The organism is Martinezella sp. CNPSo 3732 (assembly GCF_057784515.1).
Map to the genome: position 1 here is coordinate 113,313 of NZ_JBXSOO010000010.1, position 57,671 is coordinate 170,983.

Below are 57,671 nucleotides of genomic sequence, written 5' to 3' on the forward strand. Positions count from 1 at the left end.
GATGGCGATGCTGGAGCCGGGCCTTTCCGAAACGGTTTGCGCCTCGCTGCTCGTCGTCATGCGCCAGGCCATGGATGAATGTGTCGCCCGCGGCGTTCCGGCGGAAGCCGCCCGCGACTTCCTGCTCGGCCATATGAACGTGCTTGGCGCCGTCATCTTCAAGGAAGTCGACGGCGTATTCTCCGATGCCTGCAACAAGGCGATCGAATTCGGCATCCCTGCCCTCATGCGCGACGACTGGAAGAAGGTTTTCGAGCCGCAGGAGATCGCAGACAGCATCCGTCGCATCACCTGATCGATGTCCCCGGGAGGGCAGAGCCCTCCCCTTGCCGCCCTGCCGGGAACAGGGCTTGTTTCATAACTGGGAGGAGACCATGAAACTGACACGCAGACTGACACTTGCAGCCTTTACCGCTGCACTGGCTCTGGGCACGGCAATGCCGGCTTTCGCGGCCGATCTGATCGCCATCATCACGCCGGCCTTCGACAATCCATTCTTCAAGGCAGAGGCCGTCGGCGCAGAAGCCAAGGCAAAAGAGCTGGGTTACGAGACGCTCGTCATGACGCATGACGACGATGCCAACAAGCAATCGGAAGTCATCGACACCGCGATCGGACGTGGCGCCAAAGCCATCATCCTCGACAATGCCGGCGCGGACGCAACCGTCGCTGCCCTGAAGAAGGCCAAGGATGCGGGCATCCCTTCCTTCCTCATCGACCGCGAAATCAACGTCACCGGCATTGCCGTCGCCCAGATCGTTTCCAACAACTACCAGGGCGCCCAGCTCGGCGCGCAGGAATTCGTCAAGCTTATGGGCGAGAAGGGCAATTATGCCGAACTCGTCGGCCGCGAAGCCGATACCAATGCCGGCATCCGCTCGCAGGGCTACCACGACGTCATCGACGACTATCCGGACCTGAAGCTGGTCGCCAAGCAGTCGGCGAACTGGAGCCAGACTGAGGCCTATGCCAAGATGGAAACCATCCTGCAGGCAAATCCCGATATCAAGGGCGTGATTTCGGGCAACGACACCATGGCGATGGGTGCGATTGCCGCACTGCAGGCCGCCGGCCGCAAGGACGTGATCGTCGTCGGCTTCGATGGCTCCAACGATGTCCGCGACTCCATCAAGGCGGGCGGCATCAAGGCGACGGTCATGCAGCCGGCTTACGCCCAGGCCCAGAAGGCGGTCGAACAAGCCGACGCCTATATCAAAAACAAGACGGCGCCGAAGGATGAGAAGCAATTGATGGATTGCGTCCTCATCAACGCCGACAACGCCGACAAGCTTGAGACCTTCGCACTGAAGAACTGATGGCGGACCACTAGGTAGGAGGGCGCGGAAAAACCGCGCTCTCTGAATGTCTTTCCTGCGAGATCGAGGTGCATTGCATGTTGAAGACCAGAGGCGCGCTCGTGGCCCTTGTTTTGGCCGCGGCATTGCCCGGCTGCAAGATTATCAAGACACCGACGCCCGAAGAGAAAGCTGCGGCGGCAGCAAAGAGTGCCTTCGATCCCGCGACAAAGGTCGATGCCATCTGGCAATCTCAGGTACAGCCGGGTATCGAGAAGCGCGCGGGCGACCTCAAGACGGTGTTGCAGGCCATAGCCGCTAATCCGGACGATGCCGGCGCGAAATACGGAAACCCGCGAAAACAGGCTTCATCGCCCTGGACTTACGCCGTCAAGCTGAGCGGCAAGATCGTGGCTGCCGATACCGCCTCTCGCGCCGGAAGCCTCGATGTCGATGTGGATGGCGACGGCAAGGCGGATGCGAAGGTGCAGATCGGCCCGGCGATCCGCGGCACGGCGTTGCGTGACGCGCTGGATTTTCTTGACTTCAACGAATTCAGGAACCAGATCGAATGGGCTCAGTTCGGCAAGGCCTTCAATGAAAAGGCAAACTCATCCTTTCTTGCAGCCCTGCCTCGCGACGGGCTAGTTGGAAAGACGGTCACCGTGACGGGTGCGTTTCCACTGCCCCCTTCCGGTCAGCTGCCTTTGATCACCCCTTCGGCCCTGACATTGGGGCAATGACCATGAGCGAAACGTCAAGCAACGACATCATCCTGCGCCTGGAGGACGTTTCCAAGGTCTATTCCGGCATCGTTGCCGTCAAGCACGCCAACCTCGAGCTGCACCGCGGGGCGGTCAATGTGCTCGTCGGCGAAAACGGCGCCGGCAAATCTACCCTGATGAAGATCATCGCCGGTGTCGAACGGCCGACCTCGGGCCGCATCCTGCTCGAGGGTGAGGAAGTCTCCTTCAGCAGCCCGGCCGACGCGCAGGCTCGCGGAATCGGCATGATCTTCCAGGAGCTCAATCTTTTCGCCAACATGACGGTGGCCGAGAACATCTTTGCCACGCGTGAAATCACCCGCGGCATTTTCGGTATCGATCACAAGGCACAGATCGCAAGGGCCAACGAGTTTCTGGATCGGCTCGATGCGGGCATAAGCGCCGAAACCATGGTGGAGGATCTACCGATCGGGCAGCAGCAGCTTGTCGAGATCGCCAAGGCCATCTCGCTTAATGCCCGCATTCTGATCATGGATGAGCCGACATCGGCGCTATCTGCGGCAGAAGTCGATATTCTGTTCAAGGTCATTGCAGAGCTGAAGGCTCAAGGTGTCGCGATCGTCTATATCTCGCACCGGCTGGAGGAGCTGATGCGCATCGGTGACCATATCACCGTGCTGCGCGACGGGCAGATCACCGGCCAGGCCATGGTTCGCGATATCGATACAAAATGGATCGTCCGGTCGATGATCGGATCGGATGCCAAGGATTTCGCCAGGGACGGCGGCCATGCGATCGGCAAGGAAGCCTTCCGCGCCGAGGAGATCAGCCTGCCGAGACGTACGGGCGGCCTTGCCGTCGATCACGTCTCTCTATCGGTGCGCGCCGGCGAAATCCTCGGCATCTACGGCCTGATGGGTGCCGGGCGCAGCGAATTCTTCGAATGCGTGATGGGCCGGCATATGCATTCGACCGGGCGGATCTATATCGATGGCGTGGAGGTTCGCGCCCGCGACACCACCCGGCGCATCCGGCACGGCCTCGCCTTGATCCCCGAGGACCGTCAGCGCGAAGGACTGGTGCAGGTCCTGTCCATCGCCAGCAATTTGACGCTTGCGAGCCTCGGCCGCTTCGCCCGGCTGTTTTTCCATATCGATCCGGGTGCCGAAAAGGACGCCATTCGCGACATGATCCGCGATCTCTCCATCAAGGCCCCCAATCCCGATTTCGAGGTTACCTCCATGTCCGGCGGCAACCAGCAGAAGGTCGTCATCGGCAAGGCTCTGATGACGGACCCGAAGGTGCTTTTGATGGATGAGCCGAGCCGCGGCATCGATGTCGGCGCCAAGGCCGATGTCTTTCGCACTATGCGCAGGCTCGCCGGCAAGGGCCTAGCAATCTTGTTTTCAACATCGGACCTTGAAGAGGTCATGGCACTTTCGGACCACATCGCAGTGCTCAGCAACGGCAAGCTCGTGACCGTTCTCGACCGAAGCGAAGCGACGGAAGAGGCCATCATCGCGGCATCCGCCAAGGGACACGGACATACAGGGAAACTCGCGTCATGACCGCAGATACGTCCTCCGCCTTTGCGACCAATCGTTCGAACGGCTCCATTCTCCTGACGCTGATGAAGCTCAGGACCTTCATCGCGCTGTTTGCCGTCGTTATCTTCTTTGCGATCTTTGCACCGAACTTCACCTCGACCGCCAACATCATCCTGATGTCGAAGCACGTCGCGCTCAACGCCTTTCTCGCCATGGGCATGACCTTCGTGATCGTCACCGGCGGCATCGACCTTTCGGTCGGTTCGATCGTCGGCCTTTGCGGCATGGTCGCCGGCGCCCTCATCCTCAATGGCGTCGAACTGCCGATCGGCTATACCGTCTACTTCAACATCTACGAGATCATCCTCATTACACTGGCCGTCGGCCTAGGGATTGGGCTGATCAACGGCCTGCTCATCACCAAGCTCAACGTCGCGCCCTTCATTGCCACGCTGGGAACGCTCTATATCGCCCGCGGCCTCGCGCTCCTGTCGTCCGACGGACAGACCTTCCCGAACCTTGTGGGCCGGCCGGAATACGATACCACGGGCTTCGACGTCTTTGGTGCGGGCCGTATGCTTGGTCTGCCCGTTTCCATCTGGATCCTGATCGTGCTGGCGCTACTTGCCGCCTATGTCGCCCGCTCGACGCCGATCGGCCGGCATATCTTCGCCGTCGGCGGAAACGAGCGCGCGGCGCGCATGTCCGGCATTCGCGTCGATGTGGTCAAGATCTTCGTCTATATGTTCTCGGGGCTCTGCGCGGCCATCGTCGGCATCGTCATTTCGTCGGAACTGATGGCGGCGCATCCGGCGACCGGCGAAAGCTTCGAGCTGAACGCGATCGCGGCAGCGGTGCTCGGCGGCACTTCCATGTCTGGCGGCCGCGGCACCATAGGCGGTACGATCATCGGCGCCTTCGTCATCGGCATCCTTTCGGACGGCCTCGTGATGATGGGCGTCTCATCCTTCTGGCAGATGGTGATCAAGGGATGTGTCATCATCATCGCTGTCGTCGTGGATCAGGCACAACGGCGCCTCCAGCAGCGCGTAATTCTCATGCAAATGGCAAAGGCAGGCTGAAATGGCAGAACTCAAGGGCGCATTGATCGGTTGCGGCTTTTTCGCGATCAATCAGATGCACGCGTGGCAAGACGTCGAAGGCGCCAGCATCGTCGCGATCTGCGACCGCGATCCGGAGCGGCTGAAACTCGTCGGCGACCAGTTCGGCATCGAACGCCGCTACACGGACGCGGCCGCCATGTTTGCCGATGGGGGCTTCGATTTCGTCGATATAGCAACGACGGTGCAAAGCCATCGCGCCCTGGTGGAGATGGCGGCCTCTTACAAGATACCGGCGATCTGCCAGAAGCCCTTCGCAAAGACGCTGAGCGATGCCAAGGCGATGGTCGCAGCCTGTGCGCAAGCCGGCGTGCCGCTGATGGTGCATGAGAACTTCCGGTGGCAAACGCCTATTCAGGCGGTCAAGCGTGCCCTCCAGTCCGGCGCGATCGGCGAACCTTTCTGGGGGCGTTTCTCCTTCCGCTCCGGCTACGACGTGTTTTCGGGCCAGCCTTACTTGGCCGAAGGCGAACGGTTCATCATCGAGGATCTCGGCATCCATACGCTCGACATCGCCCGCTTCATCCTCGGCGACGTTTCTTCACTGACGGCCCGCACCAAGCGGGTCAATCCGAAGATCAAGGGTGAGGATGTCGCCACCATCCTGCTCGACCATGAGAACGGCGCGACGTCGATCGTCGATGTCAGCTACGCTTCCAAGCTTGCGACCGAGCACTTTCCGGAGACGCTGATCGAGCTCGACGGCACGCGGGGTAGCATTCGGCTGTCGCAAGGCTATCGCCTTGAGGTCTGCGGCCCCGATGGCGTGACCATATCCGATGCGTCGCCCCCGCTTCTGTCCTGGGCCTCGCGCCCCTGGCACAATATCCAGGAGAGCGTTCTCGCAATCCAGCAGCATTGGACCGACCGTCTTGCCAATGGCGGCGAGACTTCCACGTCAGGCGCGGACAATCTCAAGACGCTGGCGCTTGTCGAAGCCGCCTACGAGAGTGCGGCCAACGGGAAGCGCGTCGACATCGGAGCGCTGCTGCGATGACGACCGAGATCGATCCGTTCCAGCTTTACGGCACGCGCGAGCTCGAAACGCCGCCGGTGCGACTGACTTCGGGCAGGCTGGACGTCGATTTCAAGGACGGCAATCTCCGGTCCATCCGCTATGATGGCGTCGAGGTTTTGCGGGCCGTTTCCTATCTGATCCGCGATCGTGATTGGGGTACCTGTGCGCCCGATATCGACGATCTTCAGATTGAGCAGCACCACGATGGTTTTTTCGTCAGCTATCTAGCGCGCTGTGCCGGCCCCGAGAACACCGAACTGACAATCGACGTGCGGATAACGGCTCAAGTCGATGAAGCCCTGATCTTCGAAGCGACGGCACTCTCGACGACTGGCTTTGAAACCAACCGCTGCGGCTTCTGCATCCTGCACCCGATCGTCGGCGTTGCCGGCACGTCAGTATCGGTCGAGCATGTCGACGGCAGCCGAGAAAACACACATTTTCCTGATCTCATCGAACCCTGGCAACCCTTCAAGGAGATGCGGGCAATTACGCATAGCGTAACGTCGAACGTCACGGCCGAGTGCCGTATGGAGGGGGATACCTTCGAGATGGAAGACCAGCGCAACTGGTCCGACGCCTCCTACAAAACCTATGTTCGCCCGCTTGCCCTGCCCTGGCCCTATCGAATTCCGGCTGGCGAGCCGATGCGGCAGCGTATCATTCTTTCAATAGGTGACATGCGGCGTGCGACCGCCGCGCCGGCGATGGTCGCGGATGGACGCCCGATCACGTTGAGCCTGAGAGAAACATCCGGCACCATGCCTGCGATAGGGCTCGTCATTACGCCCGAAGAAGCCGAAGCAACGCTCGCTGCTCGTGAGCGGCTTGCCGAAATCGCGCTGCAGGAATTGCTCTTCCACTTCGACCCCGACGCCGGCCACGGCATTGACGCTCTCAAATCCTTTGCGGCCATCGCAGCGCTTCATGCCGGGCGATCGACGCTCGAAATCGCATTGCCCTGCCGGAAGGCTCCGCTTACCGAAGCGCAGCAGATCGCGACCTTGATGCACGACGCCGGCTTCAAACCCGACGCTATCGCCGTATCGCCTTCGGTCGATCGACAATCGACGCCGCCGGGCAGCAAATGGCCTGAATGCCCGCCTCTTGAAGAGGTTTATGCCGCAGCTCACGTCGCCTTCCCCGATATGCGCATTGGCGGCGGCATGCTGAGCTATTTCACCGAACTCAATCGCAAACGGGTGCCCGCCGAAACGCTCGGCTTCATCACCCACTGCACCAATCCCATCGTGCATGCGGCGGACGACCTCAGCGTCATGCAGACGCTGGAAGCACTGCCCTTCATCACGCGCTCGGTGCGCGCCATCTACGGCGACAAACCCTATCGTATCGGCCCATCCACCATACCGATGCGCCAGAACCCCTATGGCAGCCGGACGATGGACAATCCCCATGGCGCACGCATCGCCATGGCCAACACCGATCCGCGGCACAATGCCCGCTTTGGGGAAGCCTTTGCATGGGGTTACGCTGCCCGTGTTCTCGATGCCGCATTGGAATGCCTGACGCTTTCGGCGCTGACGGGGTCCTTCGGACTGATCGCCGGAGAGAACGAACCGTCGGCGGCAGGCGCTAAACGACCGTTATTCAATACGATTGCGACACTGTCACGCCTCGCCGGCCAGCAATGGCAAGAATGCCTGTCGTCCGATCCGAGCGCCGTGCTCAGCTTCATCACGGCACGATCCGACGGATCGCGGTCGCTCCATCTGGTCAATATCACACCCATTCCGCAACTGGTGGAGCTGGGGGAGTTTCGGCTTAAGGAACAGAGCGGAAGCAAGAGGCTCATGCTTGATGCCTACAGCACTCTTTCGGCTGACTTGATGGATTGACCTTCAATCGTAGACGCGCATGTTAGTCCCAACAATCGCAATGATTTGGAGGACTGCGTGAAGACGAAGAAGCTGATCAACGACGGCGCGGCCGCCGTGGATGAAATGCTAGCCGGGATCTTAGCGGCTCATCCGCGCCATCTCCGCGCCGTTGAAGGATCGCCGCGCTCGATCGTGGCGAACTATGGGCCGCGAGCCGGCAAGGTCGGCCTGGTGATCGGGGGCGGGTCCGGGCATGAGCCGACATTTCTCGGCTTTGTCGGCAAGGGGCTGGCGGATGCCGCCGCTATCGGTAATGTTTTCGCCTCGCCGCCGCCCGATCCGATCATCGAATGCGCCAAGGCCGTCGATGGGGGTGCCGGCGTGTTGTTCATGTATGGCAACTATGCCGGCGACGTCATGAATTTCGACATGGCTGCGGAAATGCTAGCCATGGACGATATCGAGGTGCGTACCGTGCTGACGACGGATGACATCGCCTCTGCGCCGGTCGATCAGAAGGAGCGCCGCCGCGGGGTTGCCGGCAACGTTTTCATCTTCAAGGCGGCCGGTGCCGCCTGCGATCTGATGTATGGTTTCGACGATGTGGAACGGGTGGCACGCTGGGCGAATGAGCGTACCTATACGATGGGCGTGGCGCTTTCGCCCTGTTCGCTGCCACAGACACGCAAGCCGAACTTCGAGATCGGTGCCGATGAAATGGAAATCGGCATGGGCATCCATGGCGAGCCCGGTGTCGCTCGCGGGCCGATGCGGTCGGCTGACGAAGTGACGAATGAACTCGTCGGCAAGATCCTCGACGAAATGAAGCCGGCGCCCGGCGACCGGGTTGCCGTGCTTGTCAATTCGCTTGGCTCGACGCCACTGATGGAACTCTACATCATGATGCACAAAGTCAAGTCGATACTCGACGATGCGGGCCTCGTCATTCACCTGTCGCTGGTCGGTAATTACTGCACGTCGCTCGAAATGGCCGGTGCCTCGATCACCCTCATGCATCTGGACGACGAGCTGCAGCGGCTGATCGACCATCCCTGCGATTGCGCCATGTTCCGCTCCGGCGAGGTGCTGTCATGACGGCGATTACAACGGAAGACCTGAAGTCGCTGTTCGTGCGGATTGCTGATGCGATGGCACGCGAAAAGGATCGCCTCTGCGAGCTGGATGGCGTCATCGGCGATGCCGATCATGGCATCGCCATGGAACTCGGCTTTACTGCCGCAGCCAAAGCGGTTTCGGAGCTGGACACATCGACATCCGATCCGACGCAGGTCTTCAACGCGGCGGCAAAGTCCTTCCTCAACGCCGTTGGCGCCTCATCCGGACCGCTCTATGCGACGGCCCTGATGCGTGCGGGGGCTTTCGCCAAGGGGAAGGCCTTGCTCAACGACGACGATATGGTCGAGATATTTTCGGCTTTCGCCAAGGGCATTCAGGATCGGGGCAAGGCGGAGGTCGGTGAAAAGACCATGGTCGATGCCTGGGCGCCTGCCGCCAAGGCCTGCCGCGCTGCCCGGGATCGAGGGCTTTCGCTTGACGATTGTTTCGCCGCCGCTCTCAAAGCCGGTGAAGCGGGTGCAGAAGCCACCAAAAGCATGATCGCCGCAAAAGGCCGGTCGTCGCGCCTCGGCGATCGATCCTTGGGACACATGGATCCCGGCGCGGCGTCGGCCGTCGTCATCATGGCCTGCTTTCACGATCACTTCATATGATACTGCTGATAAGCTCATCATACCAGTTGACATGTTGACAACGATTTGTCAAAACCGCCCTCAGCTTTGCTCAGAGGAGGAATGGGAGATGGCTGGCAACTTCAAATATGCGCGTTGGTTCGGCGCTGCTGCGATGGCAGCGGCTGCCTTTTCGGCAACCAATGTTGCCGCGGAAGACCTGACGCTGTGGACGCTGAACTTTGACAATGGCGCAGCAAACGGCGCGCTGAAGAAGGTCGCGAAAGACTTCGAGGCCGCCAATCCCGGCACCCATGTCGAAATCGTCCAGCGCGGCGTCGATGAACACAAGACCGCACTCCGCGTGGCCGCTGGCTCCAGCAAAGGTCCGGATATCTATTTCAGCTGGGCCGGGCTCGGCCTCGGCGGCGAATACGTGAAGGCAGGCCTCTCGCTGCCGCTCGACAAATACTACACCCAGTACAAGTGGAACGACGAGCTGCTTCCCTCTGCTGCCGCCTTTGCCGATCTTTATCCGGGCGGCAAGCACGGTGTCCCCTTCACCTTCAAGGGCGAAGCGATCTACTACAACAAGAAGCTCTTCCAGAAGGCTGGCATCACCGAGGAGCCGAAGACCTACGAAGACCTTCTCGCCGCGGCAGAAAAGCTGAAAGCTGCCAAAATCCCGGCCTTCACCTTTGGCGGCTCGGTCAACTGGCACGTCATGCGCCTGATGGACGTGCTCTTGGAAACCAAATGTGGCGCCGACAAGCATGACGCGCTGATGGCCATGAAGACCGACTGGACCAAGGAACCCTGCGCGACCGACGCCTTTACCGAATTTGCCAAGTGGACGAAGGATTACACGCTGAAGCCCTTCATGGGCATCAGCAACCAGCAGTCCTATACGCTGTTCGTCGCCGGCCGCGCCGCGATGATGCTCGAGGGCGACTGGCTGGTCAGCCAGCTCACCGGCAGCAAGGCCAATCTCGACGATTACGGCATCGTGCCGTTCCCGACGAACACCAATCGCCTCTATGGCTTTGCCGAGTACAATTACGTCAGCACCAAGAGCAAGAGCCCGGATCTTGCGGCAAAATTCCTCGACTACTTCCTGTCGACGAAGGTGCAGCAGGATCTCGTCGGCCAGATCAGCTCTATCTCGGTTAACAAGAATGTCCAATACACCGACCAGAAGCCGCTCGAGGCGAAGTGGCTGGATATCTTCAAGACCTACAGCAAGGTCTATATGAATGGCGATCAGGCCTTCCCGCTCGACGTCACCACCGAATATTTCCGGGTGATCAACGACCTCGCCTCCGGCAACATCCAGCCGGCCGATGCCGCCAAGCAGCTGCAGACCTTCATTTCCGGCCGCACCTGATCGACTGAGGGAGGCTGCCGCGCCGATCGTCATCGCGGCGAACGGCCTCCTTCACTCTTATGCCCACGCGCCAGCTGCCGCCGGGAGCAAGCAGAATGTCATTCCGCAATCGTACTCATGATCCCCGCGTCCAGGCAGCAATCCTGCTTGCCCCGGCCATGCTGATCTATGTGATTTTCGCGCTCTATCCGATGCTGAACGTGGTGGTGCTGAGCTTCCAGAAATGGAACGGCCTCGATCCGGAGCGCCCCTTCGTCGGCCTGGCGAACTATCAATATATCTTCACGCAGGATCCCGTCTTCTGGGTCGCCTTCCGCAACACCGTAATCTGGACGATCATGTGCGTGATCTTTCCCCCCATGATCGGCCTCTTGCTCGCGCTGAGCCTCAATCAGAAGCTCTTTGCCCGCAATACCTTCCGCGCCATCTTCTATCTGCCCGTCATCATCGCCCCGATCGCGGTCGCAACCATGTGGAAGTGGATGTACGATCCCTTCTTCGGTCTCTTCACCGAAATCCTGACTTCCATGGGCCTGCAGGACTGGATCCAGGACTGGCTCGGCGACAAGGATATCGCGCTCTATTCCGTCTTCATCGCCTATCTCTGGCAATCCGTCGGCTTCTCCATGGTCCTGTTTCTCGCCGGCCTGCAAAATGTCTCGCAGACGCTGGTGGAAGCCGCCCGCATCGACGGCGCCGGACGCTGGAACATCTTCCGTTACGTCACCCTGCCCGCGCTACGTACGACGCTGACCATCGTGCTGGTGCTGTCGGTCATTTCCTCACTGAAGGCCTTCGACATCGTCTACGGCCTGACCGGCGGGGGGCCTGCGCAATCCACGCAGATGCTGGCGCTCTGGGCCTTCACGCAGGCCATGCAGATCTTCGATTTCGGCCGTGGCGCTGCAATCTCGGTCGTCCTGCTGCTCATCACCATCGTCGTCGTCATTCCCTACCTGCGCTGGACGCAGAAGCATGAGGAGGCCGAGCAATGACGGCAGCATCGGCCACATCCACGTCGGACGACTTCGAAACGATTGCACCGGCAAAGCGCAAGCGCGACCCTGTTCTGATCGGCCTATGGATCGCGCTTCTCATCGTCGCTGCGATCTGGCTTGCGCCATTCATCTTCATCGTCTTCACCTCTTTGAAGACGCAAGCCGACGTGACATCGACCGGCGCCTTCATGCCGCCGCTCGATCCGGCCTTCGAGAATTATTCAAGCGCCTGGGGCCGCGGCAATTTCGCCAATGCCTTCCTGAACAGCGCCATCATCACCGTGATCAAGGTGCCGCTCGGGCTCATCCTCTCGGCGATGGCCGCCTATGCGCTCGCCAAGATCCGGCTGCGGTTCAGCAAGTTGCTGCTGCTCCTCGTCGTTTTCGGCACGATGATCCCCTTTCAGGTCATGCTGGCGCCGCTCTTCACGCTGGTCAATTCGCTCGGTCTGATCGACACCTACCCCGGCGTGATCCTGCCTTACATCGCCTTCGGCGTGCCCTACCAGGTCTTCATCCTTCACGGTTTCTTCAAAGGCATTCCGAAGGAATTGTCGGAGGCCGCACTGATCGACGGTGCAAGCCACTTCACCATCTTCCGCCGGATATTCCTGCCCGTCTGCCTGCCAGTGCTCGCCGCGCTGCTGATCCTGGATTTCGTTTCGACATGGAACGAGTTCGCCATGGCGCTCGTGCTGCTGCAGGATCAGCACATGTGGACGCTGCCGCTGGGGCTCATGTCCTTCCAGGGCCAGTTTTCCAATGATTACGGGCAATTGAACGCGGCGATCGTCATGACCGTGCTGCCGGCCACCATCGTCTATCTGATCTTCCAGCGCTACTTCGTTTCCGGTCTCACCTCCGGCGCGGTCAAGGGCTGAGCGGTCGGACCATCCATACATCTTCCGAGGAGAATATCATGTCCAACGCGTCCGTCGAAAAATGGGGAGTCTTCGAAGCGGCCTTCAACGGTCCTTCGAGCGGCAATCCCTATCTCGATGTGGCATTCGATGCCGTCTTCAGCCAGAACTGCCGCGAGACCCGCGTGCCCGGCTTCTATGACGGCGACGGCGTCTATCGCGTTCGCTTCATGCCGGACAATGAAGGCGATTGGTCGTTTCGCACGCGCTCGAAGACATCGGAACTGGACGGCAAGACCGGTTCTTTCGTCGCGACCAAGTCATCCGAGGGTAACCACGGCCCCGTACATGTCCATAACAAGTTCCACTTCGCCTATGCCGACGGCAAGCCGTTCCTGTCGTTCGGCACGACCTGCTATGCCTGGACGCATCAGCCGCTCGAGATGCAGGCGCAGACGCTCGAGACGTTGAAGAAATCGCGCTTCAACAAGATCCGCATGGGCGTCTTCCCCAAGGATTATCCTTATAACGTCAACGAGCCGCTCTACGACTGCTTCGAAAAGGGTGCCGACGGCAAGGAGGATTTCGACCGGCCGAACCCTGTCCTCTTCCGCCATTTCGAGGGCCAAGTCGCAGCCCTTTGCGATCTCGGCATCGAAGCCGATATTATCATGTTCCATCCTTACGACCGCTGGGGCTATGCCGATATGTCGGCCGAGCAGGATTTCCGCTACGTCGCCTATCTCGCGGCGCGCCTTGCCGCCTATCGCAATGTCTGGTGGGCACTTGCCAACGAGTACGACTTTCTTCTCGACACTAAGCCGCTGCAGCAGTGGGACCGCTATTTCCACATTCTCGAAGAGAACGATCCCTACGGCCATCTGAAGTCGATCCACAACGGCGAGCCGACGATGAACTTCGATCATCGCAAGCCATGGGTGACGCATACCTGCATCCAGAACTGGGATGTGAAGCGCACGCAGGAATGGCGCGAGGCCTATGGCAAGCCTGTTGTCAACGACGAGCCGGAATATGAAGGCAATATCATCCAGTCTTGGGGCAACCTGACGGCGCAGGAGCTGGTGCATCGCTTCTGGATCACGGTGATGCGCGGCGGCTATGCCGGCCACGGCGAAACCTATTCGCATCCGGAAGACCTGATCTGGTGGGCAAAGGGCGGCGAACTGCGCGGCGAAGCCTGGAAGCGCATCGGCTTCCTGCGCGACCTGCTGGAGCAGGATGTCGTCAACGGCCTCGAACCCATGTCCTCTTATGGCGAATGGCCATGGACGCGCGTTTCCGGCGCGCGCGACGGTGATGTCAGCTACATCTATCTCGGCGAGCACCAGCCGGTCATCTGGTCCACCGGTCTGCCGAAAGACGGAACCGACTATGACGTCGACATCATCGACACATGGGAGATGACGATCACGCCTGCCAAGAAGGTGGAAGCGCCGGTCCCGCATCCGACGCGTCATGGCGCCATCGTGCGCGGCGGCAAGGCGGATGCCGCCTTCGGCGTGGAACTGCCGGGCAAGCCATACCAGGCGTTGCGCATCCGCAAGAAGCATTGATCCAAGGGAAGAATGTCATGTCCGGATTGACCATCAAGAACGTCAGGAAGTCCTACGGCGCGGTAAACATCATCCATGGCGTCGATGTCGAGATCTCGGACGGCGAATTCGTCATTCTCGTCGGCCCTTCGGGTTGCGGCAAGTCAACACTGCTGCGGATGATTGCAGGGCTGGAAGACATCACCGGCGGTGAGATTTCCATCGCCGGACGGGTCGTCAACGATCTGCCACCGAAAGATCGCGACATTGCCATGGTGTTCCAGAACTACGCGCTCTATCCGCAAATGACGGTAGCGCAGAATATGGGCTTTGCGCTGCAGCTTGCCGGCGCGAAGCGCACCGAAATCGATCAGAAGGTCGGCGAAGCCGCCAAGATCTTGGGCTTGCAGCCATTATTGGATCGCAAGCCCGCTCAGCTTTCCGGCGGCCAGCGCCAGCGCGTCGCCATGGGCCGCGCCATCGTGCGCGACCCCAAGGTCTTCCTCTTCGATGAACCGCTTTCCAATCTCGATGCCAAGCTGCGCGTCAAGATGCGCGCCGAAATCAAGGCGCTGCATCAGCGCCTGAAGACGACGATCGTTTACGTGACCCACGATCAGATCGAGGCCATGACCATGGCCGACAAGATCGTCGTACTGCAGGGCGGAAAGGTCGAACAGGTCGGCTCGCCGCTCGAGCTTTACGACCGCCCGAGAAATGTCTTTGTCGCGGGCTTCCTCGGCTCTCCGGCTATGAATTTTCTCGAAGGCAAGCTTACCGGCGGTGCCTCACCGGAATTGGTACTGTCAACCGGCACACGCATCCAACTCGCCAGCGCTCCGGCTCAATCGGAGGGTCGAGAGGTTGTTCTCGGCATACGTCCGGAAGATATTTCCTTCGCATCGGAGGCCGGCGTTACCGCAACCGTGACCGTCGTCGAACCCACCGGCTCGGAAACGCATGTGGCGCTTGACCTCGAAGGCAAGGAATTGACCTGGGTGATGAGAGAGCGAGCCGAACTCGTGCCGGGCCAGACAATTCAGATCTCGCTCAAGACGCCGAACCTGCACTTCTTCGACAAGGCCAGCCAGCAACGACTATAGAAGACGGCTCTGCTGACTTAAATCACTCAGCGGCGCGCCTTTGGGTACCATTCATGACCGAGAAAACGCGCTTGACGAAAGCCTCGCCGTCGAAGTGCCGCGCAGCTCCCTCGGTTACGTGATCGGGGCGATCGAATATGAAAGTCTCGATGTTGACGACCGGCAAGTTCAGCCGCCTCCGCACGTCCCCAATCATCGCGGTATGAGTCACCACCAGGTGACAGCCGGTTGGATCGAACTGTTCCTGAAGACCGGTCGTCGGCATCGCTGCGACCGTCAATCCCTGTTGCGACAGAAGCGAACTGATGCGCGAGGCAATTTGCTGATTATCCAGACAGATCAGCACATCGGTCTGCGAAGGGGGCGGCGCATGGTTAGCCAGCATCAAACAACCTCTCGTTCACTCAGATGCCCAAATATAATGATTCGGCGGGTAACGGGGTGTTATAAGTTGTTACATTTTGTTTCAAAATTAAGGCGGCGCTGACAGCCTACGTCGTGGCAGTCGCAGAACTTCATTTATCACTTAAGATTTCTATTATATCACATTGATGTAAATAAAATTTATGATGAAATCCGGCAAAGGCCAATGGTCGCCGGCTCATAGAAGCGAGCAATAACGCAACGCGTCGTAAATCGCTGCGTGGATATTACGGCTCGCGATCGCGTCACCGATACGGATCAAATCGAAGGAACTAGTTTCGTTCCTGACCGGCAGCGGCGATCGACGTGCGATCAATGCAGGATAATCGACCGCACCGAGATTGCGCGATGAGGCCTTTAGCTCAAGATAGAGCTCATCATTCGCGACGGTGCCGTGTTCGACGACCACCTGGGACACCCGCCGCTCCCATTGCGTCTCCTCCGAGAAATCGGACCCTAGAACCGCAACTAATGCATTGCCATCGCGCCGCACTGATTTGAGCCTCGTATTGATCGTGACACGGACATTCTTCTCGGCGAAGGTCTTGGCATAGGGCACATGGTTCATGCCGCCCATCTCGGGCGCAAAAAAACGTTCCGGCGAGACGAGTTCCAGTTCGGCACCGCCATTGGCAATGACTTCGGCCGCCGACATGCCCGGATGTCCGCCATTATCGTCGTAAAGTAGCACCTGGCCCTCGGCCTTAACGGCACCGGCCAGAATATCCCAAGAGGAGGTGACGAGGCTATCGCCGCTCTCCAACTCGGGAGATTGCGCGATGCCACCCGTCGCCACGATGACGAGATCAGGCTCGAACGCCATAACATCGTCAGCTCCCGCGTAGACGTCGTAGTGGATCGTGACGCCCAACCGCTCCAGCTCCGCCAGCCGCCAGTCGATGATGCCGATCATCTCCTTGCGGCGCGGGTTGCGGGTAAGCAGATTCACCTGTCCGCCGGCCTTGCTGCTCGCCTCCAACACGTCGACCTTATGGCCGCGCTCGGCCAGCACGCGCGCGGCCTCAAGGCCCGCAGGCCCAGCACCGATGACGACAGCCTTGCGCGACGCCGCCGCACGCTCGATCCGATGCGGCATCTCGGCCTCGCGGCCGGTTGCCGCATTATGAATACAGAGCGCCTCGCCGCCCTCATAGATGCGGTCGAGACAGTAGGTTGCGCCGACGCAGGGACGGATATTGGCCTCCTGCCCGGACATTACCTTGTTGACGATATGCGGGTCGGCGATATGGGCGCGCGTCATGCCGACCATATCGAGCTTGCCTTCCGCGATCGCATGGCGCGCCGTCGCGACATCGCTGATGCGGGCCGCATGGAAGACGGGGAATTTCGTCGCGGCCCTCACCTCGCCCGCAAAATCGAGATGCGGCGCCGAGGCCATGCCCTGTATCGGAATGACATTGTTGAGCGCCGCGTCGCTGTCGATATGACCACGGATGATATTGAGGAAATCGATGTTCCCCGACGCAACCAGCCGCCTGGCGATCTCGACGCCTTCTTCCCGCGAAAGCCCCTTCTCCCAGTCCTCGTCCGCCACCATGCGCATGCCGACGATGAACTCCGGGCCGACCGCCTTGCGGATGGCCTCTGTCATCATCATCGAAAACCGCATGCGGTTTTCGATGGAACCGCCGAATTCGTCATCGCGCCGGTTGGTTGCCGGTGACCAGAAGCCGTCGGTCAGATGGCCGTAGGCCTCGATCTCGATACCGTCGAGGCCGGCCGCCTGCATGCGTTGTGCCGCTGCCGCAAAGTCGCCAATGATCCGTTCGATATCCCAATCTTCAGCCGCCTTCGGAAAGGCGCGATGCGCCGGCTCGCGGATTGGCGATGGCGCCAGCACGGGCAGCCAGTCGCCTTTGTTCCAGCCGGTGCGACGACCGAGATGGGTCAGCTGGATCATGACAGCAGCCCCGAACTCGTGACAGTCGTCGGCAAGCTTCTTCAGCCAGGGCACAATCTCATCGCGATAGGCATGCAGATTGCCGAAGGCCGGCGGCGAATCCGCCGACACGATCGCCGAGCCCGCCGTCATCGTCAGCGCGATGCCTCCCTTTGCCTTCTCACGATGATAGAGCCTGTAGCGATCCGTCGGCATGCCGCCTTCCGAATAGGCCGGCTCATGCGCCGTCGACATGATACGGTTCTTCAGTGTCAGGTGCTTGAGCTGATAGGGCTGGAGCAAGGGATCGTTGGAGGTCATGTCGCTTTCATCGCTTTTATGAAGTCGAGGCTCGAACCGCTATCTTTGCTGAGACAAGAAGTTATGGCTATAGCCGATTGACGGGAGTCCGACGGCGGCGGCTATGCCGGAGGTCGATGGCCGTGTGCCAGACGATCGTTGCGAAGATGATCGCCCCCCCGATAAAGGTGGCAACCGGCGGCATCTCCGAGAAGAAGAGCCAGACCCAGAATGGCGTCAGCACGATCTCCATCGAGCTGATAAGCGCAGCGTCGGCAGCCGGCATTTTTCTCGAACCGAACAGGAAGAGGACAAAAGCGAGCGCGAAATTCGTCGCCCCGAAAGCGGCAAGCAGAAGCCAGTTGTGAACATCCACCGAGCTTGTCGAGGCAAAGGGCACGAAGACGACGAATGTCAAAAGCCCGCTGACGACACTCGATGGCAGGATCGGAATGCTCGGATCCATGCGTGGGATGACGATGATGAGGGCGAAGGTGACTGTCATGCCGAGCGCCAGCAGATCGCCGATGCCCGTGCCGCCGCCGATCGATGAGGCAACGATGACCGCCACGCCGACGAGGCAGATGCCGCCAGCGATCAAGGTCCGATTCGCGACCCGCTCCTTCAGCATGGCCCAGCTGAGAAACGCGGCGATGAACGGCGCGGTCGCGTAGATCATGGTCACATTGGCGACCGTCGTCATATAGAGCGCGCCGATGAAGCAGGCCTGGCTGATGGTCTGGCAGACCAGCATCGCCAGCCCGGCGGGATGAAAGATCGATGCCCATTGCCGCCGCGAAAACCCGCCTTCGAGGAAAAAGCTGGGTATCAGCAGAAACAAGCCGCCGAACAGCGACCGCCAGGCGATCGCCGTCCATATATCCGTGGTCAACAGGCGGGCATAGATGCCGCTGCAGCTCCACGCAAGCATTGCCGTTGCCACGAGTATAACGCCCCTCTCGTAGTCGCTGGCAAAAGCGGAGCGGGTTGGAAGCTGGAATGTCATGTACGGACTCGAGGAACGAAGCAGAAGGAACGCCCTTGTGTGCGCCGATATTTGACATCAGGCAAACGAATAGTAGAGATAGTAGCTATCAGAAATATTTGTAACGTGTCATGCGCGACCCCATCGAAAGCGACCTGCTGCGGACGTTCCTCGTCATCACCGAGACGTCCAATTTTTCCACGGCCGCTCACAGGATCGGCCGTACCCAATCGGCCGTCAGCGCTCAGATCAAGCGGCTTGAGGATACGATCGGTGAAACGCTCTTCGAAAGAAGTGCCCGTGGGGCCGTTCTCACCCGAGCCGGTACTCAATTGCTTCCCTACGCGCAGCGCGTGATCGAACTCCTGAACGAGGCGGCGGCGAATATCCGCACGAAGCCGCTCGACGGGCCGGTCCGGATCGGCATTCCGGAGGAATATAGCCAGACTGTGTTGCCGGCGGCACTGGCCGCTTTCGCTGTGAGGCATCCGGCGGTCGAAGTCACCGTCTCCTGCGATTATACGGCGCATAACCTGGCCGCTTTGGAAAAAGACGAACTGGATCTCGCCGTCGTCTTCGATTGGAGCAACCAGAACAAGGGCGAAGTTCTCTGCATCGATCCCACGGTCTGGGTGACATCCATGGTGCATCGCCTGCATGATGGCGTGCCGCTGCCTGTTGCCACCTATCGCAACTCGACATGGGCGCGCGACTTCGCCTTGCGCTCGCTGGAGCAGCAGGGCCGCGCCTATCGCATCGCCTTCATCGCCGATACGAGTTCGGGCTTGAAGAACGCCGTCTCCGCCGGGCTTGCCGTGACCACCCTGTCGCGCAGTAACATTCCGCATGGGTGCCGCGAGCTGACCAGTGACGATGGTTTCCCACCTGTGGATTCATCGCGCGTCGTGCTTCGACGCAATCCCTATCATTCGAGCGAGGCGATCCGGGAACTGGCAGAGATGGTGCGCGAGGCCTTTCGTCCTATGTCGGCCCTGCTTCAGCCATAATGTGCCGGCGCAGCCTGCGGCGCGTGCCGGACGGACTTTCCGAAAAGCTGGCACGGTAACTGCGGGAAAAGGCCGATGCCGAATTGAAGCCTGTCATGGCGGCAATCTCGGCAAAGGAAGCTTTCGTCTCGATGACCTTGCGCCGCGCCGCATTGAGCCTCAGCGCCAGATAATGCACATGCGGCGGAGCACCGATGCTCTCCTGGAAAAGCGCCTGCAGATGGCGGGCGCTGACACCGACGCGGCGGGCGAGACGTGTCAGCACCAACGGCTGCTCGATATGGTCCTCCATCAGACGGATTGCTTGAGCAACTCGCGGATCGCGCATGCGCAGGCCGGCCGTCGATGGCGAAAGTTCCGCCGCGCTTTGCGTGCTTGCCGGCTCGTAGATGAACAGCCGGCTGACTTCCAGCGCCAGCGAATAGCCCTGCCGCCGCCGGATGATTTCGAGCATGAGATCGACCGTCGGCAGGGAGCCTGCGGTGGTGATCCGCTTGCCGTCGATCACATAGCGATCCTTGACCGCGTGCACCTGAGGATAGGCGAGCGCGAAATCGTCGTAGTCCTCCCAGTGGACGGCAGCGGAGACATTATCCAGCAAACTTGCTTCGGCCAGCAGCCAAGTGCCGGATTCAATGCCGGCGACCAGCGATCTATGGCGTGCGGTCTGTGACAGCTGCATCTTCAGCGCCTGCGTGGCGCTGCGCCGCCAATTGTAGCTGGCGAGCACGAAAAGCGGTGTCGCGTCCGATGTCGGGCGAAAGCCGGAGCAGGCGGGTACCGGGATAAGGCTCGTCGTCTCAGCGGGAGAGCCATCCGGAGTGAGGAGCCGCCAGCGATAAAGCTCCGCCCCGGAGATGCGGTTGGCCCCACGCAACGGTTCGATCACCGAAGCGATCAGGATCAGGTTCGTTTCCGGAAGGATCAGGAGGTCGATATCGAGTGTCTCGTTTGCCGCTGTCAGCATCACGCATTCCTCCAAGCGTTCCGAAACTGTATCGAATACTTCCGACAATGCAAAGCATGAAGGCACGTCATAGCTCGTAATGTCCTCAATACGAGGGAGAACAAAAGATGCCTCTTGCGATGAATCGCGATGTCTTCATCACCTGTGCCGTCACCGGCGCCGGCGACACGGTTTCCAAATCCAGCCATGTTCCGATCACTCCCAAGCAGATCGCGGAATCCGCGATCGACGCCGCCAAGGCTGGGGCGGCCGTGGTTCACTGCCATGTCCGCGATCCGGAAACGGGCGCTGCCAGCCGCTGCAACGAGCTTTACAGGGAAGTGACCGACCGCATTCGTTCGGCCGACGTCGATGTCGTCTTGAACCTGACCGCTGGCATGGGCGGCGACCTGATTTTCGGCGATGTCGAGAGCCCCCTGCCCCTAAATGCCAAAGGTACCGACATGGCCGGCGCCTCCGAGCGCGTCAGCCACGTGGCCGAATGCCTGCCGGAAATCTGCACGCTCGATTGCGGCACAATGAACTTCAATCTTGGCGACTATGTCATGACCAACACGCCCTCGATGCTGAGGGCCATGGCAAAGAAGATGACCGATCTCGGCGTCCGTCCCGAAATCGAAGCCTTCGATACCGGTCATCTCTGGTTTGCCAAGCAGCTTGCCGAGGAGGGCTTGATCGAGGATCCGGTCCTCATCCAGCTCTGCATGGGCATCCCCTGGGGGGCGCCCGATGACCTCAACACCTTTATGGCGATGGTCAATAACGTTCCCAAAAGCTGGACCTTCTCGGCCTTTTCCATCGGTCGCAACGCCATGGCCTATCCGGCGGCCGCGATCCTTGCCGGCGGCAATGTCCGCGTCGGGCTGGAAGACAATCTCTACGCTGGCAAGGGCATGCTGGCGACCAACGCGCAGCTCGTCGAAAAGGCGGTGCAGGTGGTCGAAGGCATGGGCGCGCGCATCATCGGCCCCGAAGATGTCCGCAAGAAGCTGAAACTGACGAAGCGCTGAGGCCCCGATGACCAAGATCAACAAGGCGGCCTGCATCGGCGGCGGTGTCATCGGCGGCGGATGGATCGCTCGCTTCCTGCTGGCTGGCATCGATGTCGATGTCTACGACCCGCATCCGGAGGCAACCCGCATCGTCGGCGAAGTTCTTGATAATGCCGAAAAGGCCTATGCAATGCTGACCGGCGCGCCGCTTCCGCCGCGCGGCAAGCTCACATTCAGGGACACGCTACAAGCCGCCGTCGCTGGTGCCGACTGGATCCAGGAAAGCGTGCCCGAGCGACTGGATCTGAAGCGCAACGTGCTGACGCAGATCGATGCAGCCGCAAAGCCCGATGCCCTGATCGGCTCATCCACCTCCGGCCTTCTGCCGACCGATCTGCAGCGCGACATGCGCCATCCCGAGCGTCTCTTCGTCGCCCATCCCTATAATCCGGTCTATCTCTTGCCGCTCGTCGAAATCGTCGGTGGCGAAAAGACCAGCGCCGCGACGATCCAGGCGGCGATGGAACGACTGCCGCCGATCGGCATGAAGGGCGTGCATATCGCCAAGGAGATCGAGGCCTTCGTCGGCGATCGCCTGCTGGAGGCGCTCTGGCGCGAGGCGCTGTGGCTGATCAAGGACGATATCTGCACCGTCGAGACATTGGACGATGTCATCCGTTACTCCTTTGGCCTGCGCTGGGCACAGATGGGCCTGTTCCAGACCTATCGCATCGCCGGCGGTGAAGCGGGCATGCGTCACTTCCTGGCGCAGTTCGGCCCTGCCCTGCAGTGGAACTGGACGAAACTGATGGATGTCGTCGATCTCGACGATGCCCTCGTCGAAAAGATCGGTCAGCAGTCGGACGACCAGGCAGACGGCCTGTCGATCCGCGAACTCGAACGCATCCGCGATGAAAATCTCGTTGGTATCCTCCAGAGCCTTAAAGGAAGCCATGGCGGCAAGGGCTGGGGCGCCGGCAAGCTGCTGAAGGATTTCGAGCACCAGCTTTGGGCCGAGGGTGGCGGCGAGAAGCAAGGCGTGGACATCTCAAAGCCGCTGCGCCTGATCGACACCAAGGTCAGCCCCGCTTGGGTCGATTATAACGGCCACATGACCGAGCATCGCTATCTGCAGGTGTTCGGCGACACATCGGATGCGCTGCTGCGGCTGATCGGCGTCGATCTCGATTATGTCGAGCGTGGCCACAGCTACTACACGGTGGAAACCCATATCCGCCATCTTGGCGAAGCCAAGCTCGGACAGGCCATCCATTCGACGGCGCAGATCCTCGCATCGGATGAAAAGCGACTGCATGTCTTCCATGCGCTGCACGACAGCGCGAGCGGCGAAGTGATCGCCACCGCAGAACAAATGCTGCTGCATGTCGACGCGAAAGCAGGCAAAGCCGTCGCCGCACCGGAGGAGGTGTTGGCGAAGCTCAGGCCGATTTCCGCCGCACACGCAGCCTTGGCTACGCCGGAAGGAGCCGGCCGTCATGTGGGACAAAAACGCTAGGAGGAGGCGATCGTGAATTTCGGGCTCAGCGAAGAACAGGAGATGATCGTTAGGACGGTCCGGGACTTCGTGGAGACGGAGATCTATCCGCACGAGAACGAAGTCGAACGCACCGGCTTTGTGTCGCCTGAAATCGGAGACGAGATCCGGCGCAAATGTATCGAGCTCGGCTTCTATGCCTGCAATTTTCCTGAGGAAATCGGTGGCGCCGGGCTCGACCACGTCACCTTCACCCTTGTCGAGCGTGAACTCGGCCGTGGCTCGATGGGTCTCACCGTCTTCTTCGGCCGCCCCTCCGGCATCCTGATGGCCTGCGAAGGCGAGCAGCGCGAGCGCTATCTTCGGCCGGCGGTACGCGGCGAGAAAATCGATGCGCTCGCGATCACCGAGCCGGATGCCGGCTCCGACATGCGCGGCATGAAATGCGCGGCACGGCAGGATGGCGACGATTTCGTGCTCAACGGCACGAAGCATTTCATTTCGCACGCCGATGTCGCCGATTTCGTCATCGTCTTTGCCGCCACTGGCGAGGAGGACACGCATCGGGGCGTCAAGAAGAAGATCACAGCCTTCTTGGTCGATCGCGGCACGCCGGGCTTCGAGATCCTTAGGGGTTACGACTCGGTTTCCCATCGCGGCTACCACAATTCCATTCTGAATTTCACCGATTGCCGCCTGCCGAAGTCGCAGGTGCTCGGCGAAGTCCATCGCGGCTTCGATCTTGCCAATCAGTGGCTCTACGGGACTCGCCTGACGGTCGCCGCAACCTGCGTCGGCCGGGCACGCCGTGTCTTCGATCTCGCCCTGCCCTATGCGGCCGAGCGCAAGCAGTTCGGCAAGCCGATCGGCGCCAATCAGGGCGTATCCTTCAAGCTCGCCGACATGATTACCGAGATCGACGCGGCCGATCTGCTCACGCTATCGGCCGCCTGGAAGCTCGATGCCGGCATCCCGGCCAATCGCGAGATCGCCTCAGCCAAGCTTTATGCCTCGGAAATGCTCGCTCGCGTCACCGACGAGGCAATCCAGATCTTTGGCGGCATGGGTCTGATGGACGACCTGCCGCTCGCCCGCTTCTGGCGCGACGCCCGCGTCGAGCGTATCTGGGACGGGACTTCGGAAATCCAGCGGCACATCATCAGCCGCGACCTGCTTCGGCCGTTCGGAGCATGAGCCCATGACCCAGTGCTCGCTCGACCGCCTGATCCGACCCAAAACGATCGCCGTCTTCGGCGGCAGAGAGGCACGGCGCGTCATCGAGCAATGCGACCGCATGGGGTTCTCCGGCGAGATCTGGCCGGTGCATCCGACACAGGAAAGCGTCCTCGGCCGCCGCTGCTACCGGTCGGTCGCCGACCTGCCTGATGCGCCGGACGCCGCCTTCGTCGGCGTCAACCGGACGCTCACCGTCGATATTGTTCGTGATCTCGCAGCCAGAGGCGCCGGCGGTGCCGTCTGCTACGCCTCAGGCTTCAGCGAGGCCGTGGCGGAACTTGCTGATGGCGCGGACTTGCAGCGCGCACTGGTCGAAGCTGCCGGCACCATGCCGATCGTCGGGCCGAACTGCTACGGCATGATCAACGGGTTGGACGGCGCCCTGCTCTGGCCCGATCAACATGGCATCGTCAGAACCGAGCGCGGCGTCGCGATCCTCACCCAATCCTCCAATATCGCCATCAATCTCAGCATGCAGAGGCGCGGCCTGCCGATCAGCTACCTGATGACTGCAGGCAATCAGGCGCAGACCGGCCTGTCGGACCTTGCCCAAGCCGTCCTTGAGGACCCGCGCGTCACAGCGGTCGGCCTGCATATCGAAGGCTTTGGCGATATCAGGGCACTGGAAGCCCTCGCCATGCGCGCCAGAGAGCTGAGGAAGCCCGTTGTCGCACTGAAAGTCGGCAAATCAGAACAGGCGCAACGCGCGACCGTGTCGCATACTGCATCGCTTGCCGGTAGCGACGCGGTGGCAGACGCTGTTCTCGATCGCCTCGGCATCGGCCGCGTCGCGACATTGCCGGAGCTGATCGAAACACTGAAACTCCTGCATGTTGCCGGCCCTCTCGAAAGCAATGCGATCTCCTCGATGAGCTGTTCGGGCGGCGAGGCATCGCTGATGGCCGACGCCGCCGTCGGCGGGACTATCGAGTTCCGCGCGTTGAAAGCCGAACAGCTTCCTGCCCTGCGCGCGACCCTCGGCCCGATGGTGACGCTTTCCAATCCGCTGGACTATCACACCTTCGTCTGGGGCGATCTGGGCCGCCAGACGGAGGCCTTCAGCGCCATGTTCGCCGGCGGCTATGCCCTCAATCTCCTCGTTCTCGACTTCCCGCGCGAGGATCGTTGTGATGGCGCCGACTGGATGATTACTGTTGCGGCGGTTGCCGCCGCGGCGAAGCAGACGGGCGCTCGCGCCGCCATTCTGGCGACCTTGCCTGAAAACCTGCCGGAGACTATCGCGCAACGGCTGATCGAAAGCGGCATCGTGCCGCTCTGCGGCATCGGCGAGGCGCTGGCGGCGGCGGATATCGCCAGCGGCATCGCCGAGGCCTGGAATAGGCCGCAGCCATTGCCGCTCCTCAACGTCTCCATTGCCGAAGGCGAGGTCGAAACCCTGAGTGAAGCTGCCGCAAAGGCAGATCTTGCCGAAGCCGGCCTAGCCATCCCGCGCGGCAAGACGGTTGCCATAGCAACCGAGGCGGCCGAGTGCGCGGAGCAACTTGGGTTCCCGGTCGCGCTCAAGGCTCTTGGGGTCGAGCACAAGTCCGAGGTTGGCGCCGTTAAGCTCAACCTCTGGGATAGGCGCGCCGTCGTGGATGCCGCCGAAGGAATGGCCGGTGTCGCCCACGGGTTCCTCGTCGAGCGGATGGTCGACCGCCCCATCGCCGAGCTCATCGTCGGCGCTGTTCGCGATCCTGTCGTTGGCCTGACCCTGACAGTCGGTGCGGGCGGAATTCTCGTGGAACTGCTTGAGGATTCCGTCGTTTTGCCGCTTCCGGTTACGAAAGCTGAGGTCCTGGAGCGGATTTCACGGCTGAAAGTTCGCAAATTGATCGAAGGCTATCGTGGTAGCGCGGGAAGCAGCCTCGATATCGTAGCTGATGCCGTCCTATCAGCGGCAGAATATGTCGTAACGAATGCCGCACATCTCGAAGAACTAGACATTAATCCATTGATGGTCCTAGCAGAATCTCGCGGCGTCGTTGCCGCGGATGCCCTCATCCGGCGAAGGAGGTAGCGGAAGTTGCAAGATCCCATTCGAACCCGCTCCGAAGACGGCATCCTCGAGGTCATCATCGACCGGCCCAAGGCGAATGCCATCGACCTGGCGACCAGCCGTAAGATGGGGCTGATCTTTCGCGACTTCCGCGACAACCCGGATCTGCGCGTCGCCATCGTTACCGGCGCCGGCGAGAAATTCTTTTCCGCCGGCTGGGATTTGAAGGCCGCGGCAGCCGGCGACGCGGTTGACGGCGACTATGGCGTCGGCGGCTTCGGTGGTCTGCAGGAACTACGCGACCTCAACAAGCCGATCATCTGCGCCGTCAACGGTATCTGTTGCGGCGGCGGGCTGGAAATCGCGCTGTCCACCGACCTCATCATCGCCGCCCCGCACGCGACCTTCGCTTTGCCCGAGATCCGCTCTGGCACCGTCGCCGACGCGGCATCGATCAAGCTGCCGAAGCGCATTCCCTATCATATCGCTATGGACATGCTGCTGACCGGCCGCTGGCTCAATGTCGAGGAGGCGCATCGCTGGGGCTTCGTCAACGAGATTGTCATCGCCGACAAGCTGATGGACAGGGCCTGGGAACTCGCCCGTCTGCTCGCAAGCGGACCGCCGCTGGTCTACGCTGCGATCAAGGAAATCGTTCGCGAAGCGGAGGGTTCGACGTTTCAGACTGCCATGAACAAGATCACCAAACGGCAGTTTGCAACCGTCGACGTCCTCTATTCGAGCGAAGACCAATTGGAAGGCGCACGGGCTTTTGCCGAGAAGCGAGCCCCCATCTGGAAAGGAAGGTAGAGGCGGCAGCAACCGCTGAATTTCCCGCATGCTCGCAGGCGACAGGCTTCAGGCGGAAGAGGAACCGTGACCTGAAGTGGCTTGCTCGAAAGCTTTGTCAACACGGCAAGAAGAAGGAACAGGGGAATGAACGATTATACGAAATATCTCGCAAGCCGCGTCACCGCGGGCGGGCTCAGCCGCCGCGAATTCATGGGACGCGCAATGGCAGCCGGCGTGACTTTGACGCTCGCCGACAAACTCTTTACCGAAAGCGCAATGGCAGCCGAACCGAAGCGCGGCGGCCATCTGAAGCTTGGTCTTGAAGGCGGTGCTGCAACCGATTCGAAGGATCCGGCAAAATTCCTGTCCCAGGTCATGTTCTGCATCGGTCGCTGCTGGGGCGACATGCTGGTGGAATCCCACCCGCTGACGGGCGCTGCCGTTCCCTCGCTCGCCGAATCCTGGGAGCCGTCGAAGGATGCCGCCACCTGGACCTTCAAGATCCGCAAGGGCGTCAAATTCCACAACGGCAAGGATCTGACGATCGACGACGTTGTCGCCACGCTCAAGCGCCATACGGATGCGAAGTCGGAATCCGGCGCGCTTGGCGTCATGAAGTCGATCAAGGAGATAAAGGCCGATGGCGACAATCTCGTCCTGACGCTGACCGAAGGCAACGCCGACATGCCGTTGCTCCTGACTGACTATCACCTCGTCATCCAGCCGAACGGCGGCTATGACGATCCCCTCGCCTCGATCGGCACCGGTCCCTACAAGCAGGTCAGCTTCGAGCCGGGCGTGCGCGCCACTTTCGAACGCAACAAGGACGACTGGCGCACCGATCGCGGCTTCGTCGATTCGGTCGAGATCATTTGCATGAACGACGCAACGGCGCGTATCGCTGCTCTGTCGTCGGGTCAGGTCCACTACATCAACCGCGTCGACCCTAAAACCGTCGATCTTCTGAAGCGCGCGCCGACCGTCGAAATCCTGTCCACCGCCGGTCGCGGTCACTACGTCTTCATCATGCATTGCGACAAGGCGCCCTTCGACAACAACGACCTGCGCCTGGCACTGAAATACGCCATGGACCGCGAGACGATGGTCAAGAAGATCCTTGGCGGCTACGGCAAGGTCGGCAACGATTTCCCGATCAACAGCACCTATGCTCTCTTCCCCGAAGGGATCGAGCAGCGTACCTACGATCCCGACAAGGCTGCCTTCCATTACAAGAAGTCCGGCCACAGCGGCTCGGTCTTGCTGCGCACGTCGGAAGTCGCCTTCCCCGGTGCCGTCGATGCAGCCGTTCTCTATCAGGAAAGCTGCAAGAAGGCGGGGATCAACATCGAGGTCAAGCGCGAGCCGGGCGATGGCTACTGGACGAACGTCTGGAACGTCCAGCCCTTCTCCACCTCCTACTGGGGCGGTCGACCGACGCAGGACCAGATGTATTCCACCGCCTATCTGTCGACGGCGGACTGGAACGACACGCGCTTCAAGCGCCCCGACTTCGACAAGCTCCTTCTTCAGGCCCGCTCCGAATTGGACGACGCCAAGCGCAAGGAGCTCTACCGCGCCATGGCGATGATGGTGCGCGATGAAGGCGGCGTCATCCTGCCGATGTTCAACGATTTCGTGAACGCCTCCACCAAGCAGGTGAAAGGCTATGTCCACGACATCGGCAACGACATGTCGAACGGCTATGTCGCGACCCGCGTCTGGCTGGACACCTGATGCCCGAAGCCGGGCGAAAACGCCCTCATCTCTGACACAGCCCGGACCGCGAAAGCTTTTCGCGGTCCTCCCGACGTTTCATGTAATCCCGGAAAAATGCTCAGCTGTTTTTCGGCCGGAATTGCGTAAAACAACAAGATTGAGCGGCTTAGCGATTCCCATGAAACATGGAGCCGCTCTCAGTGCGAGGCATCGGCCATGTCCAATTCACCTCCCGGAACCGTTCTGCCCGGGTTGAGGTTCAAGCAGCGCTTTCCGCTGCTGGCCCTCATTATCGAGCGTTGCGTGCTCAGTATCATTCTGCTCTTTGCGGTCTCCGTCCTGATCTTCGGTGGGCTAGAAGCCCTGCCCGGTGATTTTGCAACCACTTATCTCGGCCAATCGGCAACGCCGCAGGCCGTCGCCAATATCCGCGAGGAGCTTGGCCTCAACCGGCCTGTGGTCACCCGCTATGTGCAATGGCTCGGCAATGCCGTCCAGGGAGACTTCGGCACCTCCTGGGCCAGCAAGAATTCCGTCGGCGAGCAGATCGGCAAGCGGCTCGGCAACTCCCTGTTTCTCGCCGGCTTTGCCGCGTTGATTTCAGTGCCGCTGGCGGTCTGCCTGGGCATGCTAGCGGTCCATTTCAGGAACCGATTGCCCGACAAGATCATCAATGTCATCTCGCTGGCGGCGATCTCGCTGCCGGAATTCTTCATCGGCTATCTTCTCATCATGTTCTTTTCCGTCAAATTCGGTGTCGCGACCTTTCCGGCGACGGTCTTCGATGGCATGGGCTTCATCGAGCGGTTGAAGGCGATCGCGCTGCCAACCGCAACGCTTGTTCTGGTCGTGCTTGCGCACATGATGCGCATGACGCGTGCGGCCATTCTGTCCGTCATGTCGTCGGCCTACATGGAAACCGCCGAGCTGAAGGGGCTCTCCGCCTTCCGCGCCATCGTCAAGCATGCCGCGCCCAATGCGCTGGCACCGATTATCAACGTCATCGCGCTGAATCTTGCCTATCTCATTGTCGGCGTCGTCGTCGTCGAAGTCGTCTTCGTCTATCCCGGCATGGGCCAGTACATGGTCGATGCGGTGACGGTACGCGATATGCCTGTGGTCCAGGCGTGCGGCCTGATCTTCGCCGCCGTCTACATCTTCCTCAATATGACGGCCGATATTCTCGCCATCGTCGCCAACCCCCGTTTGAGGCATCCGCGATGAGATTGAGAGATATCCCCATCACCGCCTGGATCGGCATCATCGGTATCCTGATTGCCTTCATCTGCGCCATCTTCGCGCCCTGGATCGCCCCTTTCGGCGAGACGGAAGTCGTCGGCAATGTCTGGCAGCCCGCCGATGCGCAATATTTCTTCGGGCTCGACAATCTCGGCCGCGATATCCTGTCGCGCCTGATCTACGGCACCCGCACGACGCTCTTCGTCGCGCTGGCGGCAACGATCATCTCCTTCTCGCTCGGCATCATCCTCAGCTTCACCGCCGCCGTCTCACGCGGATGGATCGATACGGTCTTTTCGCGCTTCAACGACCTGATGATGTCGATCCCGACGCTGATCTTCGCGCTGGTTGTGCTCGCTGTCCTGCCGCAGAGCCTGATCGTGCTGATCCTCGTCATGGCCATCCTCGATTCCACCCGCGTCTATCGCCTCGGCCGTGCCGTGGCGCTCGATGTGGCGGTCATGGAATTCGTCGAAGCGGCCAAGCTGCGCGGCGAAGGCAAGATCTGGATCATCTTCCGCGAGATCCTGCCGAATACGTTGTCGCCGCTGCTGGCGGAATTCGGGCTGCGCTTTGCCTTCTCGATCCTATTCCTCTCCACCCTCTCCTTCCTCGGCCTCGGCATCCAGCCGCCGGCAGCCGACTGGGGCGGCATGGTCAAGGACAATAAGGATGGCATCATCTTCGGCATCTCCGCCGCGCTCGTGCCGGGTTCCGCCATTGCGGCACTCGCAATCTGTGTCAATCTGGTGGTCGACTGGCTCCTAAGGCGCACCTCCAGCCTCAAGGGAGGGCGTGGCGATGCCTGAGCTTCTTTCCGTTCGCGGTCTCAAGATCGAGGCAACTAGCTATCCGCCGGGCGAGCCACCGAAGCGCGTCACCATCGTCGACGGCGTCTCCTTCGACCTCCAGAAAGGCAAAGTCCTTGGCCTTATCGGCGAGTCCGGCGCCGGCAAGTCCACCATCGGCCTTTCCGCGCTTGCCTATGGCCGTGGCGGCGCGGAAATTACCGGCGGTCAAGTGCTGCTCGACGGCACAGATATCCTGCCGCTCGGCAAATCCGGCATCCGCAGGATTCGTGGCGCGCGAGTCTGCTATGTCGCCCAATCGGCAGCAGCGGCCTTCAATCCGGCGCATCGCTTGGGTGACCAGGTCATCGAAGCAACTGTCAAACATGGCCTGATGTCGAAGGAAGAAGCAAGAAAGCGTGCCCTCTATCTCTTCCGGGTGCTTGGCTTGCCCAACCCGGAAACCTTCGGGGACCGCTACCCGCACCAGGTCTCGGGTGGCCAGCTGCAACGCGCCATGACCGCTATGGCGCTCTGTTCCAATCCCGAACTGATCGTATTCGATGAACCGACGACCGCGCTCGACGTCACCACGCAGATCGACGTGCTCGCGGCGATCAAGCATGCGATAGAAGAAACGCATACCGCCGCGCTTTACATCACCCATGACCTCGCCGTCGTCGCCCAGATTTCCGACGACATCATGGTGCTGAGGCACGGCAAGACGGTGGAATATGGCAGTGTCCAGCAGATCATCGAGGAGCCGCGACAGGACTACACCCGCGCGCTCGTCAACGTCCGCCAGGAGATACGTGCAGAAGCCGCCGATCAGACGAGCACGCTTTTGAAAGTCGAAAATATCAGCGCGCAATACTCTAATGGTTTCAAAGTATTGCACGATGTTTCTCTACACGTTCCTAAAGGCCAGACCTTGGCGGTAGTCGGAGAATCCGGCTCCGGGAAATCGACGCTTGCGCGCGTGATTACCGGCCTGCTGCCGCCAAGCGACGGGCAGATTTCCTTTGAAGGCAAGCCGCTTACACCTGCCCTGAAAGACCGTTCGCGGCAGGAACTGCGGCGTATCCAGCTGATCTACCAGATGGCCGATACCGCGATGAACCCACGCCAGACCGTGCGCGATATTATCGGCCGCCCGCTGACCTTCTATGACGGCCTGCGTGGCGCTGCAAAGACGGCGCGCGTGAAAGAGCTACTGGATCAGATCGAAATGGGCAACGGCTTCATCGACCGCTATCCGGCCGAGCTTTCCGGCGGCCAGAAACAGCGTGTCGCCATCGCTAGAGCGCTTGCGGCCAAGCCGGAACTCATTCTTTGCGACGAGCCGACCTCGGCGCTCGATCCGCTTGTTGCCGAAGGCATTCTGAAACTGCTCTTGAAGCTGCAGGAAGAGGCGCATCTCTCCTACGTCTTCATCACCCACGATATCGCCATCGTGCGCGCCATCGCCGATAGCGTCGCGGTGATGCATCGCGGCAAGCTCGTTCGCTTCGGCCCGAAATCGCAAGCGCTGTCGCCGCCGTTCGACGATTACACTGACTTGCTGTTGAAGTCGGTGCCCGAAATGGAGATCGGCTGGCTGGAGCGCGTGCTGACGACTCGGAGGATGGCAAGCGCTGGAAATTGAAGGACCGGCATCTTTCACCTCTGCGGCTTAGCCTTCACTCGCGCTTTCATGCCGATGGAGACCTCAGCGCACAAGCCGCGCGCTGAGGTCGCGAGCGAGCGTGCCGGCGTTGCGGCCGACAATCATGCTCTGATGGTTGCCGGCAACATCGACCCAGTTCGCGTGCGTGAGAAAGCGCCCCCATATGGTCTTGGGATCGCAATCGACCGGCGAGCCTTGCAGGCTGCGGTAGAAGGTCAACTCGCCGTCGTAACAGCTTGGTTTGTAAAGGCCTTTCATGCGCAGAAGTTGTCTGGCAGCCGCATCGTAACGCGGCGGATAATCCCCCATCCATTGCGGTGCCAGCTCCGGATAATAGGCCGAATGCGGATCGGCGTAGCGGAAAGAAAGGGGCTTCAGTTTTTTTGCGAGGAGTTCTCGTCGCCCGATAACCGACCCGCTGGCCTGAGTCGATGCTTGGCGGCGTGGCTGAGCATCGGCTTTCCTTAGGTTCTTCTTTCTGGTTCGGGCTCTTCTCCAGCGTTGCCACATGAACCTGCTCCAGGTCATCAGGGGCCACTCCTGCTCGCCAAACGGAGTATCCAGCATGCCAAGGAATGCAATCTTTTGCCTCTGCGCGCTCAAGACGCGAGCGAGCTCCAAGGCAAAAACACCGCCAAACGAATAACCGAGCAATCGATATGGCTCGCGGATCCCTGCTGCCTGCAGCGCTCTCAGCGTACTTTGGACCTCGTCTTCGACCGTTGCCGGATGGTGGCTATCGCGATTGAAGGCCGTCAACGCAACGCCGAGGATCGGTCCGGGAAAGCGGATTTCCTTGATCAGTTGCTGCATTTCCAGGAAGCAGCTTGCTCCGCCGGCAAATAGCAGCAACGGCGCGGTGCCCTCGCCGCCACGGAGTTCTATGATTTTCGGCGAGACTGAGAGATCTTCGTGATTGGAAATTGCAAGGCCAAGGTCATCGAGGGTGCGATGACGATAGAAGACATTGACATCCAACTCCTCGCCGGTTTCGCTCCACAAATGCTTGATAAAACTCAACAGCCGATTGACTGAGACAGCATCGGGAATGTCTGCGTCGTGGCGTAAATTAACCTTTGCTTCTTGCCGAAGCAGATCGCTGACGTAGGTATGAGGGCTGGAATCTGCATCCGTTCTCGCAGAGAAAAGCATCTAACCGCCCCCGAATGTCAAAGCATGTGTCGCCAACCTCAAGATAAACTGCAATCATATAAAGCGACCCTTAATATATTCTGTAAAAGCACAACTTTCTATTGTATTTGGGGGGTTCGCTCCGAACCGCCTAAGACTAACCCGACCGGTCAATCGGCTCCTTAATATTCTGCCGGCACCGCATATACTTCTGCGGATGGATCGGCGAGGAATGAGCGCACCGTCGGCGGCAGCCGGCGCGACGATAGCGGCAGAGGTCCGCAGCGCGAGAGAAGTTCACGAAGGTCCGGCTCGGTGCCGACATGGCGCCAGATCATCCGTGAGGCATAGGGGAGGTTTTCCTTTCGCCAGGAAACTCCCATTGTCGTACCGCGCAGATAGACGCGCTGGTACTCGTCGAAGGGCAGGAGAATCGTCTGTGACAATATGGGATTCGAGCCGACGACACGCTCGGTAATGAAGATCCGGTTTCGATAGAAGGCGGCCAAACCCACATATTTGGAAAACTGCTGGATGCCGTTTCCGGGGTCCCGCAGGCGCTCCATCGACTTGACATGCACAAGACCGCCTTGCTCGACAAGACGACTGCAGGAACAGACGACCATCCCCGGCCAGGAGGGTGAGCGATGGTAGGTCTGAAAATAGCCGATATGGCGCCGGAGCGCGCTTAGATCTCCGGGGAACGCCCTTAACAATTCGGAACTTTGATTGAGGTCCAGGGCCGGTTTGCGAAGGCGCTCGCGAAAGAGCCTGGGAGCAAGACCAAAGTCGGCGGCCTCAAGATCGAAATACTTGGCAATGCGCGCCAGATTATGGGCAGACGGCCTCGTCTGGCCGTTGATATATCGGTTGAATTGCTGCCGGTTCATATCGATTGCACGGCACAGATGCGAAATGGAGCGTTGGGTTGCGCAAGCAATTTTGAGGTTCTCGACTAAATGAGGCACCGGTAGCTCCGTATTGAAGACGACTAGCGTAAACTCGCTTAAAGATGCGTCAAGTCGCGAAATTGCATGGGCCGATCCGCTCTCTAGGTTCCCACGCACAAAATGGAAACGAGGGGACTGTCATGACGCATCAAAAGGATCAATCTTCGCAGCTGAAAATCGGCCGCCGCCATTTCCTGGGCGGCGCTGCCGCGCTGGGCGCATTGCCGGCCCTCGCCTCCGGCCTCCTGATGCCGCGCGATGCCCGCGCGCAGGAAGCAAAGCGTGGTGGCCATCTGAAGCTCGGCCTCAAGGGCGGCGCCACCAGCGATGCGCTCGACCCCGCGACTTATAGCGCCTCCGTCTTGTTCGTCATTGGCCGTCTCTGGGGCGACACGCTTATCGAATCCGATCCGAAGACCGGCGCTCCCCTGCCGTCGTTGGCGACTTCCTGGATGCCATCGGCGGACGCATCGGTCTGGACCTTCAAGATCAGGAACGACGTGCAGTTTCACGACGGCAGCAAGATGACGGTTGCCGATATCGTCGCGACCCTGAAGCGGCACGCGGACAAGAATTCGCAGTCGGGCGCTCTTGGGCTCATGGCCTCGATCACCGGCATCGAAGAAAAAGCGGGCGATCTTGTCCTGACGCTTTCCGAAGGCAATGCGGACCTGCCTCTCCTTCTCACCGATTACCACCTGATCATCCAGCCAAAGGGCGGCGTCGACAAGCCGGCGGCGGCCATCGGCACCGGCCCCTACATTCTGAAAAGCTTTGAGCCGGGCGTTCGCGCCACCTTCGAGAAGAACCCGAAGGATTGGCGCTCCGACCGGGGCTTTGTCGACAGCGTTGAAATCCTCGTCATCAACGACAACACCGCCCGCATTGCAGCGCTGGCCTCCGGTCAGGTCCATTTCGTCAACAATGTCGATCCGAAGACCGTACCGATGCTGCAGAGGGCACCGGCCGTCGAGATAGTCCGCAATGCCGGCAAGGGCTTCTACTGCTTCCTGATGCATTGCGACACCGCGCCTTTCGACAACGCCGATCTGCGGCTTGCGCTGAAATATGCGATCGACCGCAAGTCGATCCTGGACAAGGTTCTGGGCGGCTACGGAACGATCGGCAACGACTATCCGGTCAATTCCAACTACGCGCTTGCGCCGACCGATATCGAGCAGCGCCCATATGATCCGGACAAGGCCGCCTTCCACTTCAAGAAATCGGGCCTCGACCGCCCAGTTCAGTTGCTCACCTCAGACGCAGCTTTTCCGGGTGCCGTGGATGCGGCGATCCTGTTTCAGCAGAGCGCGCGCAAGGCCGGCATCGCGATCGACGTGAAGCGCGAACCGGAAGATGGCTATTGGACCAACGTCTGGAACAAGCAGCCTTTCTGCGCCTCCTTCTGGGGCGGTCGCCCGACGCAGGATTCGCGCTATTCCACTTCCTACCTGTCGACCGCAGAATGGAACGACACGCGTTTCAAGCGCCCTAACTTCGACAAGTTGGTGCTGCAGGCAAGGTCTGAACTCGATGAGGCCAAGCGCAAGGTACTTTATCGACAGCTAGCGCTGATGGTGCGAGACGATGGTGGCCTGATCCTGCCCGTCTTCAATGACTACATCATGGCCTCTGCGAAAACGCTGAAGGGATATGTCGACGATATCGGCAACGATATGTCCAACGGCTACATCGGCAGCCGTGTATGGTTTAACGCCTAAACCTCTTCTGGATATATGATCATGGCCGAACGCAGCTTCACCACTATCGAGAATCAGTGGATCACCCTGAAGGACGGAACGCGGCTTGCCGCGCGCATCTGGATGCCCGATGGCGCAGAGAGCGATCCCGTGCCTGCCGTTTTCGAGTTCCTGCCCTACCGCAAGCGCGACGGGACGAGCCCGCGTGATGAATCCACCTACCCAGTCTTTGCCGCAGCCGGGATTGCCGGCGTTCGTGTCGATATCCGTGGCTCCGGCGAATCCAGCGGCGTCATCGATGGCGAATACACAGAGCTCGAGCTGGCCAATGCCTGCGAGCTGATTGCCTGGATCGCGGCACAGCCGTGGTCGAACGGCTCGGTCGGCATGATGGGCATTTCCTGGGGCGGCTTCAACTGCCTGCAGGTCGCGGCCCTGAAGCCCCCGGCACTGAAAGCAGTAATTTCGATCGCCTCTACGGTCGATCGTTATAATGACGACATCCACTACAAGAACGGCTGCCACCTCTCCGCCCAGCTTTCCTGGGCAGCGACCATGCTCGGCTATCAATCGCGCTCGCCCGATCCGGCCATCGTCGGCGACGACTGGCGCGATATGTGGCGGCAGCGCCTGGAGCAGGAACCCTTCTTCATGGAGGAATGGCTGGAGCATCAGCGCCGCGACGATTTCTGGCGGCATGGATCGATCTGCGAGGATTTCGCAAGCTTCGATATTCCCGCCATCGTTATTGCCGGCTGGGCTGACGGTTATCGGAACACGCCGCTGCTGGCTGTCGAAGGGCTCGGGGATAAGGCGAAGGCACTGATTGGTCCATGGGTTCACAAATATCCGCATTTCGCCTGGCCGAAGCCGCGGGTCGATTTCCATGGAGAGGCCATCGCCTGGTGGAACCACTGGCTGCGCGGCGAACGCAATAATGTGGAGAACACGCCTTCCGTGCGCGCCTATATTCTCGACGCACCCAAACCCGCCATGCGCCGCGATTTCGATCCCGGTTTCTGGATCGCCAAGACAGAGTGGCAGCAGCCGGAGATGCAGTGCTTCTATGTCGAGCAGTTCGGCACGCTGATGGAAGGCATGCCGATCCCACATGCGCCGGAACATCCCGTCTATCTGCGGTCACCGCTCGACACGGGCACGGCCTCCGGTGAATGGTTTACCCTGAAGCCGGACGCGGAAATGGCGATCGATCAGCGCGTCGACGATGCCGGGTCACTGACCTTCCAGACCGCGCCGCTGATCGAGGATCACGACTATCTCGGCCGCCCCGTCGTCACCTTGACGCTCAGATGCGACGCCGAAACTGCCAATCTCTGCGCCAGGCTCGTCGATATCCATCCGGATGGCACGGCAACGCGCGTCTCCTTCGGCGTGCTCAATCTCGCTCATCGCGACGGCAATGCCGCGCCGGAGCCGATGATCAAGGGCCAGCAGGTCAGAGTGACCTTAACGCTCGATGCGTGCGGCTATCGTTTCCGCAAGGGGCACCGCATTCGCCTGTCGTTATCGACGGCCTATTGGCCCATGGTGTTGCCGCCACCGGAAGATCCTGGTCTGACGATCGACATTGCCTCCATCGGTCTAGCATTGCCCAAGCTCGGTGCGCATGAGATCGTCGACATCAAGCAGCCCGACAATCCCGATCCGCTGCCGAAATATATTGAACACGCACCCGCCTCGACGAAGCGGCAGGTGGTGCGCGACCTCTCGGCCGGCGTCACCCGCTATGAAATCCATGAGGATACCGGCCTTTCCGAACATCCCGGTACGGGACTTTCGACGCGGCAGCTGCGCGAGGAGGTATGGTCGATCGCGCCAAACGACCCGCTGTCGATGACGGGCATCTCGACTTGGACTTGCGACATGAGCCGGCCCGGCTGGTTCGTTCGCACGGTGGCGACATCCTCCATATCCTGCACGGCAAAGGACTGGGTCATCAGCGCCTCGGTCGTTGCCTATGAGGGCGAGACCGAGATCTTCCGGAAGATATTCGAGGAGAAGCGGATCGCCCGCGACCTGATGTAGGTCAGAGGGAGCCAGCAAACCGGCTTGCCGCCGCGCATATGGCGGCAAAGCCGGCCTGTGCGCCTTCGCTCATATGCCGTGCCCGCAGCCAAGCATGCACCATCTGCGGTTCCTCGCGGAACCAGACTTCGACGCCCGCCTGTGCGAGCCGAGCCGCGTAATTGCGGCCATCATCGCGCAGCGGATCGTAATGCGCAACCGTGATGAAAGTTGGCGGGAGTCCGGCCACAGAGGACGAGGCAAGCGGTCCTGCGACCGGATCGCCTTCCGGCGCCTGCAGAACAGTGCGGTAATAAGCGACATCGGCCGTCGTCAGGCCCGGCGCCTCGGCCATCTCCTCATAGGAGCCGGAGACAAGATCGCCGCCGAGCGCGGGATAGATCAGGATCTGGCCGACAATGCCCGAAAGCCCGTCGGCTTTCGCCCGCACGGTCAGCCCTGCCGCGAGATTACCGCCGGCACTGTCGCCGATCAGCACGACGGACTTCTCCTCGGCGAGCAGATGCTTGAGGACACTGAAACAATCATCCGGCTGTGCCGGCCAGCGATATTCCGGTGCCAGACGGTAATCGACGGAGATTAGCTCGGCGCCGGCATGATCGGCGATCTCGGCGCAGATCGCATGATGGCTCTCGAGCGAGCCGACGACGAAACCGCCGCCGTGGAGGTAGAGCAGGTTCGTTGTCGTACGGATAGTGGCGGGCTTGTACCGCCTGACGGGAATCGTTCCGGATACGAGATCATCCGCGGTCTGCATGCCCTCCGGTAAAGGGCGATCGAAACGGGCGCATAAGGCGTCATACCATTGACGCTGCTGCGCGATGGAAGCCGTGACCGCATCCGGCGGATAGAAGGAATCGCAGATCTCCATGAACTGCAGGATGCCGGCTTCGCTCGGCATGGGACGCTCAGCAGAGGTCATCGGATATCCTCGATTCGTGCCAATGGATCGAGACTACGCGGCCATGCAACCGAATGCTTATCTGCCTACGGCCAGCACCGCCGCGATGGCGACATCCGCCAACTGGCAGCCGGGTTTAATCAGCCACAAATACACTGCTCGACGGCAAGGAAAAACCAGTCGGCATCTGCATGCACTGCGCATTGGACCAGGTAAGCGCTGCAAGCGCGAGTGCCGCGCCAATCACAAGCCGAATCATAAGCTCTTCTTCCATCCCCGTTTGACGCGGCCCGCGAGGTCACAAATGCCTCGCGGGTCGGTTGCTTCATTTAGTAAACCTGTGCCGTCGGGCGAAACAGGATTTCGTTGATATCGACGTCTTGCGGCTGGCTTATGGCGAAGGCCACGGTGCTGGCAAATGCCTCCGGCGATATGGCGCCCTTATAGACTTCGGTGATGCGGGCAGCGACATCCGGATCGGTGATCGTGTCCGGCAGCTCGGTTGCGACCGCACCGGGCGAGATGATCGTCGTGCGGATATTGTAAGGCTTTACCTCCTGGCGCAGGCCCTCGGACAGCGCGCGTACGGCATGCTTCGTCGCCGAGTAGACGGCGCCGCCCGGCCCGACCTTGTGCCCGGCCACCGAGGCAACGTTGATGATATGCCCGCTCTTCTGCTCCTTCATGTAAGGAAGAACAGCGGCAATCCCGTAGAGCACGCCCTTGATGTTGACATCGATCATCCGGTCCCATTCCTCGATGTGAAGACGCTCAAGCATCGAACTCGGCATGAGGCCGGCATTGTTGATCAGCACGTCGACGCGACCGTTTCGCTGTACGGCATGGTCCACGAGCGCCTTGACCTGCGCGCAATCCGCGACGTCCGTCTGGACGACCGCATCTTCGCTCAGCGAAAGCTCTTTTGCGAGCGCGCGCAGGCGATCGATACGCCGTGCGCCGAGAACGAGTCTGGCTCCATCCTTGGCGAGGCGGCGAGCGGCTGCTTCACCGAGGCCACTGCTGGCGCCCGTGATGACAACGACCTTGTCCTGGATACCTTCTGCCATGATCTTCGACCTCATTTTCCCTGATATTGCGCGTCCGTCACATGCTCCATCCAATCCACTACCTTGCCGTCGACATGCTCCTGGATGGCGATGTGGGTCATGGCTGTCGTTGGCGAGGCGCCATGCCAGTGCTTCTCGCCCGGCTCGAACCAGACGACGTCTCCCGGGCGGATCTCCTCGATCGGCCCGCCCTCGCGCTGAACGAGACCGAAGCCGGCGGTGACGATCAAGGTCTGGCCGCGCGGATGGGTATGCCACGCAGTCCTAGCACCGGGTTCGAATGTGACACTGCCGGCCGCAGCTCGCCGCGCGTCATTGGCGGCAAAGACCGGGTCGATGCGTACGGTGCCGGTGAACCAGTCCGAAGGACCTTTGCCGGATGGCTGCGTCCCGTTTCTCTTGATATCCATGATGACATCCTTTCCTGCGATGAGCCGCAATGGCTCGACCATATGAGGCTAATCTAGCCTCCAAATTTCAGAGCAGTAGTGGGTCACGCCCGCATAGACTTATGAACGGCAGCAATAAATGCCGTTTTTCGCTGTGACTGGCTGAAACACCGGAACGCCTGCTGGCGCAGGATACTAGCCCTTCGCTTCGTTGCTCGCGCTATGTTACTCCCTCATTCCGTGATAAGAGCATCGCCGGACATATGAGGGGTACTCATAGATGCTGCGCGAAAACGTCAACGACCTGCTGTTCTTCCTCGCGGTTGCCAGAGAGCGGAGTTTCACCCGGGCGGCGGCACAGCTGGGCGTTTCGCAATCGGCGCTCAGCCACACCGTGCGACAGCTCGAAGAGCGCATGGGCGTCAGGCTTTTGACGCGCACGACGCGCAGCGTCAGCCCGACACCGGCCGGAGAGCGCCTGCTGCAATCCCTGACGCCGCGTTTCCAGGAGATCGAAGCCGAGCTCTTCGCCGTTACCGAATTGCGCGAAAAGCCCGCCGGCACCATCCGGATCACCGCGGTCGACTATGCCGTCGATACCTATATCTGGCCGAAGCTTGCCCGCGTGCTGAAGGATTATCCCGACATCCATGTCGAGATCATCAACGATTACGGCCTGACCGACATTGTGGCAGAACGGTTCGATGCCGGCGTGCGTCTCGGCCAGACGGTCGCCAACGGCATGATCGCCGTGCGCATCGCTCCCGATCAGGCTTTCGCGGTGGTCGGCTCCCCGTCCTATTTCGGGGGACGCGACAAACCGCTCATCCCTCAAGATCTCACCGCTCATAAATGCATCAACCTCCGTCTTCCGACCCATGGCGGCAATTATATCTGGGAATTCGAAAAGGGCAGCGACGAACTGCGGGTGCGCGTCGACGGCCAGATGACATTTAACGGTATCCGACAGGTTCTGGCCGCCGCAGTCGCTGGCTATGGCTTGGCCTATGCGCCTCATGATCTGGTGCAGCCAGATATCGAAAGCGGTCGGCTCATTCGTGTGCTTGAGGATTGGTGCCCGCCTTGGACGGGCTACCATCTCTATTATCCGAGCCGCCGCCAGCCGTCCTCGGCATTTGCGGTGGTGCTGGAGGCGCTGCGCTATCGCGGCTGATGACCGGACTTACGACGCCATCAAGGCCCTGATGCTGCGATCTGCCGATTGTAGCAGCTCGAAAGCTTCGTAACGCCGCTCGTGCAACGCCCTGATGGCACCATCCGCCGGCTCGAACCTCTTCGCCAATCGCGACATGGTGGCCATGGCTTCCAAGAGCGAACCAGAATGCCCGCCAGCCGTGGCGCCGAGCATCGCCGCACCGAGAAGAACGGGCTCCTCCGTATCCGCGACAGCGACCGGCCGGCCTGTCGCATCCGCCAGAAGCTGACGCACGAGGCCGCTTTGGGCAGCGCCGCCGCTCGCGATGATGAGGTCGCAGGCGATGCCATCCTGAGCTAGCTTTTCGAGCAGCTGCTTGAGGCCATAGCCGATGCCGCAGAGGCCTGCGACATAGAGCGCGACGAGATCGTCGATGCCAGTTTCCAGCCCGAGGCCGGAGATCACAGCGCGGGCGTCGGGATCGGCATAGGGCGACCGATTGCCAAGGAATTCGGGCACGACCTGGATCAATTGCGCGAGCTTCACGGCGTCGGACGCGTTGCCGCTTGCCTTCATGGCCCGTCGATCAAGCCATGCGACCAGCGACAGCCCCTCCGCCTCGGCCTTCCGACGAGCTTCTTCGGCGGCCGGATGCATGGTGACGAGATGATCGATCGCGGCACCGGCCGCGGACTGACCGCCTTCGGTCAGCCAGAGGCCAGGCACCATGGCCGAATAATAGGGTCCCCAGACGCCATCGACGAAGACAGCCCCTTTGCTCGACGCCATCGAGCAGGCGGAGGTGCCGAAGATATAGGCGAGCCGGTTTCTGACATCAGCCTTGCCATCTTCTCCCCGCCCGCCGAGCGTGCCGATGCCGCCAGCATGGGCATCGATCAGAGACGCGCCAACCGGCGTGCCGATGGCAAGGCCGAGATCGTGGGCGGCGGTTTCATTCAAGCCGCCGCCAAGCGCCGTACCGGGCTCGACGATCTCGGTGCCGATCCGCACGAAGCCTTCGTCGGCCAGCTCACCAAGGCCGATATCCATGAAATATTGGGCGTCCCAGCGCTTCTCATGGGCGAGATAGGTCCATTTGCACGTTACCGTGCAGACCGATCTCTGCAGCGAGCCGGTCGCGCGCCAGGTCAGATAATCGGCGAGGTCGAAGAAATGATCCGTTGCCGCGAAGGATTGCGGCAGGTTTCGCTTCAGCCAGAGCAGCTTCGGCGTCTCCATCTCAGGCGAGATGCGGCCGCCGACATAGCGCAGCACGGGATGGTTTCCGGCATTGATCTCCGCCGCCTCGCCGGCCGCGCGATGATCCATCCAGACGATGATGTTGCGATCGGCATCGCCCGACGGGCCGACTGCCACTGGCCGGCCATCCGCCTTGACCGCGACCAGCGAACAGGTTGCATCGAAGCCGATGCCGGAGACATCACCGGCTGCGATCTTCGCCCTAGCGACAGCCTCTTTGACGCTGTCGCAAACAGCCTGCCATATCTGCTCGCTCGACTGCTCGACGATGCTGCCGGCTTCGTGCCAGATAGTGATCGACCGCTTCGCCGCAGCGAGGAGATGGCCACGCGCATCGAACACTCCAGCCCGGGCGCTGCCCGTGCCTACATCGATGCCGATGAAATAAGGTGTCGTCATCAGAGATCCGTACTCAAGGGCAGGATCACCAGATCCCGGATTACGATGTTACGCGGTCTGGATAGCATGAAGACCACCGCCTCCGCCACTTCCGTCGCCTCCATGAGGCCACCTGCGGCAATCGCCTCATCGAGTTTTGCCTGCGGCCAATCGCTGATCAGCGCCGTCACCACCGGCCCCGGCGCCACGGCGCCGACGCGGATGCCATGCTTGGCAACCTGACGCCGCACCGTGTGCGTGAAAGCCTGGATGGCATGCTTGGAAGCCGTGTAGATCGGCTCCCAGACCACCGGCACCAGACCGGCAATCGAGCTCGTCATGATGATGTCGCCCGTCTTGCGCTCGATCATGTGCGGTAGCACCATGCGGACCGAACGGAAGGCCGCATTGATATTCAGATCCAACATCCGGTCCCAGGCATCGGGGTCGCCTTCCGCGACCTCGCCGCCGATATAGGCGCCGGCATTGGCATGGAAGATATCGAGCTTGCCGAACCTGTCGAGAATCTGCGGCAACATGGTTGCCACACTCTCGGGCTTCAGAAGATCAACGACGACGGGAAAGGCGTTCGCCCCCAGTTCGGCGCAAAGGCTTTTCAGGCTATCTTCGGCCCGGTCGACGAGGGCGACGCTGGCGCCCTCGTTCAATAGCGATTTGGCGCATTCGAGGCCAATTCCGGACGCAGCCCCGGTGATGGCGGCAACCTTGCCGGCAAAATCCTGTCTCATATCAATCCTTACCTTCTTAAAGAAATCAGCCGCGCCCATGCGAGGCGCGGGAACGACGGGCGAGCGAGTCGACGATGACGGCAATGGCAAGAACTGCGCCAGTGATCATGTAGCGAAGTGCCGACGACAGATCGAGCATGGTGAGGCCGCTCGCGATCGACTGGATGACGATGATGCCAAGCAGCGCGGAATAGGCGCTACCGCGGCCGCCAAAGAGGCTGGTGCCGCCGATGACGGCCGCCGCGATCGCATTCAGATTGACATCGCCGGTGCCCGCCTGCTGGCTGGCCGAGGCGAGACGCGCAGCCGCCAGCACGCCGCCAAGGGCTGCGAACATGGCGCAAAGCACGAAGGCGCTGGTATAGATCCTGCGTACATTGATACCGGCGCGGCGTGCCGCTTCGCGATTGCCGCCGACGGCAGACATCGACCGGCCCCATTGCGTGCGTGTCAGCGCATAATTCATGACGATGGCGAGCACAACGAACAGGGCGAACATCCAGGGAATGCCGCGATCCTGATTGAGATAGAAGGCGACGAATTCCAAGGCCACGGTGATCACAGCCGCCTTCGCCAGCAATCCGCCGATGGACGGTGCCGAAAGGTTTGCCTGCTTGCGTCGCCGCACGGCGCTCAAGCCGCTGACCAGCATGACCGCGCCCGGAATAAGCGCGAAGACATAGGCAAGAGGACGGGGGATCACCAGAAGCTGGCCGAAATTCACGATGGCCGAGCCATAGGGCAAATTGATCGAGCCGGTGGCGCCGAGCAGATAGAGCTGCATGCCGAGCACGGCGAGAAGGCCGGCCAATGTGGCAACGAAGCTCGGCATACCCAACCGGTTGAACAGCACGGCATAGATGGCGCCAATCACGCCGCCGACAACCAGCGCCGCCAGGATCGCCAAGGCCACCGGCCAGCCCTCGTTCACCCAGAGCATGCCGACCATGGCCGAAGCGAAGCCACTGATCGAGCCGACGGAAAGATCGATTTCGCCGACCATCAGCACGCAGACGATGCCGAGCGAGATGATGCCGACGGTCGAGGCGTCGAACAGCAGGTTGGCGAGGTTGTTGCTGGAAAGGAATGTCGGGTTGAGAGTGCCGAACACCGTCCAGATGATAACGAGGCCGACGACGACGGGCAGCGAGCCCAAATCGCCGGAACGCACCTTGTCGATAGAGGAGCGAATGGTCGCGCCAAGCCCGGTATCATGGTTGACGCGGACGTCGCTGCGGTCGAGCAGCAGGGTGGATTGCTTGCCATTCTCGCTCATGGCTGGCCCCCTTCTCTTACTTCCTGTTGGGCCTGACGGCGCACAGCGCGCCGCGACACCGCGTTTTCCGTGGCTCCGGTGATGGCGCTGACGAGTTCCTGATTTGACGTATCGGGATAGAAGATCCCGTTGTTGCGGCCGAGGCGCAGCACGACGATACGGTCGGCGACGGCGCGCACATCCTCCATATTGTGGCTGATCATGATGACGCCGAGCCCCTTGTCGCGGACACGCTCGATGAGGTTCAGCACCTCGGCGGTTTGTGCCACGCCAAGGGCGGCGGTCGGCTCGTCGAGCATGATGAGTTTCGGCTCGAGCAGCAGCGAGCGGGCGATCGCCACCGTCTGTCGCTGGCCGCCCGAAAGCGATGCTATCGGGATGCGCACGCTTGGGATGCGCGCTGCAAGCTCGTTGAGCAATGTCCAGGCGCGAACCTCCATGGCGGTTTCGTCGAGCTTCAAAGGGCTCAGCTCCCGGCCGAGAAAGATGTTCGCGACGACATCGAGGTTCTCGCAAAGCGCCAGATCCTGAAACACCGTGGCAATGCCGAGATCAAGTGCGGTTGCTGGATCGCTGAGCGTCACCTGTTTGCCGCGGAATGTGATCGTGCCGGCACTCGGCTGATGGACGCCGGCCAGAACCTTGACGAGCGTCGATTTGCCGGCGCCATTGTCGCCGACAAGCGCCACGACCTCACCGGCATGCACATCGAGGTTGATATCCGTCAGTGCCGAGACGGCGCCGAAATGTTTGGAGATCCCTTTGAGGCTGAGCACCAGCTCGCCGTCAGGGGCTCTGTGATCGGAAGCGTCACTCATGACTCGCCACCTTCTCGGGTTAAAATGCTATGGGTCTCCGGCCGCCGAAGCGGCCGGATGGAGATAGGACAAGGCTTAGCTGCCGATACCGAGCTTCTTGCAGCCATCGGCATAACGGTCGTTGCAGAGCTGTTCCGGCGTCTGGATCGGCTTGCCGTTGACCGTCTTGTCGATGATCTCGGCCTTCAGATTTTCGGACGTGACCAGGGCCGGCGTGAAGAGCTTGGTCGGCGTGTCGAAGAGCTTCGTGTCCGCTTTCGGCGTCTCGCCAGAGAGCAGCTCGATCGCAACATTGGCGGCGGCGGCAGCCACGATCTCGCTCGGCTTGGAGATCGTATTGTACTGATCGCCGGAAATGATGAGCTGCAGGCCGGCGATGGTGGCGTCGTTGCCAGTGACCGGCGGCACCGGATCGTAGCCGGCGGCCTTGAAGGCGGCGACGGCTGCCCCGCCCGTGCCGTCATTGGCGGCAACGACGCCGAGGATCTTCTTGCCGAAGCGAGTGATCTGGCCGCTTGCCCATTGCTGCGCCTTCGGCGGCGCCCATTCCGGCGTGTCGAACTCCGCAAGCACCGGATAGCCGCCGTCGGCCAGACCGGCATGGATGCCCTTCTTGATCAGGCCCGCGGCAGCATCCGTTGGCGAGCCGTTGATCTCGAGAAGGCCGCCATCGCCGGCCTTCACACCCTTGGCTTTCAGATGATCGACCAGCGACTTGGCGATCATCTTGCCGATCTCTTCATTGTTGAAGGAGACATAGTAATCGGCGGCAGCCGAAGGGATCGGGCGATCATAGGCGATGACGCGAACGCCCTGGCTCTGCGCGAGCTTCACCAGCGAAGCTGCGGCCGTGGAATCCACCGGGTCGAGCACGATTGCCTTCGCGCCCTGCGAGATCGCCGAATTGAACTGCTGCTGCTGACGCGAGGCGTCGCCATTGGCGTTTTGATAGATGACCTTGCAGCCGGCGCAGAGCTTCTTCATTTCCGCCTGGAAGCCAGGGAAATCATGCTCTTCATAGCGTGTGGAGCTCTGGTCAGGCATCAGGAAGGCAACGGTCGCATCCGTCACCTTGGCGGATTGCGCAAAGGCGGACGTACCGGCCAGAAGACCGGCGGCAAGCACGGCTGCCCCGGCGATTTTCAGTGCGAAATGGTTCATTGGAATTTCTCCGTTCCAAAGTGTAATGGTTTCGATCATCGCGGCTGTTCGCACGCGATGCTCTTGTTTGGCTGTCCGGCAACGGCCATCCGGCCGACGCGGCGGTATTTTTCGGACAAGCCTTCGCCTTCGGGCGGCAAAGGCGCCTGCCCGTTCGCTTGCCCTGAATTTTGTCTCTCCTCCCTGCCCTCCCTTTTGTTAGGCGGCCTCCACCGCGCGTGCGTGCTGTGCCAAGAGCGATCTGAACCGGGAGGGCGCCATGCCCTTCTGATCCAGAAAACGCCGATTGAAGTTCGAGATATTGTTGAAGCCTGCAGCAAAGCAGATGTCGGTGATCGTCATCTCGGCCTTGCTCATCAGAAGATGGCAGGCGAAGTTGATGCGCAGACGATTGACATATTGCACTAGCGCCATGCCCGTATGGCGACGAAAGCTGCGCGAAAAGGCGCTCGGGCTCTGGCCGGTCAATTCAGCCAGATCGCATTCGCTGAACGGCTCGGTCAGGTGCGCATTGATGTAAGCCAACGCCTGATTGACACCCGCCGACATGAAGCCGGATGGGTCCGGCTGATAGCCGGCGCTGGCGAGCGTGCGCGTGCCCTCGGCACGGCTCATGGCGTCGAGAATATTCATGAAAAGTTCGATGCGGCGGATGCCTGACGCTTCGACCAGTTCGCCAAGGATCGGGCCGACGATCGACGCTGTCGCGGGCGTGAAGAGCGCACCGCGGCGACTCGTCTCCAGGATGCCGACACAGGCCGACAGTTCCGGAAAAACCTTGCTGGCATCGGCAAAGAAGGATTCGGAAAATTGCAGCACGCGGCAGCGCAACGGCAAGGTAACGCCGGCGGGCACGTCGCTTACCCAATTATGGGGCAAGTTCGGTCCCGTCAGCACGAGATTGCCCGGCTCGAACTCGCCAATGAAGTCACCGATGAAATATTGGCCCGTTGTCGCGACGACGTGGTGGATTTCATATTCGGGATGGAAATGCCAGCGAACCGTGCGGTAGGGATAGCCGTGTTCCCACGCCTTGAAGGATTCTCCGCTACCGATCGCGACCACTTCCAAATCCGGGTTCATCGGCAAGCCTCCTTTCATCCGTCCGCACTGCAACGGTTGCGGCGCCTCCTCCCAGAGGCCATCACGTCTTCTATGTGGTAAACCTACCCCTCATAAGCGCCTGCCGCTACTACGCCTTGTACGCTCGACTGATACTTTTTTGACTTGAAGGGTGACTTATTTGGCAAAATGTGCAGTGCGGCATTGGCGCAGCGATGCCGAAGGGTTGATATCCGGTATCGAGCGCCGAGATTTTCGCTTTAATCTGAGGCGTCAAGGGTGTGTTCGGCGGGCGCTTGGGGTCCGCCGGTTTCGTTATTTCTGCTTCCCTTGATCGTGATGCCACTTGATGGCGAAGAACATGCCCGTGCCTAACACGAGAACCTTGAAGAGAATGAAGACTATAGGGAACCAATCCCACATTTCAGATATTTCCAGGCTAGTTGACACTATTTATCGTGAGGAGCACCACCTCAAAACTGCTGCTCCAGCCGCTTTATTTTTTGTTCAAACCATCGTCGAATCCAACTTCGATCATAAGATTTCCACCCACACAGCATAGTTGGTGCCATCATTCATCTCGCCGCGGCGGTCATCAATTCGAGATGAAGCCCACAGACCTTAGCTCGCCGAATGGGGCGTCTCGGTTGCCGGCAGACGGACGAGCTTACCTTCCTCGGCCTTGTAGAAATATTGGCTCGCAATCAGCCATCCCTTCAACGGTCGCAATGGTGGAATGCAGGTCGCCAGCATGAAGGGGCCTGTCAGAAGGAAATGAACCCAGACCGGCGCCGAGAATGCTACCTCCAGCCAGACGCCGAGAAGGACGCTCGGGATGCAGGCAAAGCAGATGACAAAGAAAGCCGGTCCATCGGCGGGATCCGCGAAGGAATAGTCGAGACCACATGCTTCGCACTGCTTGCGAAGGGTCAGGAATCCATCGAACAAGCGCCCCTGCCCGCAACGCGGGCAACGACAACGAAAGCCGGTCTGCAGTGGGCTCAGCGGGGGATAATCGGCATCCATGACAGCATCACTCCTGAATCAATCTTCCAATGACAGGCAATCAATAGTCAGATTGCATGCATTCAATATAAATATAATGAATGCATTCTATACGTCCATTTGGCAGAATGACGCAGTGGCAATTTCGGCAAATGAAGGGAATGGAGGCGCTAAGGAGCCTGCGCCCCTCCGATCAATGGCAATATTGCGCTGGAGATTAGAAGAAGGAAGCGGTCAATTCCGGCGGCCCCTGCAGCGCATGTGCCATGAAACTCAACGCACCTTTCAAGGCTTCGCGGCCTATCGGGCCACCAAGACAAACGCGCACGGCCTCAGGTGCCACGCCGTCCACCGTGAAGGCGTCACTTGCGACAACGCCGATACCTGCATTGCGCATATGGCTGCCGAAGGTGGCGCGCGTCCAGCCGCCACCAAGCGGCAGCCAGATGTTGAAACTGATGGGATCAGCCCGATAGCTGCCTGATGGCAATATGTCAGCAACCATCTCCTGGCGGGCGGCGGCCTCCGTGCGAATGAAACGCAGGATGCCATCGGCGGTACCATCTTCAATCCAGCGCGTCGCAAGCGCCATGTTGAGCGGCGACGCCATGACATTGTTGCTCCGCATCGCACTCACGAAGGGCCATATCGACCGGGTGTCCGGCGCTACGACAAAAGCGAGGCGCAACCCTGCACCAATGCACTTCGCCAATCCACCGATATGCCAGGTCAGATCCGGTGCGATTGCAGCCATTGGCGCTGGCGCATCCAGCGGAATGAAGCCATAGGCATCATCCTCGATGATCGGCACGCGATATTTGCGGGCAATCGCGGCAATCGCCTCGCGCCGCGCCTGCGGAATCGTCAGCGTCGTCGGATTCTGCAGTGTCGGGTTGAGGTAAAGCGCCTTCGGTCGCAGGCGTTCACAGCTTTCTTCAAATGCTTCCGGCAAGACACCTTCGTCATCCATCGCCAGGCCCGAGAGATTGAGCCGGAGCTGCGCCGCAATCGAACGCATGCCGGGATACGTGATATTCTCCGAAAGCACGGTTTCGCCAGGCTTGGCCAAAAGGCCAAAGATCGCCAGCAAGGCCGGGTGCGCGCCCGGTGTTATGAAGATGCGTTCCTGTGCCGGGGTGAGGCCCCGGCGGCTGAGCCAGGTTGCGGCAGCCTCCTTGTCCACAGCCAGCCCGCCAAATCCCTGATATCGCAGCAAGGGAATAAGATCGACCGCTACAGCCGACATGCCCTCCTGCATGCGAGCAAGAAGATCCGGATCGCTCGGTTCCGGCGGGAGATTCATCGAGAAATCGATCGCGGAGGCACGGCGCGGATCGGAAGCGACGTCGAGAGCAAAACTTCGGCGCTCCCTCTCCTGTCTGCCGGTCACGAACGTCCCGCGTCCGACATGGGAATCTACAAGCCCACGCTTCTGCGCTTCGACGTAGCCGCGCGCAACCGTCGTAAAATCGATGTTGAGACGCCTGGCAAGCGCACGTTGCGGCGGGAGCCTGTCGCCGGCAACAAGAACGCCGCTGCGCAAATCCATCTCGATCAGGTCGGCTATGGCAATGTAGCGGGGGCTAGAGGAGCGGCTGAGATCAGGATGCCAGTCTTTCATTTCATGCTCCGCACGAGACCGGACGTGAGCAGAAACTCCGGCCGGCATTGATTGCATATCATTGCATACAATTCCCGCCATGTGGAGCTATTGGCCCCACTTTTCATCCCCGCGAAGACTAAATTCCGCAATATTTTTGATCCATGAATGCCTTGAACCAAGCTGACGCTCCCGTAATTGACGGCATGACAAAGCATTTGACCAACTCGGCAGTCATAAACTCAAGGACCTATGTCCGGGTTAGCGCGATTCGTTCTTGCAGGCGCGGCACGCCGGTCTTCGGCCGGCGTGCCGATCATATGACAAAGCTCCATCAAGGATGGGACGTTTCGCTCATTTTTCTTGAGCGCCCGCGGCTTTGGCTTTCGCTTGGTCATCCACCAGTTCGTACCACATGGCGTTGAGGACGGCGAAGGCTGCGGCGAGAGGGAAGCCGAGAAGCCAGGCAAAGTACCACATGTGAAATCTCCTTGCAGATCAGTAGGCGTGGCCGCCCTTGTCATTCACCGTCGCTTCGTCGACCTTGCCCCACAGCACGCGATAGACCCATGCGGTGTAGGCAAGCACGATCGGCAGGAAGATGACGGCGACGACGAGCATGATGAACAATGTCAGGTGACTGGACGAAGCGTCCCACACCGTCAGACTGGAGCGCGGATCAAGCGATGACGGCAGAATAAAGGGGAACATCGACACGCCGACAGTCGAGATGATGCCGAAAATGGCAAGCTTGCTAAATAGCAGTACGGTCACTTCACGCCGGCTGAGCATGGCAAGCAAGGCCGCTGCTGCCCCCACGAAGCCAAGAGCCGGGGCGATCATCATCCATGGATGACTGTCGTAATTGCCAAGCCATGCGCCCGCGCTATGCTCGACCGTCTTCAGAAGGGGATTGGACGGGCCTGCGACATCGATTGCACTGGCGATGCGATAGCCATCTATATCAATCCAAAGGAACAAGCCGCCAAGCGCAAAGAGCACCATCACGGCCAGAGCCGCCACGATGCCGAACCGACGCGCGCGTTCGGCAACAACACCATCTGTCTTCACGAGAAGCCAGGCGGCGCCGTGCATGACGAGCATGGCAACCGACAGCAGACCACAGAGGAGCGCATAAGGGTTCAGAAGGGCGAAGAAGGAGCCTTCGTAAAAGATGCGCATATCATCATCGAAGCGGAAGGGCACGCCCTGGAGCACGTTACCGACCGCCACACCGAAGATCAGCGATGGAACGAAACCGCCAACAAACAAAGCCCAGTCCCAGCCCGCCTTCCAGCCGGCGCTATCGCGCTTGGAACGGTATTTGAACGCAACCGGCCGCAGGATGAGCGCGAAGAGGATGGCAAACATCGCCAGGTAGAAACCGGAGAAGGACACGGCGTAAAGCGGTGGCCAGGCGGCGAAGATGGCGCCACCCCCGAGGATCAGCCAGACCTGATTTCCTTCCCAAGTCGCGCCGATCGAGTTGATGGCGATGCGCCGTTCCGTATCGGTCTTTGCGACGAATGGCAGCAGCGTGCCGACGCCGAGGTCGAAGCCGTCGGTGACGGCAAAGCCGATCAAAAGCACGCCGAGAAGCAGCCACCAGATGATACGCAGGGTCTCATAGTCGATCAATTCATGCAGAATCATGGCAGGTCACTCCGCAGCCGGAACGAGGTTTTCGGAAATCAGCTTGGCCTCCGGCTCGTTGTCCGCTTCGGGACCATTGCGGATCGCCTTGATCATCAGCGTCATCTCGATGACGATGAGGACCGTGTAGAGCGCGGCAAAGCCGAGGATGGTGAGAAGCACCGTGCCGGCGCCAAGATTGGAGACGGCCGCAGCTGTCGGCAGCACACCTTCGATGATCCACGGCTGACGACCAAATTCCGCAACGACCCAGCCAAGCTCGATGGCGACCCAGGGCAGCGGAATGGCGAAGACCGCGATCCTCAACAGCAGCGGATATCGATCCAGTTTCCGCCGTGCCGAAAGCCAGAAGAAGACCGTCATCAGCAGGATGAAGAACATCCCAAGGCCGACCATGATGCGGAATGACCAGAAGAGCGTCGGCACATTCGGAATGGTGTCGCGAGCGGCTTGCGCGATCTGCTCCTCCGTCGCCTGGCGTGGATCGTCGACATAGCGCTTGAGCAGCAGAGCATAACCGAGCTCGTGGCCGATATCCTCGAAGGAGGTGCGTGCAGTGGCCACATCCTGCGAGGCCTCGCCGGGCGTCGCCGGCTTGGCAGCGCGAACCTTCATCAGCGCATCATAGGCCTTGATGCCCTGACGAATATGGTTCTTGGCCTGTTCCTCGAGCTTGTCGATGCCGGGGATTTCCGTCGTCAGCGATCGCGTGCCGATCAGACCCATGGCCCATGGAATGTGAATGGCATAATGGGTCTCGCGGGCCTCCTGATCCGGAAAGCCGAAGGCGGTGAAGGCGGCCGGCGCCGGTTCGGTCTTCCACATGGCCTCGATTGCCGCGAGCTTCATCTTCTGATGTTCGGTCGTAAGATAGCCGCTTTCATCGCCCAGCACGACGACCGAAAGTGCCGAAGCCAGGCCGAAGGATGCGGCAACCGTCATCGAGCGCTTTGCAAGCTCGACGCTGCGGCCATTGACAAGATACCAGGCCGAGACACCAAGCACGAAGACCGAGGCACAGACATAGCCGGCCGAGACGGTGTGAACGAACTTCGCCTGCGCCACCGGATTGAAGACGACGTCGAAGAAACTGACGATCTCCATGCGCATGGTCTGCGGATTGAGCGCCGAGCCTGCCGGGTTCTGCATCCAGCCATTGGCGATCAGGATCCACAGCGCCGAGAAATTCGAGCCGAGTGCGACAGCCCAGGTGGCGACCAGATGACCGACTTTCGACAGCTTGTCCCAGCCGAAGAAGAACAGACCGACAAAGGTCGCCTCGAGGAAGAAGGCCATCAATCCCTCGATCGCCAGCGGCGCGCCAAAAATATCGCCGACATAATAGCTGTAGTAGCTCCAGTTCATGCCGAACTGGAATTCCATCACGATGCCGGTGGCGACGCCGAGCACGAAGTTGATGCCGAAGAGCGTCCCCCAGAACTTCGTCATCTGCCGCCAAATCTGGCGGCCCGTCATGACATAGGTCGTTTCCATGATGGCAAGCAGCACGGAAAGACCGAGCGTCAGCGGCACGAATAAAAAATGATACAGCGCCGTCATGGCGAACTGCAGGCGCGACAGCGCCACGATATCGAGTTCCATAGTCTTTCTCCCACCCCCTACGGTGTGTCTGACAGGAATGCGGCGCCATTCGACGCGTCGCGGGCACGTTGATTGCCCCTCAATCCGGCCGCAGCCGATCGAGAAGCATTTCGAATTCAGGCGTTCCGCGTTGCGCCATGGCGACGATGCGGCCATCGTCCAAAGCGACGATCCGATCCGCCAAGGCGGCCTCGCGACGAATATGTGTTGCAATGACGAGACTGCGCCCATCGGCCACCGAGGCGAGCCGAGCAAGCACGGCACGGGCCGTAGCGCCATCGAGGCTTTCCGTCGGCTCATCGAGAAGCCAGAGCGGCGTATCGCGCAGCAGAAGCCTTGCGAGCGCCAGTCGGCGAAGCTGACCGCCGGAGAAGCCGCTGCCGCCTTCGCCGAGGCGCGTTGAAAGGCCATCAGGGAGTGCGTCGATGTCGGCGAGCAAGCCGGCCGTTGCGAGAGCATCGCGCAGCCGGTTGTCGTCCGCATGAGGCGCTGCCAGCTTCAGATTGCCTCGCACCGTGTCTCGAAACACGTCGCTCCGTTGCGTCAGCGTCGCAGCCGACTGACGAGCCACAGAGCCACTCGTGGCGACAATCTCGCCCGCAAGCAGGGCCAGCAACGTCGATTTACCGACACCGCTTTCACCCACGACCGCCAGCCGCTCGCCGGCCGGCAGCGACAGGGAAAGATCGTTCAGGACCAGGCGGGAAGCTCCCTCGTGTCCGGCGACGGCAGCGCTGAGCTGGAAGGCATAGCCGGCGACCGGTTCAACCCGTGGCATGGGAGCGGCGGCCGGGCTCAATCGAGGCGCAATGCGCCTTGCGGCAAGCAAGGTTCGTCCGAGTTCGAGCGCCCCTCGTCTAAGAGCCGCAAAAGGTTCCGTAGCGGCGAAGGCGATGAGCAGCGCGAAGGCGGCGGCAGGCGCGCCAATCGCTCCCTGCTTGGCAAACAAGGCAACCACAAGCAGCGTCATCGTCAACAGGAATGTCGAGCCAAGTGAAAAGCCGGCTGCGACGCCACTGTCGATCCTATTCAAGGCGCTGTCAGCCTCCGCCAATCGCTGATCCGCTTCGACGATCGCCGCCTGTTGCGCCTGCAGCTGTCCAGCCATCGCCAGATCGGTCTGACCGGCAACAAGATCGACAACCCGGGCACGCAATGCTTCCATCGCGTGGGCGCAGCGACGGCCCGGCTTCAGCGCCAGACGCGCCGCGACGACGGAAAGACCAAGACAAAGCGCGACAAGCCACAGCCCTGCCATGACGCCGAACGATGGATCGATGAAACAGAGCGCTATCGTCACTGCAATAGCGGCAAGAATGGCGACAATGGCCGGCACCAGCACACGCAGATAGAGGGAATCGAGCGCATCGACATCATTCGTCAGGCGGAACAGCAGCTTTGCCGGCCGGCGGATCATGGTCGCAGCTGCGGAAGGCTCCGCCCAGCCGCGAAACAACCTCTCGCGCAAGGCGGCAAGAACCCTGAGGGCCGCATCATGCGTAATGAGCCGCTCGCCGTATCGCGCAGCTGTTCGGCCGATGGCGAGCAGGCGTATGCCGGCCGACGGCATAAACACGTCGAAAGCCGCGGCACTCGCGACCGTCAGGCCGGCAAAGGCCGAGGCGGTGATGAACCAGCCGGACAGCCCCAGCAATCCGCCGCCGGCAAGCATGGCCAGCACGGACAAGCCGGCACCGAGAGCAAGGCTCGCGCCACGCTCGACCCAGAATAGCGTGACCAACGGGAGGAGAGACTTGAAGGAGGTCTTCATCATGCCGCCGCCCTCCGCGCCGGCCTATCGAGCCGGACGATGCGATCCATTCGCGCTGCAAGCACGGGATCGTGCGTGGCAACGATCAGGATGCGGCCCTTGGCGAGCGCGAGCAGCGTATCCGTGACTGCGGCGGCAGTCTGCGCATCAAGATGAGCGGTCGGCTCGTCAGCCAGGATGATATCGGCTCGCTCATCAACCATCATCCGCGCCAGCATCAGCCTCAGCGCCTCGCCGCCGGAAAGACCGAGCCCTCCCTCGCCGACCGCAGCTACCCGCTCCGGCGTAAACACCTTATCGAGAGCAACGCCTTCGAGCGCTGAAGCAACGGCAGGAGCATCGATGCCGTCGCGTCTTAGAGCAATATTGCGCATGACGCTGCCGGCAAAGATATGCGGTGACTGACCTATCCAAGCCATGCGACGGCGCAATGCATCCGCTGTGTCGTCACGCAGCGGGACGCCGCCGATCCTGATGACACCGGCCTCGTATCGCGCAAGACCCGCAATCAGCGACAGAAGCGTGGTCTTGCCCGAGCCACTGGCACCCCAGAGCGCTACATGTTCCCCGGCCGTGATCGAGAGATCGAAATGATCGATTGCGGCGTCTCGTTCCGGCGTATGGCGGAAGGCCAGCGCTTCGATCTCAACACCGGCCTCGCCTGCCGGCATGGGTGACGGCATGTCTGTGCCGCCGAGAATGGTCTGGCGCGATGATGCGAGTTCCTTCAGTGCCGAAAGTGCCGCCTCCCCGCTGGCACGGTCATGCCAAACTGCGGACAGCTCCCGAAGCGGCTCGAAAAAGGCGGGCGCAAGCAGCAGAATGAAGAGCCCTTGCGTCAATGTGAGGCGACCGTCCCAGGTGCCGACTTCGATCGAGCCCAAGAGGCTGAAGCCAACATAAACGGCTGTCGCGGCAACGCCGAGCGCGGCGAAGAATTCGAGCACCGCCGAAGACAGAAATGCGATCCTCAACACAGCCATGGTACGCAGCCGCAGCGAGGCCGCATCGGCGCGCAGGCGCCGGGCCGTGAGATCGACGGCATCGAGCGCGCGAATGGTCGCGAGGCCGCGAAGACGATCGAGCAGGAAGGCATTGATGCCGCCGGTTTCGGCAAGCTGCTTCTCGCTGGCGGCTTTTGCGCGCCAGCCGATCAATGCCATGAAAATCGGGATGAGCGGCGCGCAAAGCGCGAGAATCAGTGCCGCCAGCCAGGAAATCGGCAGGATGCAGATGAGCATCACCAGCGGCACTAGGCTTGCTCTCATACGGGTCGGCCGGAAGCGCGCGAGATAAGGAACGACCGCTTCGGCCTGCTCGCCCAGCACACTTGCCGCCAAACCGGATGCCGGCCTCGCACC

General features: G+C 60.7%; 49 protein-coding genes (2 of these 49 cut by a window edge). 27 read left to right on the forward strand and 22 right to left on the reverse strand.

The genetic code is table 11. From position 1 onward, the window contains the following. The 14 genes from AC13RM_RS17900 to AC13RM_RS17965 all read left to right on the forward strand — a co-directional run. Positions 1-295 carry the 3' end of a phosphogluconate dehydrogenase C-terminal domain-containing protein gene (locus AC13RM_RS17900; protein ID WP_113231193.1) on the forward strand. Its footprint begins 533 nt before the window's first position, so only the last 295 of its 828 coding nucleotides appear in the window; its start codon lies beyond the left edge, outside the window; the stop codon is at positions 293-295. Between the two features lie 79 nt (positions 296-374). After that, positions 375-1,316, forward strand: coding sequence for a D-ribose ABC transporter substrate-binding protein (locus tag AC13RM_RS17905; RefSeq protein ID WP_095436537.1), 942 nt, complete (start codon positions 375-377; stop codon positions 1,314-1,316). Positions 1,317-1,393: 77 nt separating this feature from the next. After that, entirely contained in the window at positions 1,394-2,038 is a 645-nt protein-coding gene (locus AC13RM_RS17910; protein ID WP_374818145.1) for a DUF2291 family protein, read from the forward strand. Continuing rightward, the gene (locus AC13RM_RS17915) at positions 2,035-3,588 is read left to right on the forward strand and encodes a sugar ABC transporter ATP-binding protein (RefSeq protein ID WP_440477675.1); all 1,554 of its coding nucleotides are present in this window, start codon (positions 2,035-2,037) and stop codon (positions 3,586-3,588) included. Before AC13RM_RS17910 ends, AC13RM_RS17915 begins: the two co-directional genes overlap by 4 nt. Continuing rightward, entirely contained in the window at positions 3,585-4,649 is a 1,065-nt protein-coding gene (locus AC13RM_RS17920) for an ABC transporter permease (protein WP_374818150.1), read from the forward strand. The genes AC13RM_RS17915 and AC13RM_RS17920 overlap by 4 nt, the downstream gene beginning before the upstream one ends. Position 4,650: 1 nt before the next feature. Continuing rightward, on the forward strand, positions 4,651-5,685 hold the full coding sequence (locus AC13RM_RS17925; RefSeq protein ID WP_374818152.1) for a Gfo/Idh/MocA family protein: 1,035 nt from the start codon (positions 4,651-4,653) through the stop codon (positions 5,683-5,685). Continuing rightward, the gene (gene apnL / locus AC13RM_RS17930) at positions 5,682-7,562 is read left to right on the forward strand and encodes a D-apionate lactonase (RefSeq protein ID WP_374818154.1); all 1,881 of its coding nucleotides are present in this window, start codon (positions 5,682-5,684) and stop codon (positions 7,560-7,562) included. Before AC13RM_RS17925 ends, apnL begins: the two co-directional genes overlap by 4 nt. Positions 7,563-7,619: 57 nt before the next feature. After that, positions 7,620-8,639: a dihydroxyacetone kinase subunit DhaK gene (locus AC13RM_RS17935; RefSeq protein ID WP_374818156.1), complete on the forward strand. Its 1,020-nt coding sequence runs from the start codon at positions 7,620-7,622 to the stop codon at positions 8,637-8,639. Beyond that, a complete protein-coding gene (gene dhaL / locus AC13RM_RS17940; RefSeq protein WP_374818158.1) occupies positions 8,636-9,274 on the forward strand; it encodes a dihydroxyacetone kinase subunit DhaL in 639 nt (212 codons plus the stop codon). Before AC13RM_RS17935 ends, dhaL begins: the two co-directional genes overlap by 4 nt. A gap of 88 nt (positions 9,275-9,362) precedes the next feature. Then, positions 9,363-10,616, forward strand: a complete 1,254-nt coding sequence (locus AC13RM_RS17945; protein WP_374818160.1) for an extracellular solute-binding protein — start codon at positions 9,363-9,365, stop codon at positions 10,614-10,616. A 95-nt stretch (positions 10,617-10,711) separates the two neighbouring features. After that, the gene (locus tag AC13RM_RS17950; protein WP_374818162.1) at positions 10,712-11,611 is read left to right on the forward strand and encodes a carbohydrate ABC transporter permease; all 900 of its coding nucleotides are present in this window, start codon (positions 10,712-10,714) and stop codon (positions 11,609-11,611) included. Continuing rightward, entirely contained in the window at positions 11,608-12,495 is an 888-nt protein-coding gene (locus AC13RM_RS17955; RefSeq protein ID WP_285172061.1) for a carbohydrate ABC transporter permease, read from the forward strand. The genes AC13RM_RS17950 and AC13RM_RS17955 overlap by 4 nt, the downstream gene beginning before the upstream one ends. A 38-nt stretch (positions 12,496-12,533) precedes the next feature. Then, positions 12,534-14,048 (forward strand): DUF5060 domain-containing protein, encoded by a 1,515-nt coding sequence (locus AC13RM_RS17960; protein ID WP_374818164.1) that lies wholly within the window; start codon positions 12,534-12,536, stop codon positions 14,046-14,048. Positions 14,049-14,065: 17 nt separating this feature from the next. Further along, on the forward strand, positions 14,066-15,130 hold the full coding sequence (locus AC13RM_RS17965) for an ABC transporter ATP-binding protein (protein WP_374818166.1): 1,065 nt from the start codon (positions 14,066-14,068) through the stop codon (positions 15,128-15,130). A gap of 22 nt (positions 15,131-15,152) precedes the next feature. Here AC13RM_RS17965 and AC13RM_RS17970 read toward each other — a convergent pair whose 3' ends face one another. The 3 genes from AC13RM_RS17970 to AC13RM_RS17980 form a co-directional block, all read right to left on the reverse strand. Then, entirely contained in the window at positions 15,153-15,515 is a 363-nt protein-coding gene (locus tag AC13RM_RS17970; protein WP_374818168.1) for a hypothetical protein, read from the reverse strand. A 216-nt stretch (positions 15,516-15,731) separates the two neighbouring features. Continuing rightward, positions 15,732-17,774 (reverse strand): oxidoreductase, encoded by a 2,043-nt coding sequence (locus AC13RM_RS17975; protein ID WP_374818170.1) that lies wholly within the window; start codon positions 17,772-17,774, stop codon positions 15,732-15,734. A gap of 67 nt (positions 17,775-17,841) precedes the next feature. Continuing rightward, positions 17,842-18,759, reverse strand: coding sequence for a DMT family transporter (locus AC13RM_RS17980; RefSeq protein ID WP_374818172.1), 918 nt, complete (start codon positions 18,757-18,759; stop codon positions 17,842-17,844). Between the two features lie 110 nt (positions 18,760-18,869). Between AC13RM_RS17980 and AC13RM_RS17985 the strand changes: the two genes are divergently transcribed. Next, on the forward strand, positions 18,870-19,745 hold the full coding sequence (locus AC13RM_RS17985; RefSeq protein ID WP_374818174.1) for a LysR substrate-binding domain-containing protein: 876 nt from the start codon (positions 18,870-18,872) through the stop codon (positions 19,743-19,745). Here AC13RM_RS17985 and AC13RM_RS17990 read toward each other — a convergent pair. Then, on the reverse strand, positions 19,720-20,712 hold the full coding sequence (locus AC13RM_RS17990; RefSeq protein WP_285172053.1) for a GlxA family transcriptional regulator: 993 nt from the start codon (positions 20,710-20,712) through the stop codon (positions 19,720-19,722). The genes AC13RM_RS17985 and AC13RM_RS17990 overlap by 26 nt on opposite strands. Positions 20,713-20,819: 107 nt before the next feature. Between AC13RM_RS17990 and bcoG the strand changes: the two genes are divergently transcribed. From bcoG to AC13RM_RS18035, 9 genes are all read left to right on the forward strand, one after another. Further along, the gene (gene bcoG, locus AC13RM_RS17995; protein ID WP_285172052.1) at positions 20,820-21,722 is read left to right on the forward strand and encodes a 3-dehydrocarnitine:acetyl-CoA trimethylamine transferase BcoG; all 903 of its coding nucleotides are present in this window, start codon (positions 20,820-20,822) and stop codon (positions 21,720-21,722) included. A 7-nt stretch (positions 21,723-21,729) separates the two neighbouring features. After that, on the forward strand, positions 21,730-23,220 hold the full coding sequence (locus tag AC13RM_RS18000) for a carnitine 3-dehydrogenase (protein WP_374818176.1): 1,491 nt from the start codon (positions 21,730-21,732) through the stop codon (positions 23,218-23,220). A 12-nt stretch (positions 23,221-23,232) separates the two neighbouring features. After that, the gene (locus AC13RM_RS18005; protein WP_285172049.1) at positions 23,233-24,393 is read left to right on the forward strand and encodes an acyl-CoA dehydrogenase family protein; all 1,161 of its coding nucleotides are present in this window, start codon (positions 23,233-23,235) and stop codon (positions 24,391-24,393) included. A 4-nt stretch (positions 24,394-24,397) separates the two neighbouring features. After that, positions 24,398-26,455 (forward strand): acetate--CoA ligase family protein, encoded by a 2,058-nt coding sequence (locus AC13RM_RS18010; RefSeq protein WP_374818178.1) that lies wholly within the window; start codon positions 24,398-24,400, stop codon positions 26,453-26,455. Positions 26,456-26,461: 6 nt separating this feature from the next. After that, positions 26,462-27,244 (forward strand): carnitinyl-CoA dehydratase, encoded by a 783-nt coding sequence (locus AC13RM_RS18015; RefSeq protein WP_374818180.1) that lies wholly within the window; start codon positions 26,462-26,464, stop codon positions 27,242-27,244. 126 nt (positions 27,245-27,370) lie between these two features. Beyond that, positions 27,371-28,960 carry an ABC transporter substrate-binding protein gene (locus tag AC13RM_RS18020; RefSeq protein WP_488555371.1) on the forward strand — a complete coding sequence of 530 codons (1,590 nt, stop codon included), beginning with the start codon at positions 27,371-27,373 and terminating at the stop codon, positions 28,958-28,960. Positions 28,961-29,158: 198 nt separating this feature from the next. Further along, on the forward strand, positions 29,159-30,166 hold the full coding sequence (locus AC13RM_RS18025) for an ABC transporter permease (RefSeq protein ID WP_488555372.1): 1,008 nt from the start codon (positions 29,159-29,161) through the stop codon (positions 30,164-30,166). Further along, the gene (locus AC13RM_RS18030; protein ID WP_113231169.1) at positions 30,163-30,990 is read left to right on the forward strand and encodes an ABC transporter permease; all 828 of its coding nucleotides are present in this window, start codon (positions 30,163-30,165) and stop codon (positions 30,988-30,990) included. Before AC13RM_RS18025 ends, AC13RM_RS18030 begins: the two co-directional genes overlap by 4 nt. Beyond that, complete coding sequence (locus AC13RM_RS18035; protein WP_488555373.1) at positions 30,983-32,614, forward strand: ABC transporter ATP-binding protein; 1,632 nt, start codon at positions 30,983-30,985, stop codon at positions 32,612-32,614. The genes AC13RM_RS18030 and AC13RM_RS18035 overlap by 8 nt, the downstream gene beginning before the upstream one ends. A 63-nt stretch (positions 32,615-32,677) precedes the next feature. Here AC13RM_RS18035 and AC13RM_RS18040 read toward each other — a convergent pair whose 3' ends face one another. Continuing rightward, positions 32,678-33,787: a thioesterase domain-containing protein gene (locus tag AC13RM_RS18040; RefSeq protein WP_488555374.1), complete on the reverse strand. Its 1,110-nt coding sequence runs from the start codon at positions 33,785-33,787 to the stop codon at positions 32,678-32,680. Positions 33,788-33,948: 161 nt separating this feature from the next. Beyond that, on the reverse strand, positions 33,949-34,734 hold the full coding sequence (locus AC13RM_RS18045; protein WP_440478729.1) for a helix-turn-helix domain-containing protein: 786 nt from the start codon (positions 34,732-34,734) through the stop codon (positions 33,949-33,951). 122 nt (positions 34,735-34,856) lie between these two features. Here AC13RM_RS18045 and AC13RM_RS18050 point away from each other — a divergent pair, with 122 nt between their 5' ends. Together AC13RM_RS18050 and AC13RM_RS18055 are read left to right on the forward strand one after the other, a co-directional pair. Further along, entirely contained in the window at positions 34,857-36,437 is a 1,581-nt protein-coding gene (locus tag AC13RM_RS18050) for an ABC transporter substrate-binding protein (RefSeq protein ID WP_374818192.1), read from the forward strand. Between the two features lie 21 nt (positions 36,438-36,458). Beyond that, positions 36,459-38,462, forward strand: a complete 2,004-nt coding sequence (locus AC13RM_RS18055) for a CocE/NonD family hydrolase (protein ID WP_374818194.1) — start codon at positions 36,459-36,461, stop codon at positions 38,460-38,462. Position 38,463: 1 nt separating this feature from the next. Here AC13RM_RS18055 and AC13RM_RS18060 read toward each other — a convergent pair whose 3' ends face one another. The 3 genes from AC13RM_RS18060 to AC13RM_RS18070 form a co-directional block, all read right to left on the reverse strand. Beyond that, positions 38,464-39,384 carry an alpha/beta hydrolase gene (locus AC13RM_RS18060; protein WP_374818196.1) on the reverse strand — a complete coding sequence of 307 codons (921 nt, stop codon included), beginning with the start codon at positions 39,382-39,384 and terminating at the stop codon, positions 38,464-38,466. 308 nt (positions 39,385-39,692) lie between these two features. Then, positions 39,693-40,430, reverse strand: coding sequence for an SDR family oxidoreductase (locus AC13RM_RS18065; protein ID WP_285172033.1), 738 nt, complete (start codon positions 40,428-40,430; stop codon positions 39,693-39,695). Between the two features lie 11 nt (positions 40,431-40,441). Then, the gene (locus AC13RM_RS18070) at positions 40,442-40,840 is read right to left on the reverse strand and encodes a (R)-mandelonitrile lyase (protein ID WP_285172032.1); all 399 of its coding nucleotides are present in this window, start codon (positions 40,838-40,840) and stop codon (positions 40,442-40,444) included. A gap of 259 nt (positions 40,841-41,099) precedes the next feature. On the opposite strand from AC13RM_RS18070, the gene AC13RM_RS18075 reads away from it, so the two are divergent. After that, positions 41,100-41,993, forward strand: coding sequence for a LysR family transcriptional regulator (locus tag AC13RM_RS18075; RefSeq protein ID WP_285172031.1), 894 nt, complete (start codon positions 41,100-41,102; stop codon positions 41,991-41,993). A 9-nt stretch (positions 41,994-42,002) separates the two neighbouring features. Here AC13RM_RS18075 and AC13RM_RS18080 read toward each other — a convergent pair whose 3' ends face one another. From AC13RM_RS18080 to cydD, 13 genes are all read right to left on the reverse strand, one after another. Next, entirely contained in the window at positions 42,003-43,634 is a 1,632-nt protein-coding gene (locus AC13RM_RS18080; RefSeq protein WP_374818199.1) for an FGGY-family carbohydrate kinase, read from the reverse strand. Beyond that, positions 43,634-44,362, reverse strand: a complete 729-nt coding sequence (locus AC13RM_RS18085) for an SDR family oxidoreductase (protein WP_374818201.1) — start codon at positions 44,360-44,362, stop codon at positions 43,634-43,636. The genes AC13RM_RS18080 and AC13RM_RS18085 overlap by 1 nt, the downstream gene beginning before the upstream one ends. Positions 44,363-44,387: 25 nt before the next feature. Beyond that, positions 44,388-45,638, reverse strand: a complete 1,251-nt coding sequence (locus tag AC13RM_RS18090) for a sugar ABC transporter permease (protein ID WP_374818203.1) — start codon at positions 45,636-45,638, stop codon at positions 44,388-44,390. After that, entirely contained in the window at positions 45,635-46,456 is an 822-nt protein-coding gene (locus AC13RM_RS18095) for an ATP-binding cassette domain-containing protein (RefSeq protein WP_374818205.1), read from the reverse strand. Before AC13RM_RS18095 ends, AC13RM_RS18090 begins: the two co-directional genes overlap by 4 nt. 75 nt (positions 46,457-46,531) lie before the next feature. Continuing rightward, a complete protein-coding gene (locus tag AC13RM_RS18100) occupies positions 46,532-47,617 on the reverse strand; it encodes an ABC transporter substrate-binding protein (protein ID WP_374818207.1) in 1,086 nt (361 codons plus the stop codon). 198 nt (positions 47,618-47,815) lie between these two features. Beyond that, positions 47,816-48,700 (reverse strand): AraC family transcriptional regulator, encoded by an 885-nt coding sequence (locus tag AC13RM_RS18105; protein WP_285172026.1) that lies wholly within the window; start codon positions 48,698-48,700, stop codon positions 47,816-47,818. 600 nt (positions 48,701-49,300) lie between these two features. Beyond that, positions 49,301-49,705 (reverse strand): DUF983 domain-containing protein, encoded by a 405-nt coding sequence (locus AC13RM_RS18110; protein ID WP_488555375.1) that lies wholly within the window; start codon positions 49,703-49,705, stop codon positions 49,301-49,303. Between the two features lie 196 nt (positions 49,706-49,901). Beyond that, positions 49,902-51,305, reverse strand: coding sequence for an aminotransferase-like domain-containing protein (locus AC13RM_RS18115; protein ID WP_440478734.1), 1,404 nt, complete (start codon positions 51,303-51,305; stop codon positions 49,902-49,904). A gap of 333 nt (positions 51,306-51,638) precedes the next feature. Then, positions 51,639-51,764 carry a cytochrome bd-I oxidase subunit CydX gene (gene cydX / locus AC13RM_RS18120; RefSeq protein WP_092706161.1) on the reverse strand — a complete coding sequence of 42 codons (126 nt, stop codon included), beginning with the start codon at positions 51,762-51,764 and terminating at the stop codon, positions 51,639-51,641. An 18-nt stretch (positions 51,765-51,782) separates the two neighbouring features. Continuing rightward, a complete protein-coding gene (gene cydB / locus AC13RM_RS18125) occupies positions 51,783-52,937 on the reverse strand; it encodes a cytochrome d ubiquinol oxidase subunit II (protein ID WP_488555376.1) in 1,155 nt (384 codons plus the stop codon). A gap of 6 nt (positions 52,938-52,943) precedes the next feature. Further along, complete coding sequence (locus AC13RM_RS18130; RefSeq protein ID WP_285172021.1) at positions 52,944-54,539, reverse strand: cytochrome ubiquinol oxidase subunit I; 1,596 nt, start codon at positions 54,537-54,539, stop codon at positions 52,944-52,946. Positions 54,540-54,618: 79 nt separating this feature from the next. Further along, complete coding sequence (gene cydC, locus AC13RM_RS18135; protein WP_488555382.1) at positions 54,619-56,310, reverse strand: thiol reductant ABC exporter subunit CydC; 1,692 nt, start codon at positions 56,308-56,310, stop codon at positions 54,619-54,621. Further along, positions 56,310-57,671 carry the 3' portion of a thiol reductant ABC exporter subunit CydD gene (cydD, locus tag AC13RM_RS18140; RefSeq protein ID WP_488555383.1) on the reverse strand. It continues 363 nt past the right edge of the window, so the window shows 1,362 of its 1,725 coding nt (coding positions 364-1,725); its start codon lies off the right edge, out of view — the gene reads right to left on this strand; its stop codon occupies positions 56,310-56,312. Before cydD ends, cydC begins: the two co-directional genes overlap by 1 nt.

What these genes read in the sequence shown, in the direction of transcription:
- AC13RM_RS18085 (WP_374818201.1), bottom strand. Translation starts at nt 44,362, where the DNA reads ATGAGACAGGATTTTGCCGGCAAGGTTGCCGCCATCACCGGGGCTGCG.
- AC13RM_RS18105 (WP_285172026.1), bottom strand. Translation starts at nt 48,700, where the DNA reads ATGAACCCGGATTTGGAAGTGGTCGCGATCGGTAGCGGAGAATCCTTC.
- AC13RM_RS17910 (WP_374818145.1), top strand. Translation starts at nt 1,394, where the DNA reads ATGTTGAAGACCAGAGGCGCGCTCGTGGCCCTTGTTTTGGCCGCGGCA.
- AC13RM_RS18080 (WP_374818199.1), bottom strand. Translation starts at nt 43,634, where the DNA reads ATGACGACACCTTATTTCATCGGCATCGATGTAGGCACGGGCAGCGCC.
- AC13RM_RS18035 (WP_488555373.1), top strand. Translation starts at nt 30,983, where the DNA reads ATGCCTGAGCTTCTTTCCGTTCGCGGTCTCAAGATCGAGGCAACTAGC.
- AC13RM_RS18070 (WP_285172032.1), bottom strand. Translation starts at nt 40,840, where the DNA reads ATGGATATCAAGAGAAACGGGACGCAGCCATCCGGCAAAGGTCCTTCG.
- cydC (WP_488555382.1), bottom strand. Translation starts at nt 56,310, where the DNA reads ATGAAGACCTCCTTCAAGTCTCTCCTCCCGTTGGTCACGCTATTCTGG.
- AC13RM_RS18055 (WP_374818194.1), top strand. Translation starts at nt 36,459, where the DNA reads ATGGCCGAACGCAGCTTCACCACTATCGAGAATCAGTGGATCACCCTG.
- AC13RM_RS17955 (WP_285172061.1), top strand. Translation starts at nt 11,608, where the DNA reads ATGACGGCAGCATCGGCCACATCCACGTCGGACGACTTCGAAACGATT.
- AC13RM_RS18030 (WP_113231169.1), top strand. Translation starts at nt 30,163, where the DNA reads ATGAGATTGAGAGATATCCCCATCACCGCCTGGATCGGCATCATCGGT.
- AC13RM_RS17965 (WP_374818166.1), top strand. Translation starts at nt 14,066, where the DNA reads ATGTCCGGATTGACCATCAAGAACGTCAGGAAGTCCTACGGCGCGGTA.
- AC13RM_RS17980 (WP_374818172.1), bottom strand. Translation starts at nt 18,759, where the DNA reads ATGACATTCCAGCTTCCAACCCGCTCCGCTTTTGCCAGCGACTACGAG.
- AC13RM_RS18130 (WP_285172021.1), bottom strand. Translation starts at nt 54,539, where the DNA reads ATGGAACTCGATATCGTGGCGCTGTCGCGCCTGCAGTTCGCCATGACG.
- AC13RM_RS17945 (WP_374818160.1), top strand. Translation starts at nt 9,363, where the DNA reads ATGGCTGGCAACTTCAAATATGCGCGTTGGTTCGGCGCTGCTGCGATG.
- AC13RM_RS18050 (WP_374818192.1), top strand. Translation starts at nt 34,857, where the DNA reads ATGACGCATCAAAAGGATCAATCTTCGCAGCTGAAAATCGGCCGCCGC.
- AC13RM_RS18110 (WP_488555375.1), bottom strand. Translation starts at nt 49,705, where the DNA reads ATGGATGCCGATTATCCCCCGCTGAGCCCACTGCAGACCGGCTTTCGT.
- AC13RM_RS17915 (WP_440477675.1), top strand. Translation starts at nt 2,035, where the DNA reads ATGACCATGAGCGAAACGTCAAGCAACGACATCATCCTGCGCCTGGAG.
- AC13RM_RS18000 (WP_374818176.1), top strand. Translation starts at nt 21,730, where the DNA reads ATGACCAAGATCAACAAGGCGGCCTGCATCGGCGGCGGTGTCATCGGC.
- AC13RM_RS18020 (WP_488555371.1), top strand. Translation starts at nt 27,371, where the DNA reads ATGAACGATTATACGAAATATCTCGCAAGCCGCGTCACCGCGGGCGGG.
- AC13RM_RS17970 (WP_374818168.1), bottom strand. Translation starts at nt 15,515, where the DNA reads ATGCTGGCTAACCATGCGCCGCCCCCTTCGCAGACCGATGTGCTGATC.
- AC13RM_RS18010 (WP_374818178.1), top strand. Translation starts at nt 24,398, where the DNA reads ATGACCCAGTGCTCGCTCGACCGCCTGATCCGACCCAAAACGATCGCC.
- dhaL (WP_374818158.1), top strand. Translation starts at nt 8,636, where the DNA reads ATGACGGCGATTACAACGGAAGACCTGAAGTCGCTGTTCGTGCGGATT.
- AC13RM_RS17950 (WP_374818162.1), top strand. Translation starts at nt 10,712, where the DNA reads ATGTCATTCCGCAATCGTACTCATGATCCCCGCGTCCAGGCAGCAATC.
- apnL (WP_374818154.1), top strand. Translation starts at nt 5,682, where the DNA reads ATGACGACCGAGATCGATCCGTTCCAGCTTTACGGCACGCGCGAGCTC.
- AC13RM_RS17920 (WP_374818150.1), top strand. Translation starts at nt 3,585, where the DNA reads ATGACCGCAGATACGTCCTCCGCCTTTGCGACCAATCGTTCGAACGGC.
- AC13RM_RS18090 (WP_374818203.1), bottom strand. Translation starts at nt 45,638, where the DNA reads ATGAGCGAGAATGGCAAGCAATCCACCCTGCTGCTCGACCGCAGCGAC.
- bcoG (WP_285172052.1), top strand. Translation starts at nt 20,820, where the DNA reads ATGCCTCTTGCGATGAATCGCGATGTCTTCATCACCTGTGCCGTCACC.
- AC13RM_RS18115 (WP_440478734.1), bottom strand. Translation starts at nt 51,305, where the DNA reads ATGAAAGACTGGCATCCTGATCTCAGCCGCTCCTCTAGCCCCCGCTAC.
- AC13RM_RS18075 (WP_285172031.1), top strand. Translation starts at nt 41,100, where the DNA reads ATGCTGCGCGAAAACGTCAACGACCTGCTGTTCTTCCTCGCGGTTGCC.
- AC13RM_RS17990 (WP_285172053.1), bottom strand. Translation starts at nt 20,712, where the DNA reads ATGCTGACAGCGGCAAACGAGACACTCGATATCGACCTCCTGATCCTT.
- AC13RM_RS17905 (WP_095436537.1), top strand. Translation starts at nt 375, where the DNA reads ATGAAACTGACACGCAGACTGACACTTGCAGCCTTTACCGCTGCACTG.
- AC13RM_RS18095 (WP_374818205.1), bottom strand. Translation starts at nt 46,456, where the DNA reads ATGAGTGACGCTTCCGATCACAGAGCCCCTGACGGCGAGCTGGTGCTC.
- AC13RM_RS18025 (WP_488555372.1), top strand. Translation starts at nt 29,159, where the DNA reads ATGTCCAATTCACCTCCCGGAACCGTTCTGCCCGGGTTGAGGTTCAAG.
- AC13RM_RS17975 (WP_374818170.1), bottom strand. Translation starts at nt 17,774, where the DNA reads ATGACCTCCAACGATCCCTTGCTCCAGCCCTATCAGCTCAAGCACCTG.
- AC13RM_RS18040 (WP_488555374.1), bottom strand. Translation starts at nt 33,787, where the DNA reads ATGCTTTTCTCTGCGAGAACGGATGCAGATTCCAGCCCTCATACCTAC.
- cydB (WP_488555376.1), bottom strand. Translation starts at nt 52,937, where the DNA reads ATGATTCTGCATGAATTGATCGACTATGAGACCCTGCGTATCATCTGG.
- AC13RM_RS17925 (WP_374818152.1), top strand. Translation starts at nt 4,651, where the DNA reads ATGGCAGAACTCAAGGGCGCATTGATCGGTTGCGGCTTTTTCGCGATC.
- AC13RM_RS17985 (WP_374818174.1), top strand. Translation starts at nt 18,870, where the DNA reads ATGCGCGACCCCATCGAAAGCGACCTGCTGCGGACGTTCCTCGTCATC.
- AC13RM_RS18065 (WP_285172033.1), bottom strand. Translation starts at nt 40,430, where the DNA reads ATGGCAGAAGGTATCCAGGACAAGGTCGTTGTCATCACGGGCGCCAGC.
- AC13RM_RS17960 (WP_374818164.1), top strand. Translation starts at nt 12,534, where the DNA reads ATGTCCAACGCGTCCGTCGAAAAATGGGGAGTCTTCGAAGCGGCCTTC.
- AC13RM_RS18060 (WP_374818196.1), bottom strand. Translation starts at nt 39,384, where the DNA reads ATGACCTCTGCTGAGCGTCCCATGCCGAGCGAAGCCGGCATCCTGCAG.
- cydX (WP_092706161.1), bottom strand. Translation starts at nt 51,764, where the DNA reads ATGTGGTACTTTGCCTGGCTTCTCGGCTTCCCTCTCGCCGCAGCCTTC.
- AC13RM_RS18100 (WP_374818207.1), bottom strand. Translation starts at nt 47,617, where the DNA reads ATGAACCATTTCGCACTGAAAATCGCCGGGGCAGCCGTGCTTGCCGCC.